The organism is Halomonas sp. M1 (genome assembly GCF_029581375.1).
Taxonomy (GTDB): domain Bacteria; phylum Pseudomonadota; class Gammaproteobacteria; order Pseudomonadales; family Halomonadaceae; genus Vreelandella.
Genome location: NZ_CP121119.1, coordinates 3,679,697 through 3,737,367 on the forward strand (window position 1 = coordinate 3,679,697; position 57,671 = coordinate 3,737,367).

Sequence of the window (57,671 nt, forward strand, 5' to 3'; positions counted from 1 at the left end):
GCTAACGCTTTAGGGATGGATGTATTGGTAGAAGTCCACGACGCCACTGAGCTAGAGCGCGCCTTGGCGCTGAACCTGAAGCTGGTGGGCATCAACAACCGCAACCTACACACCTTTGATACGAGCCTGAATACCACTCTTGACCTGCTGCCAAGCATTCCTGAAGGCGTCACGGTAATTACCGAGTCTGGTATCCATACCAGCGATGACGTAGAGCTAATGCGTGACCACGATGTAAACGGCTTTTTGGTCGGCGAAGCCTTTATGCGTGAAGAGAACCCTGGACTCGCGTTAAAAAGACTATTTTTTTAGAGCGCCTATTAACTTCGCTTCTTGGTTAACTTTTAAGAGGTGTCAGTCTGATTGATGGCAAGAGCCTGCGTTCAAGTAGGTTTCTTAGCATGAAGGTATACCGGCGTGCTAAGTAGAGCAGTGAAGCAAAACGTTCACTGCCTTTTTATATGTACTTAGGAGATCAATAGTAATGATTAAAGTACTTTTTACTAGCGCCGTGCTGGGTATGGGTATCGGTACTGCCTCCTTAGCAGGCGCCTATGAGGTAACGCATTTAGGCGGAGACATTACGGAAGAACAGGTGATCGAAGCGCAAAAAGCGTGGGGTGAAGCGCTGGTAAATATCTCAAACACCTATGAAAACGACGGCATTGAGGCCGCCAGTGAACTGGCCCAATCGGTTATTGATAGCGCTTATGGCTATGAGATGGGGCCGGTGCTATTTAAACCAACGTTAGCAGCCGCGCCGCAAACTTTCCGTACCACGCCCGAGGGCGCGCTGGCTTACTTTGTTGGGCATAGCGATGAATTCCCCAACGATAGCGGCTTCGCACTGAATGGCTGGCAGGAAGTGACCATTGATAACGCAGCTATCTTTATTAGCGGTGATACAGCGATGACTGTGGGCAATGTTTCTATCCTGGATAGCGATGGCAACACCACCACAGTAGATAAGAGCTGGGGCTATCAGCTAGACGATGAAGGCGAGCTGCGCATTGTGCTGCACCACTCCTCGCTGCCTTTCACGGAGTAACAGCTGGATAGTTGCTTAATCCGTGAAATAGAAAATGCAGTGTAATAAAAAAGGGGCTTACATCCGATGTAAGCCCCTTTCATTCGCTTATAGCAAGCTTAACGGCTGCGCAGGCACCTAAGCAGCGCCTGAAGCGGATGCGGTAGGGTTTGCGCAGAGTAGCGTTTCACTTGGCTGCGGCAAGAGTAGCCTGTTGCTAGCAGCTTGCCCGTATTTTCCTCGGCCTCCACCTGGGGCTGCCAGGATTGGGCGTAAATGGTTTTTGACGTTGCCACATTGCGGGTTTCATGTCCGTACGTGCCGGACATACCGCAGCAGCCGGTATTGGCCAGTTCAAGTTTTAAGCCAAATGCTGCAAACACCTGCTGCCAGGCCTTGGGGCTGCCTGGGGCATTGGTTTTTTCAGTGCAGTGAGAAAGCAACTTATAGCCAGGATCAGCTAACGTCAGCTGACTCGGCGCTAACGTATTAATGCGGGTGGCCAGCCACTCTTGCAGCATCAGCACCTCGGGTACCTGCTCGGTACCTAAGGCTTTGACGTACTCCTGACGGTAGGTCAGTGTCATGGCGGGGTCGATCCCTACCATGGGCACCTCGAACTCTGCCAATGACCGCAACCGTTTGGCCTGTTTTTCTGCCGTGCGCTCAAAGGCACCCAAAAAGCCCTGTACCTGCAGCGGTTTGCCATTGGCAGAAAACGGCATCACAAACACCCGTAGATTCAGCCGCGACAGTAGCTCTACCACGTCCATCACGAGTGTGGCTTCAAAGTGCGTCGTGAACGCGTCTTGAACGATAATCACGCTGTTGGCCCGCTGCTGCTCTGTGAGTAGCGCAAGCGACGTTGGTGTGGTTTCCGCCACGCCCCAAGCCTTTAACTGTTTCTTCACACTGGCACGGGAGAGCAACGGGGAGTCGCTAACCCCCAGGCCCTTGCTCATCAGCTTTTCCACCCAGCGCTGGCCAAGCAAGGCGTTATACAGCGGCGCGATTTTGGCCAATGTGGGCAGCATGACCTCGGTGCCGCCGATCAGGTAATCCCGCAGTGGGCGTAAATAGCGGCCATGGTAGACCTCTAAAAACTGCGAGCGGAACTGCGGTACGTTGACCTTAATCGGGCACTGGCCCGCACAGGATTTACACGCCAAACAACCCGCCATGGCGTCATACACTTGGTGGGAGTAGTCGTGGTGTTGCTGTTTGCTAACGGTGTTCATGACACGTTTAGGGAAGCTCTTAACAAAGCCCCAGCTGCGCTCGGCCTTTTTCTTGCGCGACTCCTCCACTACATCGATACCCGCTTGCTGCTGCAGTCGCAGCCACTCCCGGATTAGGCTGGCACGGCCCTTGGGCGAATGCACCCGGTCGCGGGTGGCCTTCCAGGAGGGGCACATGGGGTCGTCAACATCGTAGTTGTAACAGGCACCGTTGCCGTTGCAGTAGACCGCCGCGTCGTAAGCCTGCCACGCCCGCTCGTCAATTTTGCGATCAAGCTGACCGCGCATCGGTACGCCATCAACCGTTAACAAATCAGGGTCGCTGTCTTTAGCGATCAGTTCCTGGTGTTCAGCGGGAGATGCAATCTTGCCGGGGTTCAGCTGGTTATGCGGATCAAAGGCGGCTTTTACTCGCTGAAGGCTAGGGTACAGTTCACCAAAGAATTTGGGGCCGTATTCAGAGCGAACCCCTTTACCGTGTTCCCCCCACAAAAGTCCGCCGTACTTCTGGGTAAGGGCGGCTACTTCATCAGAAATTTCACGAATCAGCTTTTCCTGTGCGGGGTCTTTCATATCCAGCGCTGGGCGTACGTGCAGTACGCCCGCATCCACATGGCCAAACATCCCGTAGGAGAGCTTTCGGGCGTCCAAGGCAGCGCGAAACTCAGTGATGAAGTCCGCTAGGTGCTCGGGCGGCACGGCGGTATCTTCTACAAATGCAATTGGGCGTTTTTCGCCCTGCACGTTCCCCAGCAGCCCCACTGAGCGTTTACGCATGGCGTAGACTTTTTGGATCTGCGCTCGTCCTTCGGCCAGGGTGTAGCCTAAGCGCTCTACGGTAGGGTCTTGACTCAAATGTTCAGTGAACGCCCGCACACGCGCTGCAAGGGCGCTTTCATCGTCGTCATTAAACTCAATCAGGTTAATGCCGCGAATCGGCGTGCTGCCGGTGGCGGGGAAGAACTCTGCCACGCTGTCCCATACAAAGTCCTGCATAGCCAGTTGCAGAACGGTGTCGTCGATGGTTTCGATTGAGGTGGGGCGTGCGCTGGCGCTCATTAAAGCTTTGGCATCGCGCAGTGCATCCATAAAGCTTGGGTAACGCACATTCACCAGCATAGAGTGCTTGGGAATTGGCAGCACGTTGAGTACTGCTTCATTCAAAAAGCCTAGCGAGCCTTCCGAGCCACACAGTAGGCTGTTTAAATTTAACTGACCTTCCGCTGCTCGCAGGTGAGCCAAGTCGTAGCCCGTTAAACAGCGGTTGAGCGGCGGGAATTTCGCCTTAATCAGCTCGCGCTGTTGGTCGATAATTGTGGCAGCAGTGGTATGCACGCGGCCGAGAATACCGTCCTGCTGGCACTCAGCCTGCTCTTCCTCTGAGGTTAACGGGCGGCTGTGCAAGTGCTGACCACCCAGCAAAACCGTATCCAGTTCCAATACGTGATCGCGGGTTTTGCCGTACTCGCAGCTCCCCTGGCCGCTGGCATCGGTGGAGATCATTCCGCCAATGGTTGCACGGTTAGAGGTTGAAAGTTCCGGGGCAAAAAATAGCCCGTGGGGCTTGAGTGCGGCGTTGAGCTGGTCTTTCACCACGCCCGCTTGAACGCGTACTCGCCGGGCGTTCACGTCAATCTCTAAAATCTGGTTCATATGGCGGGAAACGTCCACCACAATGCCGTCCGTTAGTGATTGACCGTTGGTGCCGGTGCCGCCGCCCCGAGGTGTTAACACGATGTCGCGGTGGGGCAGCTCAGCAACCAACTTTGCTAGGCGCTCTAGGTCTTCGGCATGCTTGGGGAACACCGCAGCTTGGGGCAGGCGCTGGTAAATCGAGTTATCCGTTGCCAGCACGGTGCGGTTGGCATAGTCGGGGGTAATCTCGCCTTCAAAGCCGCGTGCGCGCAGGGCTTCAAGAAAACGCACGTAGTGGCTGCTCAAGCGCTTAAAAGGAGCCGTGCGCGTATCCAAGGATGCAATCATAGTTGGTCAGGCCGTCACTGCTGGAAGCGGATAGGAAATAGCGCTACTTTACCGCAGCCACCGCTACTCTGCATCTTGGTGACAAGGTTTATGCGCTTTCTAACGCTTCTTTCACCAGTGCGGCGGAGGTGTCAGACATTGGCAGCGTGAGGGCGAGTTTGTGGGCCTCGGGTGACATCTTGCCCCAGGTTTTTTGCACAATGCGTACCATGTGGTCATGGTCAATTTTGCGTGAGAAATCGGTAAAGTAGTTTTCTAAAAACACCAAGCAAGCGCAATCTTCCAGCGCCTGGACATCTGGGTCGCGGCCGAGGCCTTTCTTGCGAATAATCGCCGTTGCGCGTTCGGCGTCTGCGTCGCTATAGCCTGCGTCACGCATTAACTTAGCCGTGGTATCGCCTGCGCGCTCACCCTGGTCGCGCCGCCAGGTTAAATACCCTATGCGCCCTTCAGGGTATTCCTCACGCGGAACTAGCCAACGCTGTAGGTGCTGTGCGCGTACTGCAAGGCGCAATACGTCATGGGGGGCGTTGTGTACTCTCTCTAGCCAGCGGCTCATGCGCTGGGCATAGGCAAGCTCTTGGGGCAATGAAGTGCCATCGCCCAGTGTCGTAGAGCGAGGGTCTTCACCATGCAGGGCATCGATGGCAGCGAGTGTTTGGTCAAAAGCAGTCGGCATAAGAGGGCGCATAATTAAGAAGTATGGACAACATGTTAGCAGTTTAGCGGTAGGCTATAAAAAAGCGCCTGCTGCATAAAAGGCAGCCCATGCATCGGCGGACTGTATCTATCTTTTTGCCCAGGGTGAGGCGCGACTTACCTGTTTCCTGGAGCGAATGAGCAAAAAAGACAGGCGTATAGGGTGTCATTAGCATGCTGCAGGATGATTAATTATCTAACTACCTCAGCCTTGCTCCACGGTCTTTCGCCAGAGCAAAATTCTTACATCATGTAAGCTATTACTTCCCATCAAGGCAGCCATGGCTCCCCGCCGTGCTTTTGCCTACAATAGGCCTCTTTATCACGGGCGGTGTGCGCCGTGTTTCACTGATTTATGGCCAAGGGATAACTCATGCTCGATCCGAAACTGCTGCGCGGCGAACTTGATGCAACTGCGCAACAACTGGCCCGGCGGGGCTTCGTACTCGATAAAGCGGCATTGCAGGCGCTGGAGTCCCGACGCCGTGAGTTGCAAACCCAGACCGAGCAGCTGCAAAACGAGCGCAACATGCGTTCCAAGGCCATTGGTAAGGCAAAGGCCAATGGTGAAGATATTCAGCCGTTGCTAAATGAAGTGAGCGATTTAGGCGAGCGCTTAGATACGGCTAAACGTGAGCTGGCGGATGTGCAGGAGGAGTGGGACGACGCCATTAGCGGTATTCCCAATCTGCCCCATGAAAGCGTGCCGGAAGGTGCAAACGAAAACGACAATGTCGAATTACACCGCTGGGGTACCCCCCGGGAGTTTGATTTTGAGGTGCTGGATCACGTTGATCTCGGCAAGAAATCAGGCTATCTCGATTTTGAGTTGGCGGCTAAGTTAACCGGCGCGCGTTTTGCGGTAATGCGGGGGCCGATTGCGCGCCTGCATCGTGCGCTGGCGCAGTTCATGCTGGATACCCAAACCCAGCAGCACGGCTACGAAGAGTGCTATGTGCCGTATATGGTGAATCGCGATTCGCTGATGGGCACCGGCCAACTGCCAAAATTTGGCGAGGATCTGTTTAAGCTCAATGATGAGCGGGAATACCACTTGATTCCCACCTCTGAAGTGCCGCTAACAAATTTTGTGCGTGATGAAATCGTTGAGCAGGCAGCACTGCCAATGAAGCTTACCGCTCACACGCCTTGTTTTCGTTCTGAAGCAGGCTCCCATGGCCGTGATACCCGCGGTATGATCCGTCAGCACCAGTTCGATAAAGTCGAAATGGTGCAGATCGTTGAGCCAGAGAAGAGCTATGAAGCACTGGAAGAGATGCGTGGCCATGCTGAAGCCATTCTGCAGGCGCTGGCGTTGCCGTACCGTGTAGTGACGCTGTGTACGGGCGATATGGGCTTCGGCGCGGCGAAAACCTACGACCTGGAAGTGTGGCTGCCTAGCCAGGAGACCTATCGGGAAATTTCGTCTGTATCTAACTGCGAAGACTTTCAAGCACGGCGTATGCAGGCCCGCTTCCGTCATCCGGATGCCAAGAAACCTCAGCTACTGCATACTTTGAACGGTTCAGGTTTAGCGGTAGGGCGTTGCCTGCTGGCGGTGCTTGAAAACCACCAGCAGGCGGATGGCTCGGTGACTATTCCTGCGCCGCTTCAGCCCTATCTGGGTGGTCTTGAGCGTCTTGCGCTTTAAGCAACCACTGGACGTTAACCTCGGCATCAATACGAATGGTGCCGGGGCGGTAGTCGCTGGCTGAACCGCTGCCCATTGCGTCGCTTTCGGCACGCATGGCCATCATGCGGGGTTGGAAGATAGGCGACTGGGTCTCTTCAATACGCTGTACGTGACCCAGTTCAGTATCTAGGGTGCTCGCCATCAATTCTGCTTTGTGGCGGGCCTTTTCCAGCGCCTTAGAAAGCGCTTCATCAGTGGCAGCATCGCGGTCTTGCAGGTCAAATTGAACGCCATCCAGAGCGTTCACGCCTGCGCTAATCAGCGCGTCAAACACCTCGCCCAACTGGTCTAACTCGGTCAGCTCAACGCTAAACGGGCGCTCTAAACGCGTGCGCGTAAGCGTGTCGTGTTCACCACTCTCATTGCGTGGGCCAGCAACGCGATCTGGATAAACATTAAGCGAGCCTGCGTTGATGGCGCGCTGTTCAATGCCAATCGCCTCCATGGCCTCAATTAACTGACTGGCGCGGTTTTCAAGCCGTTCGCGGGCCTCGCTTAGCGCGTCACTGTCGGTCTCTTCAAGCGAAGAGACGGCAGGGGTGTTTTCCCACAGACGCGCATTAAGCGTTGCTTTGTCGGGTGCTACCTCAACCCACGATTGGGCCTGAACAAACAGGCTAGGCGGTGTTGATGATGCTGCTTGAACCGCCGGGGCTGCGAGCAGTGCGAGTAATGCGCTGCCGAGAACGCCATAGCGTAACCGTTGTAGGTGATTCGATAGACTATTCATAGCTAACTTCCTTGCAAGCGAGGCATTCGCCTAGCGGTATGAAAAATAAATGCGAATGTGACGCTGGTTGGAAGTAAGTGACGGGATAAAGTTCACTGACTAAGAGTTGCCAAAAAACAGTTGCTTATTGTTTGCATGGTTTGGGTATGGGGCAGTTTGTGCAATGTGCCGCTAGCAGCCATTATGTAGGGATAACACGCTAAGGATAGAGTTATGTCGAAGTTGTCGGATGAGGATTATCGCAGTATCCCTTTAAACGCTACCTTAGCTATTGCGGCGTTGGTGGTCATTATTGCAGGTATGAAGGTGGGTGCAGACCTGCTGGTGCCTCTCTTGCTCGCGGTATTCATTGCCGTAGTGTGTACGTCGCCTGTGCAGTGGCTAAACCGCTGGGGGGTTAATGTACGCGCTGCGGCGTGCATTATTCTGTTGGTGCTGTTGGGGTTTATTTCACTTATCGGCCTGCTGGTGGTCAATAGCTTCGGCACCTTTGTGGAGGCGCTGCCGGAGATTGAGGAGCGTCTTAATGAGCACTATTGGGATCTGCTCAATACGTTGGCTGCCCACGGTATGGCGATTAACCCTGATCAACTTGGTCAGCTATTCAACATGGAAGAGGGTGATTCTTGGGTACCTAAAGTCCTGGGTGAGCTTGGCAGCCTATTTATGCAAGCCAGTATTGTTGCGCTGCTGGTCATTTTTATGCTCTTTGAGACGCTAAACTTTCGAGATAAAGTGTCTCGGGCACTGGAAAATCCGGCGCCTAGCTTGAAACGTTTTAGCGAGTTTAGCTTAACGCTGAAGCGTTATCTGGCGGTTAAAACGATGATTAGTCTGGCCACAGCAGTGCTAGTGTGGCTCTCCTGTTTATTAGTAGGTGTAGACTTTCCGCTGCTATGGGGCGTGCTGGCCTTTGCGCTTAACTTTATTCCTAACATCGGCTCGGCATTAGCGGCTATCCCTCCGGTGCTTCTATTGCTGGTCGCACAGGATGGCGGCGTATTTCAGGCGCTATTGCTAGCCTCAGCTTATTTAGCGATCAACTTTATTCTAGGTAACCTGATTGAGCCACGGGTAATGGGCCAAGCGTTAGGGCTTTCGACGTTTGTGGCGTTTCTTTCACTGGTGGTGTGGGGGTGGATATTTGGCGCTGCTGGTATGCTGTTATCGGTGGTATTAACCATGACGCTTAAAATTGCACTCGACAGCCACCCACAAACACGCTGGATTGCGCATCTTTTAGGGCCGGGAAAGCGTCGAATAAAGGATAAACGTCTGGAAGAGGCGCGCAAGCCACCTTCCAAGCGTGAAATCTAGCTACCGTCAACAAGGTCAACGGTAGCTAAACGTGATCTACGCATAAAACGTCGTTTCTGGTGATGAAACGCCGCGTTTAGCGAGATTAGGCGTTTTGGTCGATGAATTGAGTCAGCTGTGACTTGGACTGTGCGCCCACTAGGGAAGCCACTTTAGTGCCTGACTTAAACAGCATTACCGTTGGTACGCCGCGCACGCCTTGCTCGGCAGCAATTTCTGGTGCGTCGTCTACGTTCACGCTTACCACTTTAATATTGTCGCCACGCTCAGCAGCCACTTCATCAACGACAGGCGCCATTACTTTACAGGGGCCGCACCAGGGGGCCCAGAATTTCAGCAGGACAGGCTGTTCGGCGTTAAGAACTTCTTGCTCGAAATTGGCGTTGGTGACATCAATATTAGTAGCCATTTGATTCTCCCGTTTGCGTTGCTCTTGCTGTTACGTTGCCTCAAGTGGAGCAACGGTCTTTACGCGGTTTGTTAGCGCACTCTCACCGCGCCAAGTGGGCAGATGTTAGCGGGCGCGGAGGATACTGGCAAATTTACTACGATGGCTCTGTGTGGGGTAGGGAAAATTAAAAGATGCTCATGGACGCTATTTTTTATACTATAAGTGAATTATAGAATGTTTTTTTATTCATATTAGTGCTCTTGAGGCGAGTAGCTACAAGCGCTTCGAGAAAAGCACAAACCCATAGCGGCGCGAGGATGCGCTTTAGCGTGCTTCCTGCATAGATAATCAGGTGAGGATATGAAGCTACAGCAACTTCGCTATATCTGGGAAGTCAACCGACACAATCTGAACGTTTCGGCCACTGCCCAGAGTCTGTTTACCTCTCAGCCGGGTATTTCCAAACAAATACGTTTGTTAGAGGATGAGTTGGGCGTTGAGATTTTTGCCCGCAGCGGTAAACACTTAACCCGCGTCACGCCTGCCGGACAGTCGATTATTGAGCTTGCTGGGCAAGTGCTTAAGCTAAGTGAGAATATTAAGCAGGTAGCGCAAGAGCATAGCGACGAGCGCCGTGGCAGTTTAGCCATTGCTACAACGCATACCCAAGCACGTTACGCACTGCCGCCCATTATTAGCGAATTTACCCAAAAGTACCCGGAAGTTGCGCTACACATGCAGCAGGGTACGCCTAAACAAATTGCCCAGATGGTGAGCGAAGGCTTAGCGGATTTTGCCATAGCGACAGAGTCGCTGGAGCTTTTTACCGATTTGGTGCTGCTACCTTGCTACCGTTGGAATCGCTGTGTGCTGGTGCCAAAAGAGCACCCTCTTGCCTTGCTCAAAGGGCCGCTTACTTTGGAAGCCTTGGCCGAGCATCCGCTGGTCACTTATGTCTTTGGTTTTACCGGCCGTTCGCAGCTGGACGACGCCTTTAAAGCGAAGGGCTTAACGCCTAACGTGGTGCTTACCGCAGCAGATGCGGATGTTATAAAAACCTATGTGCGCCTGGGTATGGGAGTGGGTATTGTCGCCCATATGGCGGTTGACTCGGCGTTGGATAGTGACCTAGTAGCCCTGGATGCCAGCCATCTATTTGCTAGTTCAACCACTAAAATTGGCATACGTCGTGGCACCTTTATGCGCGGCTATATGTATGACTTTTTGGCGCGGTTTGCACCGCACTTAACCCGCGAGCGAGTCGATGAGGCGCTACTGGCTGGCCCCCGCTATGAGCAGGCGCTGTTTGAAGGTGTCGAGCTTCCAGAGCATTAGGCCTAGTGAAGCAAGTGCGCCCAGGCTAAAAGCCTGGGCACACGCATTTTTTTCGCTTTCTACTATTGCAGACGTACTTTAACGTTAATGCTGTAGATGCAGCCCACATTCCCGTTTCTCTTCCACCTTAGTGGGGTCGAAATAGTCGAAATTGTTTGGTAGATCATGGGCTTGTAAGTATTCATACATATCTTTCGCAGTCCACTGAAGCAGTGGAGCGACTTTTAATAGGCCATTGCTGTTGCGACTAGCGACCTGCATTTTAGCGCGCTCAGGGGTGTCTTCGGCCCGTAGCGCGGTGAACCACACATCAGGCTGCATTTCTCTCAGCGCGCGCTCAAACGGCTCAATCTTCACTTCTTGGGTGAAGCCTGCATGGCGTGGGTCGTCAATGCCGGGCATTGGCCCTTCTAACGCTTCCCGGTGTGCGCGGGTACGTGTCGGTAAAAAGCTCACCATATTTAGGTCAAGGCGCTGGATTAATGCATCGGCAAATTGATAGGTGGCATCAGTGTTGTAGCCGCTGTCCATCCACACAATTGGGGTGTCGGGGCGCACCTGGGTCACCATGTGCAAAATGACCGCTTCGAACGGACGAAAATTGGTGGTGCAAATGGGGCGACTGCCTTGGCTAAAAGCCCACTCAATTAGGCCCTGAGGGTTATTGGCAAAATCGCGGTTAATGTCGTCAAGTACCGAGGACATGCAGCCTCCCTTTAATAAATGGTCTGTAAAAACGTGCCATTAAACCTCTGCTGTTAGCGCTAGACTAACAAAGGGTGGGCCTTTCTCCCCAATACCGTTTGGTTAGGCTTTTATATTTCTTTTTGATTTAAGTGGCTGGTTTTTTATTCCAAAGCGCCTATCAGGTGACGAATTTTATCCAGCGTTTCTGCGTACTCCTCCTCGGCTTTCGAGTCGGCCACGAGGCCGCCGCCGGCCCATACGTGTAGCGTACCGGCGTCTGCCACCATTGTGCGTATCGCAATAGAGGTATCCATGCTGCCCCGGGTGTCTAAATAACCTAAGCTGCCGCAATAGACGCTGCGCTGGCAGGGTTCCAGCTCGTCGATAATCTGCATGGCACGTATTTTAGGAGCGCCGGTAATCGAGCCGCCTGGAGACGCCGCCGTAAGTAGTGATAAAGGCGAGTGATTTTCGGCAAGCTGGCCCTGCACCACGCTGACCAGGTGGTGCACGTTAGGGTAGCTCTCTAGCTGGCAGAGTTGCGGTACGCGGATAGTGCCAGGGGTGCACACGCGGCCTAAGTCATTGCGCAATAAATCCACAATCATGATGTTTTCGGCGCGGTCTTTGCTGCTGCTGAGGAGCTCTTCAGCCAGCGCACGGTCTTCCTCTTGTGTAATGCCTCGGGGGCGCGTGCCTTTAATCGGGCGAGTTTCTACCAGGCCGTCTTTACACTGAATAAAGCGCTCTGGCGAGAGTGACAGCACCGCTTGGTTTTTCCACGCCATAAATCCCGAGAAGGGCGTAGGCGTCGCCTTCCTCAGCCGCTGGTAAGCCTGCCATTCATCCCCTTGGTAGCTGGCTGAAAAGCGCTGGGCCAAGTTGATTTGATAGCAATCCCCTGCGCGTATATAGCGCTGAACGGCATGAAAGCGTTCGGTGTAATCAGCTTGGCTGAGCTCTGCTTGAAAAGGGCTGGTTAAATAAAAGTGTTCGTCATCCTCTACAAGGGGGTGTGTGAGCCATTCGGTGACCTGCTGTTGCCGTAATGGGGGGGCTACCAACCATGCTTGTTGGCGCTCATGGTCAATGGTTATGCACCAGTCGTATAGGCCAAGACGTGCCAACGGTAGCGCAGTGGCACTGGCATGCTGGCTAGGGGTGGCTAGATTATTACGGCCTAAATCGTAGCTCCAGTAGCCTATCAGTCCGCCTAGGAAGGGCAGCTCGCTCTCTTCATGGGTGCCGGGCAGCTGCGCTAGCATCCACTCTTGCAGGGCGGTGGTGCTGCCTGCCGTATTGCTACTCATGTCGTTAAACGTAGCGGGCAGTTGGAGCTGGGTAGAGTTGAACATCGAATGGCCGCTTGGCGTGATTTCAAGCGTTGCCAGCGGGTCGCTGCTCAGTATGTCATAACGCCCGGTGGCTACCGGACGGCCGCTATCGAGCAGCACTGCGCCGGGGCGCTTTCGCAAACGAGCAAACAGCGCCAGTGGGTCAGGTGAATAAGGCAGGGCTTTGATGGTTAACGCCGTTGTCATGATGCAAATGCCAGGCCGGTACAAGGGCGACATATTTTAGAGGTCGTTAATCATGCACACCAGTTAAATGCGTCGACGCCTTTCTCACGCTTTCATTTAAAGGCATTAGGATTACTGTATGATTGTTGACAGCTTAAGTTTATTTTGCTCGTTGTTTACAACGAAAGACGAATAACGTCGGGCATTTTGCCTGGTTGACGGCACAAAAATGACGAGCTAAAGTTCCCCTATTCACTAATTGTCGACAATCAAACATGACCCTATTCGTTTCTCCTTCACATCAGCTTGCTGATAAACCCGCTGAACAGGTGTCGCCGGAAGTGCGCACCTTGGCTGAGAGGGTTTTCCATCAGCTACAAGACGCTATTGTGCGTGGTGAGCTGGCGCCGGGAAGCAAAATCACCGAGCCGGGGCTGTCTAAAACGTACGGCATTTCACGTGGGCCGTTGCGTGAAGCCATGCGCCGCTTAGAAGCGCACCGCCTAATCGAACGCGTGCCCCATGTAGGTGCCCGGGTTGTTAAGCTTTCCATGAAAGAGCTTTTAGAGCTGTTTGACGTGCGCGAAGCGTTAGAAAGCATGGCGGCACGCTTGGCCGCTGAGCATATGTCTGCCGAAGAGATAAAGGGGCTGCGCGAAGTGTTAGCACTCCATGAAGGCCAGGCCGATCTCAAGCGAGGCGAGGCTTACTACCAGCGTGAAGGCGACCTTGATTTCCATTACTGCATCGTTCAGGGCAGCCACAATAAGATGCTGATGAACCTGCTCTGTGATGATCTCTACTATTTGGTTCGTCTTTACCGTACCCAATTTAGTGCAAGCGGCACGCGTCCTCAGCGCGCCTTTGTGGAGCACCACCGTATTGTGGATGCCATTGAAGCGGGGGATGCCGAGCTTGCCGAGCTGCTCATGCGTCGCCATGTCAGCGCTTCACGCGCAAATGTTGCTGACCGCTACGCAGCCATTCTTGACCAGCAGTCTTGATCACTGTCTTGATAAAAACCAACGACGCGCAGGCTAGCTAAGCCTCTGGGGTCGAATGCTAAAGGAAATAACGCCCATGTCTCACTCTCTCTCTGGTTCTACTCTGTCACCCGGTGCTCGCTTTCGTGCTGCGCTTGAAGCAAACCGTCCATTACCGATTTTAGGCACGATTAACGCGTATACCGCGATGATGGCCGAGCGGGTGGGGCATCAAGCGATTTATCTGTCGGGCGGTGGTGTGGCTAACGCTTCTTTTGGCTTACCTGATTTGGGTATGACCAGCATGAACGACGTGGTGGAAGATGCACATCGTATTTGCGGTGCTACCGACCTTCCGCTGCTGGTGGATATCGACACCGGTTGGGGCGGCGCTTTTAATATTTCGCGTACCGTTAAAGAGATGCAGCGCGCAGGCGTGGCTGCCGTTCACCTGGAAGATCAAGTAGCTCAAAAACGCTGCGGCCACCGCCCCAATAAAGCTATTGTGTCCCAACAGGAAATGGTTGACCGCATCAAGGCCGCCGCTGATGCCAAGTTAGACCCTGATTTTTATCTGATTGCCCGTACCGATGCGTTTCAGAAAGATGGCCTAGACGCTGCCATCGAGCGTGCCAACGCCTGCGTGGAAGCAGGGGCAGACGCCATCTTCGCTGAAGCCGTTCACACGCTGGATGATTATCGTGCCTTCTGTTCGCAGGTTAACGCCCCGATTCTGGCCAATATCACTGAATTTGGCGCGACGCCGCTATTCTCTCAGCAGGAGTTAGGCGACGTTGGCTGCCGCATGGTGCTCTATCCGCTTTCCGCCTTCCGCGCGATGAATGCTGCCGCCCTGCAGGTTTACCAGAGCATTCTGGATAACGGTCACCAAAAAGAGGTGGTCGACATTATGCAGACCCGCGATGAGCTGTACGACTTTTTGAATTACCACGATTTCGAACAGAAGCTCGACGCGTTATTCGCCGAGCAAAAAGATGCGTAATAGTCGTTAACGCACCTATTCAAATTTAAAACATATAAAAGAGTTAACAGGAGACACAACATGGCTGATAAACCTCAAAACAGTGCAGGGCTGCGTGGTCAAAGTGCCGGTAGTACCGCGCTGTGTACGGTGGGTAAAACAGGTTCTGGATTAACCTACCGTGGTTTTGACATCAAAGAGCTGGCGGAGAAGGCGAAATTTGAAGAAGTGGCTTACCTGCTCTTGAAAGGCAAGCTGCCTAATCAGGCGGAGTTGGATGACTATATTACTAAGCTGAAAAGCCTGCGTGGCTTGCCGGATGCGCTAAAAACCGTGCTAGAGCAAATTCCTAAAGATGCCCACCCAATGGACGTAATGCGCACCGGCGCCTCCATGCTGGGTAATCTGGAAACAGAAGAGAGCTTTGACCAGCAGCAGGATGTCTCTGATCGTTTGCTGGCGGTGCTGCCTTCTATTATTTGTTACTGGTATCGCTTTAGTCACGATGGCGTGCGCATTGAGACTGAAACCGACGATGCCTCGGTAGGCGGTCATTTCCTGCATATGCTGCGCGGTGAACCTGCTTCTGAGCTGCATGCGCGGGTTATGAATGTCTCGCTGATCCTTTATGCAGAGCACGAATTTAACGCATCAACCTTTACCGCACGGGTCTGCGCATCCACGCTTTCGGACATGCACTCCTGCGTGACTGGCGCGATTGGCTCACTGCGTGGCCCGCTACACGGTGGTGCCAATGAAGCGGCCATGGCGATGATCGAGAACTGGACCTCGCCGGAAGAAGCTGAGCGTGAAATGCTCGGAATGCTTGAGCGCAAAGAGAAAATCATGGGCTTTGGCCATGCGATTTATCGCGAGTCTGACCCACGTAATGAAATCATCAAAGAGTGGTCGAAGAAGCTCGCGGACGACGTAGGTGACAGCGTGTTGTACCCCGTTTCTGTGCGCTGTGAAGAAGTCATGTGGCGTGAGAAGAAGCTTTTCTGTAACGCGGACTTCTTCCACGCCAGTGCTTACCACTTCATGGATATTCCAACCAAACTGTTTACGCCGATTTTCGTGATGTCTCGTCTAACAGGTTGGGCGGCGCACGTGTTCGAGCAGCGTGCTAACAACCGCATTATTCGCCCCAGCGCCGACTACACTGGCCCTGAGAAGAGCGAATGGGTACCTATCGACGCGCGTGACTAACGTTAGCGGGCCGTGACTAAGTGAGAGACGCTATGAACACGAATTATCGCAAACCTCTGCCGGGCGTGACGGCAGAAGGTGCTCCGGTAGATTTCTTCGATGCGCGTCAAGCCGTTGAAGACATCAAGCCTGGTGCCTACGCAGCGCTGCCCTATACTTCCAGGGTGTTGGCCGAGCAGCTGGTGCGCCGCTGTGACCCAGCGCTGCTCACCGATGCGCTGAAGCAGCTTATAGAGCGTAAACAGGATCTGGATTTCCCTTGGTATCCGGCGCGGGTAGTGTGTCACGACATTCTTGGCCAGACTGCATTGGTTGATCTTGCTGGCCTGCGCGATGCCATCGCTGAAAAAGGCGGCGACCCCGCTAAAGTTAACCCAGTAGTGCCCACGCAGCTGATCGTTGACCACTCACTGGCTGTTGAGCACGCTGGTTTTGAGAAAGATGCCTTCGACAAAAATCGCCAAGTAGAAGATCGCCGTAACGACGACCGCTTCCATTTCATTAACTGGACCAAAGTGGCTTTTGAGAACGTCGATGTGATTCCTCCTGGCAACGGCATTATGCACCAGATCAATCTGGAGAAAATGTCGCCGGTAGTGCAGTGCCGTCCCGATGAAAAGGGCATGCGTATTGCTTACCCAGATACCTGCGTAGGCACCGATAGCCACACGCCCATGGTCGATGCGTTAGGTGTGATTTCCGTTGGCGTTGGTGGCCTTGAAGCGGAAAGCGTCATGCTGGGGCGTGCCTCAATGATGCGCCTACCGGATATCGTCGGTGTGGAGCTCTCTGGCAAACTGCAGCCGGGTATTACCAGCACCGATATGGTGCTTGCGATTACCGAATTCCTGCGCAAAGAGCGCGTTGTGGGGGCGTACCTGGAGTTTTATGGCGAGGGCGCCGATGCGCTGACCGTAGGTGACCGCGCGACCATCTCCAACATGACGCCAGAGTACGGTGCTACGGCGGCGATGTTCTACATCGACAATCAAACCATTGAGTACCTCAAGCTTACAGGGCGTGAAGATGAGCAGGTAGCGCTTGTCGAGGCCTATGCCAGGCACACCGGGCTGTGGGCAGATAGCCTCAAAACGGCCGAGTACGGTCGGATACTGCGCTTTGACCTTTCAAGCGTTACCCGTACCTTGGCAGGGCCTTCAAACCCTCACGCGCACTTGCCCACCTCAGAACTTGCCCAGCGCGGTATTGCGATCGACCTGGATAAAGCACGGGCCGACGAGCAGGCGGGTAAAATGCCCGATGGCGCGGTCATTATTGCTGCTATTACCAGCTGCACGAATACCTCTAACCCACGGAACATGGTGGCAGCAGGCTTAATCGCCCGCAATGCCAACCGCTTAGGGTTAACCCGCAAGCCGTGGGTGAAGTCGTCGCTGGCGCCGGGTTCGAAAACCGTCAAGATGTATCTTGAAGAAGCCAAACTGATGGATGAGCTGGAAAACCTTGGCTTTGGTGTGGTGGGTTACGCTTGTACGACCTGTAACGGTATGTCTGGCGCTTTAGATCCGACGATTCAGGAAGAGATTATCGACCGGGATCTTTACGCTACGGCGGTACTTTCCGGTAACCGTAACTTTGACGGGCGCATTCACCCCTATGCCAAACAGGCGTTTTTGGCTTCACCGCCACTTGTGGTGGCCTATGCGATTGCGGGGACTATCCGTTTTGATATCGAGAAAGACGTGCTGGGTACCGACCAAGATGGCAATCCTGTAACGCTGAAAGATATCTGGCCCGACGATAGTGAAATCGATGCCATCGTTAAAGCCTCGGTGAAACCGGAGCAGTTCCGTCAAACCTATATTCCGATGTTTGATCTCGATAAGAGCGCCCGTACCCAGGTAAGCCCGCTATACGACTGGCGGCCTCAGAGCACCTATATTCGTCGCCCACCCTACTGGGAAGGCAATATGGCTGCCGAGCGTGACTTGAAAGGCATGCGCCCACTGGCGATTTTGCCTGACAACATCACCACGGATCATTTGTCGCCTTCTAACGCAATTATGATGGACAGTGCGGCAGGCGAGTACCTGCACAAAATGGGCCTGCCAGAGGAGGACTTTAACTCCTACGCGACCCATCGCGGCGACCATTTAACCGCCCAGCGGGCGACCTTGGCGAACCCCAAGCTGTTTAATGAAATGGTGCATGACGAGCAGGGCAATGTTGTGCAGGGGTCGTTGGCGCGTGTTGAGCCGGAAGGCACTGTAACGCGTATGTGGGAAGCAATTGAAACCTACATGGCGCGTAAGCAGCCGCTAATCATCATTGCCGGCGCTGATTATGGTCAAGGCTCCTCCCGTGACTGGGCGGCGAAAGGCGTTGCGCTGGCGGGTGTTGAAGCCATTGTGGCTGAAGGGTTTGAGCGTATTCACCGTACCAACCTAATTGGTATGGGGGTGATGCCGCTGCAGTTTGAAGAGGGCACCACACGGAAAACCCTAGCGCTGGACGGTACGGAAGTCTTCGACGTAGAAGGCGAGCCGCAGCCACGTGCCAAGCTAACATTGGTGATTCATCGTCAGAGTGGTACGACTGAGCGTGTGCCGGTGATCTGCCGCATTGATACTGCCGAAGAGGTCACGATCTACTCTGCCGGTGGGGTATTGCAGCGTTTCGCCCAGGATTTTCTTGAATCCACCACGGCGTAGCCAAGCAGGCGTTAACCTTTAGCGCCAAGGCGAGCACCCAAAGAGCCCGACGCTAAGCGCCGGGCTCTTTTTTCGGCATATTGTTATTGAGTATGGTTATTGAACATGGCTATTGAGCGCAGTCATTAAGAATAATCATTGAAAAAGGTTAGGGAGTGTTATTTATGTCTCATGCTGCACAAATCAGTATTCCTGCCACCTATATGCGTGGTGGTACCAGCAAAGGGGTTTTTTTCACGCTGAGCGATTTGCCTGAAGCAGCCCAGGTTCCCGGTGAAGCCCGGGATAAGCTGTTAATGCGTGTGATCGGCAGTCCAGACCCCTACGAAAAACAGATTGATGGCATGGGCGGGGCGACGTCCAGCACGAGTAAGACCGTGATTCTTTCCAAAAGTGAGTCGTCGGATCACGATGTCGATTATCTGTTTGGTCAAGTATCGATTGATAAACCCTTTGTAGATTGGAGCGGCAACTGCGGTAACTTATCCGCAGCCGTTGGGCCATACGCGATAGCTAACGGTTTGGTAGACCCCGCCAGGGTGCCAGAAAATGGCATGGCTGAAGTGCGTATTTGGCAGGTCAACATCGGTAAGACGATTGTGTCTCAAGTGCCGATTGTTAATGGCCAAGTACAGGAAACCGGTGATTTTGAGTTAGATGGCGTCACCTTTCCCGCCGCTGAGATCCCCGTGGCTTTTATGGATCCCGCTGATGGTGAAGGAGCGATTTTCCCAACGGGTAATTTAGTCGACGACTTAGAAGTACCTGGGGTAGGCGTTCTAAAGGCAACGCTGATTAATGCGGGTATTCCGACAGTGTTTATCAACGCCCAGGATATTGGCTATACCGGCTGTGAACTGCAAGAAGCAATTAACAGCGATGCCAACGCGCTGGCTATGTTCGAGACTATTCGCGCTCACGGTGCCGTACGTATGGGGTTAATTAAGAGCGTTGAGGAAGCATCAAGCCGGCAGCACACACCGAAAGTGGCGTTTGTGGCTCCCGCCGCCAGTTACACGTCTTCCAGCGGCAAAGCCGTTGATGCGAAAAATATTGATTTAGTGGTGCGGGCGCTTTCAATGGGTAAATTACATCACGCGATGATGGGCACTGCAGCGGTGGCGATTGGTGCGGCGGCGGCTATTCAGGGGACGTTGGTGAATCTGGCGGCAGGCGGCACTGAGCGGGAGGCGGTCACATTCGGGCATCCATCGGGTTCCCTGCGAGTTGGCGCAAAGGCAAGCTTAGTTGAAGGGCGATGGCAGATTGATCAAGCCGTTATGAGCCGAAGCGCGCGGGTATTAATGGAAGGTAAGGTGCGTATCCCCGGTGATACGTTTTAAAAGCCCCTGACTCATCACGGTGTTGATCAGACGCTTTTACGCTATCTATGTTATTACTTTCAACCGCTCGATGATGGCCGTCAAGCGGTTGAAAGTGTTGCTTTATTCGTCAACCGTTACTACGTGTTAAAAGTGACTACTCGTCAAAGGCTACTTGGTCGCGCATACGATCAACAGTGGCGGGACCAATGCCGTTAACGCGGGTTAGGTCATCTGCGTTTTCAAATGCGCCGTTGGTTTCCCGCTCTTCAATAATGGCAGCCGCACGGCTTGGGCCTACGCCCGGAAGCTCAGCCAGTAGCTCTTCATCTGCGGTATTTACATTGATGGGTGCCACTGCTTGGGCTAGGGCGGCACCTGATAGGCCTAAACTGAGGCTAAGCAGCAGTGCCGTTAGCAATCCTTTTAACGTTGTTTGCATGGATTAGCATCCTTTGAGTTGTTGGTTGGGCCGCCTATGCGCTTTTCACTAAGGCATGCTGCTTGCCTGGAAATAGCATTGCGGCCATGTGTTTTAAGCGGTGAAGTTTTATTAAGACGCCGCCCTGGTAAACTTAAGCGCTTCATCATGAAAATGCTGTAAGCCATGTACGACTGTTTTTGTAAGCATTTTGCTACGGGTTATGAGCAAATCGCTTACACAGCAAGGCTGGTTGGGCTGTTACAATGCGCCAAAATGAACATGGAGTACGCCCGTGGCTACTGATTCCCCCTTGATTATCGCCCTTGATTACCCCTCCCTAGATGCTGCTTTATGCATGGCCGATCAGTTAGATCCTTCGCGCTGCCGTGTAAAAGTGGGTAAAGAGTTATTTACGCGCAGTGGCCCAGCTGTGCTGGAAGCGCTGCATGGACGTGGGTTTGAAGTGTTTCTTGACCTGAAATTTCACGATATTCCTAATACGGTCGCAGGCGCGGTGCAAGCGGCGGCTGAGCAGGGTGTTTGGATGGTTAATGTGCATGCCTCAGGGGGCCGCCGCATGATGGAGGCTGCTGCTAAACGCTTAATAGACCACAACTTATCAACACATCTAATTGCAGTGACTGTATTGACCAGTATGCAGGCTGAGGATTTACATGAGGCAGGTGTGGCGGCCACGCCGCAGGATCAGGTTATGCGATTAGCAGCGCTCACCCAGCAAAGCGGTTTAAATGGAGTGGTTTGTTCTGCACAGGAGGCTGCTCAGATTAAAGCGCAGTGTGGTGCTGAGTTTTTGAAAGTAACCCCCGGTATTCGGCCAAGCTTTGCTGCTGCGAACGATCAACAGCGGATTATGACGCCTTCTGAGGCGATGCGGGTAGGCAGCACCCATTTGGTAGTGGGGCGGCCCGTTACCCAAGCCGAGGACCCTATGGCGGCGCTGGTGGCCATTGAAGCAGAGTTGGCGGCTTCTTAATGCTTGTTTGAGTCTTGCGCTATTCGCCTTCGACGCCAGTAATAGGCTTGATAGTGCCCCAGCGGCGGCAGCTGGGGCATTGCCATACTAGGCTGTCGCTGGTAAATCCACAGCGTCGGCAGCGGTGACGAGGCCTGCCTTCCATAAGTGCCTCGGTATGATGCTTTAAAAGTAGTAACCGCGTATCGGGTGGGGATTTGCCGCTAAGGCGTTGGCTTTCCGAATAGAGGTCGATCAGGTAATCAAGCCCGCCCAGGCTAGGGGCTTCACGAAGCCATTCTCCGGTGCGCTCTATCGCGCTATCAACACCGTCGCGGTGATGAATTAGCTCGCCTAGCGTGATAATCACACTGGTATAAGGTGCGTGGCCAAGCAATTGGTAGAGCTGGGTCTCAAAGCCATGTAAGTCGTTATTGCGCTCATAGGCGCGCTGGAGAGCTGGCAGCATCGTGGGGATATGAGCGATATCTTGGCGAGGTATGCGTTCAAGGCCGTCAATGGCGCGACGGTAGTGCCCGTTTTCCATTTCTAACTCAGCTAAAAGCAGGGTGGCGCGAACGCAGCGCTCGTCTAGCTGCAGCGCTTTTTTTAAGTGTTTTCGAGCCAGCGCACGGCTGGACTGTTGAATTTCTTCTAAAGCCAGTTCGCATAACCAATGAGCTGCCGGTCGGCGCATGCCGGGCTGTTGCTTTAAGAGAGGCTGAGCAATATCCAGTGCAGACTGCCACTCTTTCTCACGCTCTAGTATATCGATCAGTAAGCGTTTGGCTTCTTGATGGTAAGGGGAATTAACAGCGTTTTCTAAAAGGTCGCTTAGCAAACGCTGCGCGCGGTCATGGACGCCTAGCGCCATAAAATCACGGGCTAGTTCGAGCTGAATATGCTGGTTGGTAGACGCAGAGAGCGCTGGGCGAGCAAGTAAATTTTGGTGAATACTGACGGCTTTGTCGGCTTCGCCGCGTGCCCGAAACAGCTTGCCTAAGGCAATGTGAGTGCCCACGGTATCGCTGTTAACTTCCAGCGCATGGATAAAGGTATTGATTGCTTCGTCAGGCTGCTCATTCAGAAGATAGTTCAGCCCGACGAAGTACTCGCGCGATATGTCTGGAGCGCGCAAGTCTAGCGTGCGCTGCTTGCGGAGGGAGGCGTGTCGGTATCCCAGGCCAAAACCAATGGCGATGGCTGCCAATAGTACACCCAGCAGCGCGAGATCAAGCATTTACGCCACTTCCTTTAGCTCCTGGGTACGTAAACGGTCCAGCTCTTTGCGCTGCTGTTTACTGTGGCGCTCGCTGCGCGCCAGACGCGCTTTCAGCCGTACATAAACACCCAGCATAGCGAGCATGCCTAAAATAACGCCAAAGGCTAATGTGGCCAACAGCCATACAGAGAGAGAAACGGGAGGCAGTTCGACCCAAATCAGGTTTAAGGCTACGGTTTGCTGATTGTTGACGGCAAACAGAATGCCGATCAGCAGCACAACCAGCAAAATGACGGCCAGAATCAGCCCTTTTATCCAACGCATGAGAGTTTCCTAGTCTGTGACGTTCAAGGTGATGCTATTGTGTCTGAGTCTGGAAGCGACGTCATCCCGCAGAAGGTCTGATATGCATGTAAGAGCACGCGCGGCTCGGCTAGTAGCCCAGTGCACGGCTTGCATCTACCTGCTCGCGTAGCTCCTTACCCGGTTTGAAATGGGGGACATATTTACCCTCTAAGTCGACAGGGTCGCCGGTTTTAGGGTTACGCCCTACGCGTGGTTCCCGGTAGTGCAGCGAAAAGCTGCCAAAACCGCGGATCTCCACACGTCCGCCGCTAGCTAAAGCGTCCGTCATATCATCCAAGATAATACGCACCGCCGTTTCTACTTCTTTAGCGGATAGCTCCGGTTGCCGCATTGCGATTTGTTCGATTAATTCAGATTTGGTCATCGGTTGGCTCCCTGCGAACTTATATGGCGCGTTGATGCTTGCGACCTCGATAACATCGAATCCAGCATACTGCGCATGCCGATATAAAACAATTCAGATAAAACAAGGTACTAGGTTAATTAGTGTGTAACTGAATTACAGCATAGGCGAAGGTTGCCGCTGGCGCGACCCTGTGGCTTAGGTATACTGGCATTTCATTTCATCTATCCCGAGAGGCTGACGTTGAGCGACGATACTTCACCAGCAGCAATACTGCGCAAGCGACTTTACTGGCACTCTCGCCGCGGTATGTGGGAGCTGGATCTGCTACTTATTCCTTTCCTTGAAAAACGCTTTGATACGCTCAGTGAGGATGATCAATTAGCGTATGAGCGGTTAATCGAAGAAGAGGATCAAGACCTGTTTGTGTGGTTGATGCACCGTGAATGGCCTGAGGATCCTGCACTGCGTCGATTGGTACAAATGATTGTTGAACATGCTGAAACCACCGATAACTCTGCCTATCGCACGCTCTAAGTGTCAAAGCGCATGCCATGCAACGTTGGCGTTAGGGCTTTGTATGGTATTGAGCTGGGTAGTGCCCATAGGATGGGTGGCTGTATTGGTGCTATGCGTAGCGTATGTGGTTTGGCGCCAGTATCAGGCGCAGCCCAGCGGTGATTTGCAGTTGGTAAAGAGTGGTGCTCAGCTTTCTGGGCGTTGGCTGCTGGGAAATGGAGAACTGGGTGAAGAGCGGCCGGTGCGCTGCGATTATATTGGCCCGTGGCTGCTTGGACTTCACTTAGGGCCGCAGAGGGTGTGGCTATGGCCTGATAGCTTGCCAGCCCATAGACACCGGGAGCTGCGCCGATTATGTCACCGGGCAGGTCGTTAACTGCTGCAAGGTGAGCCTAGATGCAGTGGCATTACTCTGCTGTCCAGGCCAGTCGGTTGAGTAGTGTAGCCCTCGAGACTCCTGACGCTGCAGAGCCGCTAATACGGTTAGCTGGGCAAGCTTCAAGGACTGCTTGAAGCGTATGCTCTCAGGGTGCGCACGCCTCTCGTCCTCATTGCCTAGCGTACTGGCAAGAAACTCTTCTAGTTCTAGCTCAATTTCGACGAGCTTTTCCCGCGCTGTAGCAAGGCTTTGATTGCTACGCACAATCGATACGTAGTGGCTCATCACTTCGCGCATGGCGCTGCGCAGCATAAGAAGTTTTTCAACATCAATAATGCCAGCCTTGTGGCTGGTTTTTGCAGCGTTCCCTTTATCACTCGGCAGGGGGGTGTTGGGCTGGGCAAGTAAATGCTGCGCACAGCTTCGCGCGTATACTAAGCACTCTAAGAGTGAATTGCTTGCCATGCGGTTTGCGCCGTGTAGGCCGGTACAGGCGGTTTCGCCAATGGCATACAGGTTCGCTACGTGGGTGGCGCCTTTGTGATCGGTTGCGACGCCGCCACAGCTATAGTGCGCAGCTGGCACAACGGGGATCGGTTGGCGGGTAATGTCCAGTCCGCGGGTGGCGCAATGGGCTAAAATCGTTGGGAAGTGATGGGCAATAGCCGTCTCACCAAGATGACGAATATCGAGCCATACATGCCCTTGGCCGCTTTGCTGGATTTCTGCGTCGATCGCCCGAGCCACTACATCGCGAGGGGCAAGTTCTGCGCGTGGGTCAATGTCGGGCATGAACCGATGACCCGCTTCATTTAATAAATGGCCACCTTCACCGCGCACAGCTTCGCTGATTAAAAAGGCGGGGCCTTCTGGGTCGAATAAACAGGTAGGGTGAAACTGCTGGAACTCAAGGTTCATCAGCACGGCACCGAGCTCGGCTGCCATTATCATGCCTTCACCGCTGCTGGGAGAGGGCGTGGTTGTGTGGCGGTAAAGCCCGCTGGAGCCGCCAGTAGCTAACACTGTGTACCGGGCTAGGAGTGTTTTGTAGCGCTGCTGTGTGTCTGTCCCCGTGGCGCCAATGCACTGGCCAGTTTCATCGCTGAGCAGGTTTAAAACCGTTAGGTCACTGCGTTGGGTGATGTTCGGGTGGGCGCTGACTTTGTTCAGCAGCGTATCGACAACAGCGCGTCCCGTGGCGTCATCTGCATGGATAATGCGCCGGGCATTGTGGCCACCCTCTCTAGTAAGATGGTAAGGGTAGCGAGCGGCGGGGTCGGGATCGGGAGTAAACGGTACGCCGTTATCAATTAGCCATTGAATAGCGTCTGGGCCGTGGGTAACCGTGTGCCTTACCGCCTCTTCATTGCATAGCCCGTCGCCAGCAACTAACGTATCACGCATATGGGCTTCAAGATCGTCGTCGGGGGACAGTACGGCAGCAATGCCCCCCTGTGCCCACCGGCTGGCACCTTGGTCATCAACCGCTGGACGCACTAGCGTCACTGAGAGGTGGTCTGCAACCTCAAGCGCCAGGGTTAAACCGGCGACGCCGCCGCCGATGATTAGTACGTCGGATGTTGGCGTGCTCATGGGCCCGCTCCTTTTTCTCACGATCAAGCGCTGTGCGGTAATAAGGCAGGCATCATAGCGTGACCATAATCGCTTGGCGATGTGTGCGAATAAAAAATTGCACGCTAGTCTCGGGATAGATAAGTATTGCGCAAACAAAAAAGCCGCGTAGATCAATTGATCTCGCAGCTTAGTTCGTTTAACTAATAAATGGTGCCCGGAGCCGGACTTGAACCGGCACGGAGTTACCTCCGAGAGATTTTAAGTCTCTTGCGTCTACCAATTTCGCCATCCGGGCAGTGTATCGAAGACAAGGTCTGCCGCTACACTGAAAATGGAGGCTGGAGTCGGAATCGAACCGGCGTACACGGAGTTGCAGTCCGCTGCATAACCACTCTGCCATCCAGCCTAACAAGTCGTTGGAGCGGGAAAGGAGATTCGAACTCCCGACCCTCGCCTTGGCAAGGCGATGCTCTACCACTGAGCTATTCCCGCTCGACTCGAGGGCGAATTATACGCACCAGGGCGAGCTTGTCAATCAATGAATTTATCAGCAAGCACAAACAGATACTCTCTTTTTTACATTGAGCGGCTGAGGTGTGGCCATGCAGACTTTAGGTACTGAATCATCGACCAAAGGGTCAAGATAGCCGCTGCATAAAGCACCACGACGCCGAATAAGGCGATCTCGTGCCCTGGCGGAAAGGCTAATAAAATAAGGATGGCCACCATTTGCAGCGTGGTTTTGAGTTTTCCGATCCAAGAGACAGCCACCATGCCGCGTTTGCCCATTTCCGCCATCCATTCACGTAGTGCTGAAATGACGATCTCGCGGCCAATGATGACCAGCGCAGGCAGGGTTAATATCAGGGTGTCGAAGCGTTCGATAAGCAGCGCAAGCGCCACTGCCACCATGAGTTTGTCGGCCACAGGGTCCAGGAAAGCGCCAAACGGCGTTGACTGGTTCCAGCGACGAGCTAGGTAGCCATCTAGCCAGTCGGTTACTGCTGCCAAGGCAAACAGTCCTGCTGCAAGCGGCATGCTCCAGCTGAACGGTAGATAAAAAAGCACTACCATTAGCGGGATGAAGACGATTCTTGCCAGAGTCAGTATGTTGGGTATATTCATCGCAGGGCGCGATCCTTGCCGGAGAGTCATGAAAGACGGAGTGTTTGCTGAGGAAGTATTCTATCTCCCTTGGCTAACAGCATCCATGTTAAGCGTCGGTTTATCCATTAAGCGCATTGTAAATTGTTTCTGCAAGAGCAGCGTTAATGCCGGGCACTCGGGATAGTTCATCGCGGCTAGCCTTCTGTACGCCCTGTAGACCACCAAAAAACCGCAGTAGCTCACGCCTGCGTTTAGGGCCAATGCCAGGAATGTCTTGTAGCGTCGATGTGCGTCGCGCTTTATCCCGCTGAGCGCGGTGTCCGGCGATGGCAAAGCGGTGCGACTCGTCCCGAATGTGCTGGATCAAATGCAGGGCGGGCGAGGCGGGATCCAGCGGTAAAGGGTTGTCGGTGGTTTCTAAAAACAGAGTTTCAAGTCCCGCTTTACGCGTAGTGCCTTTGGCAACGCCGAGTAAAATAATATCCGTTACTTCCAGGTCAGTTAGCACACTGCGTGCCATATTTAGCTGCCCTTTGCCGCCATCAACAATCAAAATATCTGGGGCGATGGCTTCGCCGCTTTTTACACGTTTAAGGCGCCGGGTTAGCGCCTGCTGCATGGCGGCGTAGTCATCTCCTGCTGCCACCCCTTCGATGCGGAAATGACGATAATCGCTTTTACGCGGCCCTTGATGGTCAAATACCACGCAGGAGGCGACTGTCGCTTCGCCGTGGCTGTGGCTAATATCGAAGCACTCAAGGCGCTCGGGAATTTTATCGAGCGCTAGCGCTTTTTGCAGCGCTTCAAAGCGCTGGGTGAGCTGAGTTCTGTTAGCCAACTGAGAAGCAAGCTGCTGCTCCGCGTTAGTCATGGCCAAATGTTGCCACTGGGCGCGATGGCCGCGTACCTGGCTGGCAACGCGTATGCGCTTACCTGCTTGCTGGGATAAGGCGCTTGCGATCAGGCTGCTGTCTTCAAGCGGGTGGCTGGTGATCACTTCGCTGGGCACATTATGGGGTTGGCCAAAATAGTATTGGCTAACGACCTCGGTGAGTAGCATTTCCGGTGGCAGGTCCAGGTCATTTTTAGGCATGTGGTGTCGTGCGCCAAGCAGGCGCCCATCCCTCACGCTAAGCACGGATACTCCCAGTGCGCCCGGCCGCTGGGCCAGTGCAAAGATATCGGCATCGCCGCTTTCATTATCGACAAACTGACGCTGCTGCAGTTGCCTAAGCTGCTGTATTTGATCACGTAGGCGGGCAGCTTCTTCAAAATTTAGTGCGTGGCTGGCAGTTTCCATTTCGGCAGTGAGCGCTTGTGTGACGTGCTCGCTTTTGCCTTCCAGGCACATAACCGCGTGCTCGACGTCGCGGCGGTACTCTTCCTGAGAGATGTAGCCTACACAGGGGGCGCTGCAGCGCTGGATTTGGAACTGGAGGCAGGGGCGTGACCGGTGGGCAAAAACGCTATCCTCACAGTTGCGTATGCGAAAAATTTTCTGCATGAGTGCTAGGCTTTCTCGCACGGCGCCGCTACTAGGGTAGGGCCCTAAGTAGCGGCCGTCGTCACGCCGCTGACGTGCTCGCTTATACTCAAGTGCAGGATAAGAGTGGCGGTCGGTCACAAATACAAAGGGGTAGGACTTATCATCCCTCAATAGGATGTTATAGGGCGGCCGCAGCTCTTTGATCAGCGTTTGTTCCAGCAGTAGTGCTTCGGTTTCGCTGCGGGTAACGGTAATTTGAATATCGGCAATTCGTCCGACCATTGCCTGAGTTTTGGTGTTCAGCTGACCACGGAAGTAGCTGGCAAGACGCGCTTTTAAACGCTTGGCTTTGCCGACATAGAGGGTGTTTTGCTCCTCATCTAGCATTCTGTAAACCCCCGGAGAGGTACTTACAGAGCTCAGAAACTGCTTGGCATCAAAAGTCATAGCTGGGTGTCGGCGCTTCAAGACGGCAGAGCCTGCGATGGTAGGGCTATCCCAGGCTTGGGTCAAAGCCCTCAACTAGCCCGTGGCGCAGGGCGAGATGGGTTAGCTCAACGTCAGTGGCAACCTGTAGCTTATCAAATAGCCGATATCGGTAGGTATTAACGGTTTTCGGACTTAAATGTAGCCTATCGGATATATCCTGAACGCGCTGGCAATTAACGATCATCAGGGCGATTTGCAACTCGCGGTGCGATAGCTGGCTAAACGGATTATCTTCGTCCGTAAAGTGAGAGAGCGCTAGGCGTTGGGCAATCTCTTGGCTCACATAGCGGCGCCCATGAAAAACCTGGCGAATGGCATCGGTCATTTCTGCCGCATCAGCACCTTTGCTCAAAAAGCCCGAAGCGCCTGCCTCTAGCATTCGCCGCAGCACGCTATCTTCCATGTGGGCGGTCAGAATAATAACTTTGATATCTACTAAGGTGCGATGGATACGCCGCGTGGCTTCCAGCCCGCCAATGCCTGGCATGCGTATGTCCATAAGTACAATATCAGGTTTCATTACGCGACACTGAGTAACGGCATTTTCGCCATCGACAACTTCGCCGACGACCTTAATGTCGGCCTCTTCGTTCAGCAGGTGCGCAATACTGGTTCTCACCAGGTGGTGATCATCGGCGATTAAAACGTTGATCAAAAGGCAGTCTCCTGCATGGAAATCTTCTTGGACACGGGCGCTCGCCCTGTATGTTGAAGCATAGAGTGCCACAGCTCCTGGCAAAGGAGAATTAGAACATGGTTGTCTAAGCTTTGTCTTGACGATGGGCAGCTTCTAGCCTAGTATTTGCACCGCTGCTGCAACGGCAGCATGTGGGGCCTTAGCTCAGCTGGGAGAGCGCAACACTGGCAGTGTTGAGGTCAGCGGTTCGATCCCGCTAGGCTCCACCAAGATTCATAAAAAACGCCTCGCTAACACTAGCGAGGCGTTTTTTTATGCCTGTCATATTTTTATATCTGTCAGTTTTTATACCTGCAGTGCCTATGTATCAATGGTTTGAGACACTTTGCTTGGTCAAACCGTCACTGCAGGTTTACGGTAGTTTTTTGCTAATCGTTAACTTTGCCAAGTAGCAAGAACTCTATCAGTGCTTTTTGGGCATGCAGGCGATTGCCCGCTTCTTGCCAAACCACCGCGCGTGGATCGTCAAGCAGCGTATGGCTAATCTCTTCACCCCGGTGGGCAGGTAGGCAGTGTAAAAACAGGGCATCTGGTTTGGCGGTGTCGAGCATTGCCTCGGTGACCTGGAAACCAGCAAAATCTGCTTCGCGTTTGGCCTGTTCTTCTTCTTGCCCCATGGAAGCCCACACATCGGTGGTGATTAGATCGGCATCCTTGGCGGCGGCTTGTGGGTCATGGAGTAGTGTGATGCAGTCACCGGCAGCGGCCATAATATCGGCGCGGGGTTCATACCCTTTGGGGCAGCAAATGCGCAGTTGAAAGCCAAATTGGCGTGCCGCGTTAATCCACGAATGGCACATGTTGTTGCCGTCGCCTATCCATACCGCTGTGCGGCCTTGCACGCTTCCACGCAGCTCGGTCCAGGTCATAACGTCTGCTAACAGCTGGCAGGGGTGATAGTCGTCGCTCAAGGCGTTGATCACCGGCACGCTGCTGGCGCTGGCGTAGGTTTCCAAGCCTGCGTGAGAAAACGTACGGATCATGACTGCATCGACCATCTCTGAAAGCACGCGAGCGGTGTCTTCGATCGGTTCGCCACGGCCCAACTGGGTGTCGCGGGGAGAGAGAAACAGCGCGTGACCGCCAAACTGCGCCATGCCCGTTTCAAATGAGACGCGGGTACGGGTGGACGATTTTTCGAAAATCATCGCCAGCGTGCGGTTAGGCAGCGGCGTATAGACAGGGCCGTTGGCTTTCAAATCGGTTTTGATTTTGATGGCACGCTGAATCAAATACGCCAACTCATCGGGTGATAAATCCAGCAAGGTAAGGAAATGGCGTGTCGCCATGGTGGCTTCTCTCCGCGCAAAAACCCTATCCTAGCGATGCGGCAGGGGATGCGCAACGCGAGCAGCATGCGTAGAATGGCCTCTACAAGATATGGCTGAGTAGTTTGCTCAAGTATTGGCTAGCACAGCAAGGGGAGCAACACTTGGCCGTAGGGTTAAAGCCGGTGAGCGAATTGCGTAAACTGGCTTGGATCACATTATTGTTTTAGGAGCATACGATGAGCACGACAGCCGAAAATATTCAGCGCCAAATTAGCGAAAACCCGATTCTTATCTACATGAAAGGTTCTCCGCAGCTACCCCAGTGCGGTTTTTCCGCACAAACTGTTCAGGCACTGATGAGCTGTGGCGAGCGTTTTGCGTTTGTAAATATCTTGGATAACCCAGATATTCGCGCTGAGCTGCCAAAAATTGCTAACTGGCCGACGTTTCCGCAGCTGTGGGTGGAAGGTGAGTTAGTGGGCGGCTGCGATATCGTCATAGAGATGCATCAAAATGGCGAGCTTGAGAAGTTAGTGAAAGAGGCTGCTCAGCGTGCGGGTGCTGCCGAGAGTGGCGATAACGCATAATGTAACGCCGTGCCTAAGGGCTGTGCGGTTGGCGGGCGTAAGCCCAGCCGCTAGAATGGTGTTTCGTCACGCATAGACAGTCAGCCCGCCAAAGGAAGTTTTGCTCAATGAGCTATCAGGTTCTGGCCCGCAAATGGCGGCCGCGTACATTCCACGAGCTTGTGGGTCAGGCCCATGTTCAACGCGCCTTGGTCAATGCCCTTGACCAAGGCCGCTTACATCATGCCTACCTATTTACAGGTACTCGCGGTGTGGGTAAAACCACATTGGCGCGTATCTTGGCTAAGTGCCTTAATTGCACTGCCAGTGGGCGAGGTGATGAAGGTATCACGTCAACCCCTTGTGGCCAGTGCGACAGCTGCAAAGCGATTGACGAAGGCCGCTTTGTTGACCTAATCGAAGTCGATGCAGCGTCACGCACGAAAGTCGAAGACACCCGCGAACTGCTGGATAACGTTCAGTACGCGCCCACTCAAGGGCGCTACAAGGTGTACTTAATTGACGAAGTACACATGCTCTCTACCAGCAGCTTTAACGCACTGTTGAAAACGCTTGAAGAGCCACCGCCCCACGTCAAGTTTTTGTTGGCGACTACCGACCCGCAAAAGTTACCTGCCACTGTGCTATCGCGCTGTTTGCAGTTTACCTTAAAGCATATGCCCCCCGAGCGCGTGGTTGAGCATTTAACCTATGTGCTGGGTGAAGAGGGCGTGGCGTTTGATGAGAGTGCGTTGTGGCTGTTAGGTAAAGCGGCCGAGGGCTCAATGCGTGATGCTATGAGCCTGACGGATCAAGCCATTGCCTTTGGCCAAGGCGCGGTGCGTCATGCTGATGTAGCCGCCATGCTGGGTACGTTGGACCACCGGCATGTCCTAGCATTGGTAGAGGCGCTGGCGGATGTAGATGTGCAGCGGTTACTGGCAGAAGTCGCGCAGCTTTCAGAGCAAGGGCCTGATTTCGCGGCAGTGCTTGATGAACTAAGCGCCATTTTGCACCGCTTGGCGGTGGCGCAAATGGTGCCCGATGCGGTGGATAACAGCCACGGTGACCGCGCGCTTATTCAGCAGTTGGCAGGCCGCTTTACCGCTGAAGATATTCAGCTCTATTACCAAATTGGTATTCAAGGACGGGGCGATATGGTGCATGCCCCTGACTTACGCAGTGCCTTAGAAATGACACTGCTGCGTATGCTGGCGTTTCGCCCCCAAGGGGTGCCTAAGCCTCCCCGTACGCCGTTGCCGTTACGCCCAGAGCCAGCGGAAGACACTAATGGGGCAGCATTGCAACCAGCGTCAATGGGTGAACCAGCATCGTCAAAAAAGCCTGAACCTGCACCGGCAGTAGTGCAGGCTAGTCCGCCTGCTCAGGCCGTTGTGCAGGAGGCACCAACGCCTGAACCTCCCGTTGATAAAAGTGAGCAAGCCCCGCCCTGGTCGCTTGATGAAGTAGAAAGCGCCGCTATGCTCTCGCCAGAGCCAGAGCCAGAGCCAGAGCCAGAGCCAGAGCCAGAGCCAGAGCCAGAGCCAGAGCCAGAGCCAGAGCCAGAGCCAGAGCCAGAGCCAGAGCCAGAGCCAGAGCCAGAGCCAGAGCCTATGCCGGTGGCGCAGGCTTCGCCAGCACCAGAGTCACCTGTCCCTCAGGCTGATAGCGTGCTTGACCACCATCAGTGGCTGGCTCGATTTAATGCGCTAGGCTTGGGAGGCCTTACGCGTAATTTAGCGGCGCACTGCCAAGTCGAAAGCGATGATGGTCACACCCTCGTGCTTCGGCTAGATCCAGGGCAGGCCGCGATGAAGGCGGAGGTACATCAGACTCGCATCGAGAAAGCGCTTAAAGCGCAGGGCGTACCCCGTCGTATTGAATTTACGGTAGCTGAACTGGCGGCTGACGTGGAAACGCCGCGTCAGCAAGAAGAGCGGTTACACAAAGAGCGCCATGCTTTGGCTGTTGATCTACTGCACCGCGACCCCAATATACAGAAGCTTCAGCAAGCATTTGGGGCAACGCTTGTAGAGTCAACCGTTAAGCCAGCGTCTGACGTGCGTTCCTAGTCCGGCTGTTTGACTTGCTATGCATATTTTTTAGACCTTTCAGGAGATAGCCACATGTTTAAAGGTGGAATGGGCAACATAATGAAGCAAGCCCAAGAGATGCAGGAAAAAATGCAGCAGGTTCAAGAGGAAGTTGCTAAAGCTGAAGTTCAGGGGGAGGCGGGTGCCGGTATGGTGAAGGTCACCATGAATGGCCGCCACGACGTTAGCAACGTGACCATTGATCCTAGCGTACTGGAAGAAGACAAAGAGCTTTTGGAAGATTTGCTGGCCGCTGCAGTAAACGACGCTGTGCGTAAAGTCGAAATTAGTTCAAAGGCTAAAATGGAAGAAGCAACCGCCGGCCTGAACTTGCCGCCCGGTTTTAAGATGCCGTTTTAAGCTATGCGATTTTCTCCGCTGGTGGAGCAGCTCATGGACGCGTTTCGTGTGCTGCCAGGTGTTGGGCCGAAAACGGCCCAACGTATGGCTATGCACCTGCTAGAGCGAGAGCGTCCAGGCGGACAGCGGCTGGCTTCCATCATTCAGCAGGCCATCGAAGAGGTGGGGTATTGTCAGCGCTGCCGTACCCTGACAGAAGCGGATATCTGTGCTCTGTGCCAAAGCGCTCGGCGTGATGATGCGTTGTTGTGTGTGGTTGAGTCACCCGCTGACCAGCTTGCCATCGAAGAAGCCGGAGGGTTTCAGGGGCGCTATTTTGTGCTACATGGCCACCTGTCTCCTCTTGATGGAATTGGGCCTGATGCCATTGGCTTAGACTTGTTGGAAGCGCGAGTAGCGGAAGGTGCTATAAGCGAAGTCGTGCTAGCAACGAATCCCACGGTTGAGGGTGAAGCTACTGCACACTATATCGCGTCACAGCTAGCTCACTACGGCGTTAAATTCTCCCGATTGGCTTACGGTGTACCTATGGGTGGTGAGCTTGAGTACGTGGATGGCGGTACTCTGAGCCGCGCATTCAATGGTCGGCAACCCTTCGCCAGCGATTGACCACAATAAAATGCAAGCGCTACGGCGGTTGTACCAACCTGGAAGTGTCTCTTGTCCTCTTTAACTGCCCCTTTATATCAATGGATTGATAACGCCGAAGCGCTTGATGCGGCCTGCGCGCATGTGGCGGCTGCACCAGTCATCGCTTTAGATACCGAATTTTTCCGAGAAAATACCTTTTTTCCGGTACCTGCACTGCTTCAGTTTACCGCTGGAGAGCAGGCCTACTTGGTGGATCCGCTGACGACTCCCTGCACCGCGGCATTTCGCCAGTTATTGCAAAACGATGCAGTGAAACTGCTGCATGCGTGCAGTGAAGATCTGGAGGTTTTTCAGCACTGGGCAGGCGTGCTCCCATCGCCTCTGGCGGATACCCAGGTGGCGCAGGCGTTTTTGGGTGAAACCCCCGGCATGGGGTATCAGAAGTTGGTGGAGCTGTGGATGGGGGAGACGCTGCCCAAAGAAGAAACGCGCTCCAACTGGTTAGTGCGCCCGTTGACGCCCTCTCAGTGTGAATACGCGGCGCTTGACGTGATCTATCTGCTTAAAGTGTGGTCGCTACAGGCAGAAAAGCTTGAGGAGCTGGGGCGGCTCTCCTGGCTGAAGGAAGAGTGCGCGACGCTGATTGAGCAAGCGGGTAGGAGCGTAGAAAGCGATGGGCAGTGGTTCACCCGCCACCGCCAGCTTTGGCGCCTCTCACCGCGTCAGCTAGAAGCCTACCGTGTGATGACAATATGGCGTGAAGGTGAAACCCGCCGCCGGGATTTGCCGCGTAACTGGCTAATCAGCGATAAGCTCTTGTTCGCAATAGCGGAAGCGATGCCTAAAAATCGCTATGAGCTGGCGGATGTTGAGGGTGTGAAACCCATGTTGGTTAAAAAAGAGGGTGATGCACTGCTCGCTTTATTAAAACAGGCCCACCATTGTGATGAAGTTGACCTTCCAGCGCCGTGGCCAGACCCCATGCAGCCTGAGTTTAAGCGGCGTTTTAAAGCCGTTAAAAAGGTAGTCACCGATAAAGCGGTAGCGCTAGGAATTGCACCTGAGCTGCTGCTGCGTCGTCGTGATATTGAAGCGATGGTTATGCAGCAGCTCGCCGGTGAGTCGCCAGCACCCTTAAGTGGTTGGCGCGATGACTGTTTAACTGAAGGCTTACTCCACGCCTTGAAGGAGACCTCCCAGTGAGCGAAAAGATTCTCTGTGAAGTGTTTAAAAGCTCGCGTAAAGAAGAGATGTATCTTTATGTTGATAAGCGAAAAGGACTAGAACCGGTTCCTGAGCTACTGATGGAAACCTTTGGCAAGCCCATTGCGGTTTTTACGATGATCTTAACCGCTGATAAGGCGCTAGCGCGTGCCAGCGCAGCAGACATCATGGCATCGATTAATGAGAAGGGGTTTTATCTGCAAACACCCCCGGCCAAAGAAGCTTACTTATTGGATGTTCATCGCGCCCACGTTAATCGCCAGCAATGAATTTTCTCGCCCACGCTTGGCTTGCCCATCGCGGCAGTGACGCATTTCTGTATGGCAATTTAATTGCTGATGGTGTGAAGGGGGGCAATCTGCGCGCTTGGCCTGAAGCAGTAGCGAGTGGTATCCGTCATCATCGTCGGGTTGATGCCTGGGTAGATGCTCACCCTAGCGTATTAAACGCCAAGCAGCAGGCGCCGCATCTTCAGCGGCGTTATGTGGGCATCGCCCTGGATATTGTCTGGGATCACTTTTTAGCTCGGCGGCAGCTCGGTGATGACGATTACGAGGTTCTGGTGGAGCGCTGTTATCAGCTACTTTCGGCCAGACCTGCTCCTAACCGTCTCGCGACAATGATGCCGCTATTAGTGGAGCATGATTGGCTGAGGGGTTATGCGGATTTCGACTTTACCTGCCGAGCGATAGCAGGCGTTGGTAAACGTTTATCAGGGCCCAATCGCTTGGCTGAATTAGTCCCTTGGCTTAATGAGAATTACCGCTGGTTGGAAGATGATTTTGATACGCTATGGGCAGAGTGCATAGACACGCTGGGCCACCCTGGCACGCCAGGCAAGTGATATGAACGATTACTTAGAAAGGTACTACCAATGCAGCCCACAATGCGCGAACGCTTTTGGGAAAAATACGCCCTTGATGAACTCACGCCCCAAGAGTGGGAAGCGCTGTGTGATGGCTGTGGGCAGTGTTGTCTGTTAAAGCTACATGATGACGAAACGCAAGAGCTGGCTATTTTAAACGTTGCTTGCCGCTTGTTGGATATCCAGAGCTGCCAGTGTAGCGACTATGCGAACCGTTTTGACAGCGTGCCGGACTGTACTCAGTTAACCCCTGCGCTGGTTAAAGAATTTACCTGGCTACCTCAGACATGTGGCTATCGACGGGTAGCCGAAGGCCGCAAGCTTGCAGGCTGGCACCCTTTGCTCAGTAACGATGCCGAGCGGGTGCATAGAAAGGGTATTAGCGTTCGCGGCTTTGCAGTTTCGCAAGATAAGGTGCCAGAACGGCGCTTGGAAGAGCATATTATTGCCGTGCTTCCCATGTGATCTTGATATAGACCACATCTCCCTCAATAACGCGCCTCTCCGGCTTAGCCCTTAAACGGCTGGTTGACGCTTGGCGTTATCCCAAATCGTCAAGAAGGCTTCTTTAATAGGAGCAGCGGCCTTTTTTACGCTGCCAGTCGGTTGTGGGCGAGTGGATGCTTTTAAAGGTGCATCCCATATAGTGGGGAATTGTTCCTGGTTTTTCATTGCGCTCTCCTGGGGTTTGCTTAGTTGAATATCAATCTGATCTTTTAGACGTTGGTATATGCTACTAAGGAGTAGTATGGCGCAAAATTTTATTTATGGAAAGCATTTCCATAAATAAATTGTTGTCGGCATGCATGCCGAAAAAAAGCCCCGACGTTTGCTATTTACTGACAGGACGGGGCTTAGTACTTATTTAATCGGTCACGTTCGGATCAAGTCCCAGCGCCCAAAGAATAAAAGCATCTTGGCGGGCAGTGTCTCGCCAAGCTTTGAATCGGCCGGAGGCACCCCCGTGGCCGCTACTCATGTCGGTATGTAATAAAATGGGGGCTTCACCTTGTTGAGCCTGAGAAACACGGGCGTAGAATTTGGCCGGCTCCCAGTAGCTCACCCGCGTGTCAAACCAGCTGCCTTCGATCCATAGCGCCGGATAGCGTTGCTGAGTGATATTGTCGATAGGCGAATAGCTAGAAATGCGCTGCTCTACTTCTGGCTTCTCGGGATTGCCCCATTCGCTGTATTCAGCGGTGGTGAGCGGTAGCGCCGGGTTTTGCATGGTGCGCAGTACATCTAGGAACGGTACGTCGAGCACTGCCGCGCAGAACGCATGGGGGGCACGATTGAGGCAAGTGCCCACTAGCAGCCCACCCGCGCTGGCACCACAAGCGGCAATGCGCTGGGGGTCACTCACTCCTTTCGATACCAGCAGCTCCCGCGCAGCTAGAAAATCATTAAAGCTATTCTCTTTATGCGCCATTTTGCCCTGTAGGTACCAGGGTTCGCCGCGTTCTCCACCACCACGCACATGAGCAACGGCAAAAGCCACGCCGCGTTCCAGAAGCTCTAGCCGGGCGATGGAGAACCAAGGGTCTAACGCCTCACCGTAAGCCCCATAGCCATAAAGCAGTGTTGGCAGCGCTTGGTCAGCTAAATCTGCACGCATAACCACCGATACAGGAACCTCCTCGCCATCATTACTAGTGGCCCATAAGCGACGGCAAACCAGCTGTTCCGGTGAGAGGTTGCCAAAAACCGCAACACGTTTGAGCAGCGTGCGCGTGCCGCTTTGTAGATCTAGCGAAAACCAGCTGGGCGGCTGGGTGAACGACTCTTCCCTTAACCGTACCTCCTGCGTATCAAAGTGCGGCGAGTCCTCCAGCAGCTGTGAACAAGGTGTTTCAGGTAGCGCAATATAGTCATCCACGCGCGCTTGTTGATGTTCACCTAGTACCAGGCGTCGCAGCACTACCTGTGCTTCGCGATGGCTACGCTCAGCCACTATAAGGCCCCATGCAAACGCATCGACCCCTTCTAACGTAGCGTCATCTCGATGGTGAATTAACGCCTGCCACGAAGCGGTGTCTTTACCGAGCTGCTCTTCCGCCAGGTAGTCGAGTTGAAAATGGGGGCCGGTTTGATTTTGCAGTCGATAGAAGACGCCGGGGCGGTGATCAACACTGACTTCAATGCCGGGTTGGCGGGTATGTAGATATGCTAGTGTAGCTGCAGGATTAGCGGCGGGGAGTATGGCAATTTCCGTGGTGTCCTTGGAGCCACTATCAATCAGCAGCCACTCTCTAGAACGAGTTTTGCCAACTCCTAGCCAAAACTCAGGATCTTCTTCGCGGATAACCAGTGTGGGTGCTGGCAATTGATCTAGCGCGGTGAAGGGAACCCATAGCCGCCAAAGACTATCCGGGCGCTGGGTGTCGTCAAAACGGGTAAAAAGCAGCGTGGCGCCGAGCACTGTTTGGTCTTCTGCCCAGCAGAGGCTAGGGCCAATGTCGCTCAATAGCTGTTTCGGCTCGCCGTTAGGCAGCGCTTTTAGCCATAGCGTAAAGCGCTCATCTCCCTGGGTGTCTTCAGTCCATGCGAGCCACTGCTCATCGGGCGAAAGTGCCATGTCGCCCATGTCATAAAAAGGATGGCCGGCCGCGCGTTCCCTGACATCTAAAAACAGTTCGCGCTTTTGTGGTTGGCCGTTTGGGTAGCGCCACCAGCACGGGTAGTCATCCTCTGCGCCGGTTTCACTCCAGAACGTAAAGTGGTCTAGCGCTGTCTCAAGGCTGGTGACGGCAAGTTCGCGGCGGGCTAAATGGCTTTCATAAAGTGTATCTGCCAGCGGCGCTAGCGGCGCAAACCATTCGCCATGTTCCTGATTGGCGGCATTTAAAAACTCGGCCACTTCTGGCGCTTCGCGCGCTTCTAACCAGTGCCATTGTGGATCATTGGCGCGATAATAGCGCGCAATGGGTGAGCCTTGGTTAACGCCGGGCTGTGCTTTCATAAATTGATAGGTACCATAACGGGAAATCAACGTCGGGTGAGTCCACCCACATGAGGGGTATTATGCTGTTTGTGAACTCAATGTCACTGATGTGGCTAAGTTATTACGGCCTTTCACTGCTGGTACTTGTAGCCGTGTACTTTGCATTAGCGTGGTTGCCGCGCCTGCCGCGGTTAGTGTTGACATGGATAGTGGCGGGTGCAATGTGGATGCCTGCCAGCTTTCGTTTGCCGTTGGTTGAAGAGGGCGAGTTCTACACGGGCTTGGCCCCGGCGGCAATGGTCTCGGCGGTGGGCGTGTTAGAAGGTAGCGCCGCAGGGCTGCGTGGTGGGCTTTTATGGTTGATTTTAGGTATGGCGCTGGGCGCTTGTGTGGGCATAGCGCTTTGGTGGTGGCGTCGCCCACACAATATTGATGAAGCCCCACCGTCGCGTGAGGTGGAAGAGGACCCTACGCCTAACCGCCGCCGCGAACCGGTGATTAACTAATGGCTGGCCCGGCCCTCAAGGAGCCTCTTAATGTGTGAGTTGCTGGGCATGAGCGCCAACGTTCCCACGGATATCTGCTTTAGCTTTTCAGGTTTTTTACACCGTGGTGGGGGCACCGGCCCCCACCGTGACGGTTGGGGTATAGCGTTCTACGAGGAGGGAGGGTATCGCGAATTTCGAGACCCACACCCTTCTGTGGATTCACCCATTGCCCGATTAATTTGTGATTACCCCATCAAATCTAATGTGGTGATCAGCCATATTCGCCAAGCTAACGTGGGTGGCGTACGCCTTGCTAACACCCACCCCTTTACCCGGGAAATGTGGGGGCGGCCCTGGTGCTACGCCCATAATGGGCAGTTAAACGATTGGCAGCAGCTACCTTTGGGCGTTTATACCCCTGTCGGTACGACCGACAGCGAACATGCTTTTTGCTGGCTAATGGGGGAGTTGCGGCGCGCTTTTCCTACGCCACCGGCAGCCGCTGAACGTGTTTGGGAGCGTTTACATATGCTCTGCGAGCAGCTTCGCGGGTTAGGTGTATTTAATTTGCTGCTTTCTGACGGCGCCTATCTTTACTGTTACTGCTCAACAAAACTTGCTCACATCACTCGCCGTGCGCCCTTTGGAGAAGCGGAGCTTTCTGATGCGGAAATTACCGTAAACTTCATTGAGCACACCACCCCAAATGATGTTGTATCAGTGATGGCGACTGAGCCGCTGACCCAAAATGAAGCGTGGGAGCGGATGTTGCCAGGCGAGCTTTTGGTTTGGCGAGAAGGAGAAATTCAAGCTCGTTACTGTCCATAACTGTAACAATCGCTACAGTAGTAATAGTAGATAGACCAGTGGCCGCGCTGCTGATTTACGCACAGGGCTATAAGCTAAAGTTGAAACGTAAGTTTCAATCGATCGTTTTACAGCGGGGTGCTCGTCGTATATCGTTGGCCCTTTAACCTCGCGACAATAACAAGGTCGGTTATACCATCGACACGGATAGCGGAGATTGCCCCATGAGCGAATACGCCAATGCCCCCATTTTACGTGGCCCAGCGCTTGAAGGGTTGGATCAATATGATTCAGTCACTGACGTTTTTCATACGGCGGTAAAGCGCTTTAAAGATAAGCCAGCGTTTACCTGCATGGGAAAAACGCTCACTTTTGCCGACCTTGATCGCCTTTCGGCGGACTTTGCTGCATGGTTGCAGCATGAAACGGACCTTGAGCCTGGCGACCGGATTGCCATTCAACTGCCTAACGTTCTCCAGTTCCCTGTGGCTGTATTTGGTGCACTGAGAGCAGGTTTAGTCGTTGTTAATACCAACCCGCTTTACACCGAGCGGGAAATGGCGCACCAATTTAAAGACTCCAACGCCAAGGCCATTGTTATTTTGGCCAATATGGCTGATAAGCTGGAGAAGGTGCTCGATAAGACCGATATCAAGCACGTGTTGGTAACTCAGCTTGCAGATCTTCATGATGCGCCCAAGCGCTGGCTAATCAACGCCGTGGTTAAGCACGTTAAGAAAATGGTGCCTGCCTACTCGATACCCAGCGCTATTGGCTTCCGCGATGCTCTGAAAAAAGGCGCCTCTCTCAGCCACATTGACGTAAGCCGCACTCAGAATGATTTGGCCGCACTTCAGTACACCGGTGGTACGACGGGCATGCCCAAAGGCGCGATGCTGACTCACTGCAATCTTATCGCGAATATGCTCCAGGCACGCACGGCCATTGGTGAGCATCTTACGGACGGTGAAGAGCTTGTCGTGGCACCGCTGCCGGTCTATCACATCTACACCTTTACTGTTAACTGCTTGTTCCTAATGGAAACCGGTAACCATTCGCTGCTGATTACTAACCCCCGCGACCTGCCTAGTTTTGTTAAAGAGTTGAAAGGATTACCCTTTACCGGGTTTATCGGTTTGAACACGTTGTTCAATGCGCTGTGTAATCGGGATGACTTTAAGCAGTTAGATTTTTCCAAGCTCAAGCTGACTATTTCAGGCGGTATGGCGCTTACAAAGGCGGCTGCCCAGCGGTGGGAAGAAACCACCGGTTGCCCAATTGCAGAAGGCTATGGATTAACAGAAACATCACCCATCGTGAGCTTTAACCCAACGAATGCTATTCAATTGGGGAGTATCGGTAAGCCTGTGGCTGGCACATCGGTGAAAGCGGTGGATGCCGATGGCAATGATGTTGCATTAGGTGAGCCAGGCGAGCTTTGCGTTCAAGGCCCTCAGGTAATGAAAGGCTATTGGCAGCGCGAGGAAGAGACGCGCAATTCAATTGATGAAGATGGCTGGTTCCACACGGGTGACATCGCCGTCCTTCAAGAGGATGGTTATATCCGCATTGTCGACCGCAAAAAAGATATGATTCTCGTCTCAGGTTTCAATGTCTACCCTAACGAAATCGAAGACGTCGTTGCTGCTCATCCCGATGTGCTAGAAACCGCAGCGGTAGGGGTGCCCGATGAGAACGCCGGCGAAGCAATCAAGTTATTCGTCGTTTCGAAAAACAGTCAACTCGATGCGGAAACCCTGCGTAGCTGGTGTAAGAAAGAGCTGACCGGCTACAAAGTACCAAAGTACGTTGAATTCCGCGATGAGTTACCCAAAACCAACGTGGGTAAAGTACTGCGTCGTCAGTTGCGGGATGAGGAAACCAACGCAAGCTAACCGCTGTTAAGCTTGTAATGAGCGCGTGCGCAGCCGCTGTTAGGCGTCACGTTGCTGAAGGCGTTACAATAGTCGGCCTACTCAAAGAGTGGGCCGATTTTTTTAATGTGATGGAAGCCAAGCCAAACGTGACCACCGACACGCACTCCCCCCGCACAGATGCCCAGCAACTCACCGCGCTAAACGAGGCGTTGAGCCATTTGATGTTGCGTGATGCTCAGCGTCTAGAGCGTCGTGTCGCTGGTTTAAAGCGCCGACTACGGGAAAATAAGCCCATTGACCGTGGTTTATATGATGTACAGCGGGATTTAGATAAGGCGAGACACCTATTTCAACAGCGCGAAGCCCAGCCAGTGGTGTTGAATTACCCCGCCGAGCTGCCCGTTGTAGAGCGGCGGGAAGATATTCTTAACGCCATTCGCGACCACCAAGTGGTGGTAGTGGCGGGGGAGACGGGGTCGGGTAAAACCACCCAGTTACCTAAAATATGTTTAGAACTAGGGCGTGGTCGCCGTGGGTTAATTGGCCATACGCAGCCACGTCGGTTGGCTGCTCGCAGTGTTGCTACTCGTTTGGCAGAGGAACTTAACGTACCGCTGGGTGAGCAGGTGGGCTATCAGGTGCGCTTTACTGACCAAAGCACGCCCAATACGCTGGTTAAGCTGATGACCGACGGTATTTTGTTAGCCGAAACCCAGCACGATCCGCTGTTGCTGCGCTACGACACGCTGATTATTGATGAGGCTCATGAGCGCAGCTTAAACATCGATTTTCTGCTTGGTTATCTTAAACGGTTACTGCCTCAGCGCCCCGATCTTAAAGTCATCATCACCTCTGCAACCATTGATGTAACGCGTTTTGCGGCTCACTTTGGCAGCGTGGTTGCAAGCTCTGAAGGTCGTGCTGCTACGCCTGCGCCTGTGGTGGAGGTTTCCGGGCGAACGTTCCCCGTCGACCTGTTTTACCGTCCGCTGGTGCGGGATGAGGAGGATGAAGAGGACCGTACGCTGCAAGAAGGCATACTTCACGCGGTACAAGAAATTGATGTTATTGAGCGTGAAAAAGGCTGGCTGCATGGCCCCCGCGATGTGCTGGTATTTCTACCCGGCGAGCGGGAGATCCGTGAGACCGCCGATACTTTGCGGCGTGCTGACTTAAAAGGCACCGAGATACTGCCGCTCTATGCGCGGCTCTCAAATGAAGAGCAGAACCGAGTGTTCGCGCCTCATCGCGGGCGGCGTATTGTGTTGGCGACCAACGTGGCCGAAACCTCGCTAACGGTGCCTGGTATCCGCTATGTGATCGACCCTGGCTTAGTACGTATCAGCCGCTATAGCTATCGGTCAAAAATTCAGCGGTTGCCTGTAGAGCCCATCAGCCAAGCCAGCGCCAACCAACGTAAAGGGCGCTGTGGACGGGTGGCTGAAGGGGCCTGTATACGGCTTTACGATGAAGAGGATTTTCTCTCACGGCCTGCGTTTACCGACCCTGAAATTCAGCGCACTAACTTAGCCTCCGTGATTCTATCAATGCTGGCGCTGAAGCTTGGCCATATTGAAGATTTTCCGTTTGTTGACCCACCAGATAGTCGTTTTATCAAGGATGGCTTTCGCCTTTTGTTTGAGCTGGGCGCGGTAGACGAGCAGCAGCGCCTTAGCCCGTTGGGGCGCAAACTCGCCAAACTGCCCATTGACCCCCGGCTAGCGAGAATGGTGTTGGCGGGTGCTGAGCGAGGCAGCCTGCGCGATGTACTGATTGTTGTCTCTGCGCTGGCTATCCAAGACCCCCGCGACCGCCCGGCGGATAAGCGCCAAGCCGCTGATCAAGCCCATCAGCGCTGGCACGACCCTGATTCTGATTTTGTCGCGCTGTTAAACTTATGGCACGGCATTGAGAGTGCCCGAGAGGCGCTTTCCGGCAACCAGTTACGCCGTTGGTGCCGTGATCACTACATCAATTACCTGCGTGTGCGCGAATGGCATGACACCTTCCGGCAACTGCGCCAACTGCTGCGTGATATGGATATCGAGGTGCCTGCCCCGCTGCCCAATGACGAGAACGAAAGCGAAGAGCAGGCGCGGCAAATGCGCCGTAAAACGTCTGGCAAGCTGCACCAGGCACTGCTTTCGGGTCTGTTATCTAACGTTGCTACCTTGTTAGAAAACCGCGAATACCTTGGGGCGCGTAATCGCAAGTTGATGATTCACCCAGGTTCCGGACTTGCCAAGAAAACGCCCAAGTGGTTGATGGCGTTTGAGCTAGTGGAAACCACCAAGCTATTTGCACGCACGGTCGCTAAAATTGATCCGCTTTGGATTGAACCCCAGGCCGAGCACCTTGTGAAGCGAAGCTACAGCGAACCCCATTGGGAAATGAAGCGGGCACAGGTGGTCGCCTTTGAGCAGGTGACCCTATTTGGGCTGCCCATTGTGGCCCGCCGCCGAGTGCATTACGGCCCCATTGCCCCCCAGGAGTCGCGTGAGTTGTTTATACGCCGGGCGCTGGTAGAGGGAGAGTTTCAAACCAAGGGCGAATTTTTCATCCACAACCGCGCACTGATTGAGGAGGTCGAGGCGCTGGAGGATCGTGCCCGTCGTCGCGATATCCTAGTGGACGAAGAGACGCTATTTGCGTTTTATGATGAGCGCTTGCCAGAGGATGTTGTTAACGGCAAAGGGTTTGAACACTGGCGCAAGCAAGCCGAGCGCCAAGACCCTGGGCTGCTTAAATTCGATATTGAGGCGCTTAAGGCGCGGCAAGCGGAAGATATTACGCAGTCTCACTACCCGGATCATCTCATCCTGGCAGGGGTGGCTTACCCAGTGAGTTACCACTTCGACCCTGAAGCTGATGACGATGGAGTCACCATTACTGTACCCGCCGCCATGCTGCCCCAGTTACCCGTGCACGCCTTAGAGTGGCTGGTGCCTGGGTTACTGCGTGAAAAGTGTATTGCACTGCTTAAGTCGCTACCTAAAAGCATTCGACGGCAAGTCGTACCGATACCCGATTGGGTAGATGCCGCGCTGGAGATGCTGGTGCCTGACCAGCGCCCGCTAACCGAAGCGCTGGCTGAGTTTATTCGACGGCGCTCCGGCACCCGGGTGCATGCCGATGATTGGCGATTAGACTTACTTGAGCCACACCTAATAATGAATGTACGTGTGGTAGATCACTCAGGCGAGTTGTTGGGCCAAGGGCGCGACCTGCGAGCGCTTGAAAAACGCTTTGAAGCTGCGGCTAGCGCGGGTGCTCAAGCGCTCTCAGAACAAGCCAGCCAAGCGCCAGCGCTGGACGGCTTGCCTGACGAGCCACTGCCCGAATCACGAGTGACCACCCAGGCAGGTATCCGTGTTGAAGCCTATCCAGCATTAGTAGCAGCCGATGAGGACTTTAGGGTAGCGCTTTTCGACCACCCTGCGAAAGCGGCAGCGGCCCACCAAGAAGGTGTTGCCCGGCTGGCAATCGCGAACCGGCCGGAGCAGGTAAAGGCTATTAAGCGCTTGCCGGATGTGGAGAAATGCGCACTGCTATTTGCCAAAGTGGGTAGCAAGCAAGCGTTAATCGATGATCTACTGCTGGCGGTTTTTACTCAGGTGGTGGCGCAGCACCCCTTGCCCCGTTCAGCCAGTGCCCTTGAAGAGCGTTTAAACGCGACTGACGCAGTGCTTCTCGACCATGCAGGCGCGCTTCTTAAAACAGTGGAGGCTGCTCTAAAGGGCCATCTGGCGGTGAGTAAAGTGCTCAAAGGCAAGCTAAACTTCGCGTTAGCGCTGGTCTACAGTGATGTTAGCACTCAGGTGCAACGGTTGGTTTATCCTGGCTTCATTCGTGATTCGGGCGAGTGGCTTGTAGAGTACCCGCGTTATACGGAAGCTGCGCTAATTCGACTCGAAAAAGCAGCCCGTGAACGCGGACGCGACCAAATGATGATGCACGATGTCCAAGCACTAGAAGCGCGTTTTGACGCGCGTCGCAAAAGCGAGCGCCGGGGCGACGTAGAAGACCCAGCGCTAGTGGCGTTTGGCTGGTGGATTCAAGAGCTTAGGGTTTCGTTATTTGCTCAGCAGTTGGGCACTAAACTACCGGTATCAGTAAAGCGTCTTGAAAAACGCTGGGAAGAGATAATTAGCGTTTAGAACCCGGCTGGTACAGCGCGCTTTTTACGCACACAGTAATATACTAGTAAGCTTGCGCTTACGGTCGCCGACAGCCAGTGATCGCAGGCTGCTTTAAGGAGAGTTGCATGACAAATGTGGTGATAACCGGTACAGGGCTTTATACGCCGGAACACGCCATTGATAATGAGGCGCTGGTCGCCGCATTTAATGCCTGGGTAGATAACCAGAATACTCATAATGCTGATGCCATTGCGCGTGGGGAGCAGCCGCCGCTAGCCCACTCCAGTAGCGAGTTTATTGAAAAAGCATCCGGTATTAAAAGCCGCTATGTGTTAGACGCCTCCGGTATTCTTGACCCTGAGCGTATGCGGCCTAAACTGCCTCAACGTAATAATGACGAGTCATCAATTCAGTGCGAGATGGCGACTAATGCAGCGCGCCAAGCATTGGCGGCAGCCCAAGTGGTGCCAAGTGATATCGAACTGGTCATTGTTGCGTGTTCTAATCTAGAGCGTGCCTACCCGGCGGTGGCGGTAGAGGTTCAGCAAGCACTAGGCACGAGTGGCTATGGCTTTGATATGAATGTCGCCTGCAGCTCAGCTACGTTTGCGCTTGAAATGGCAGCCAATGCAATTGCCTCTGGCAGCGTCAAACGAGCCCTGGTGGTTAATCCTGAAATTTGCTCAGCGCATCTAAATTTCACAGACCGTGATAGCCACTTTATTTTTGGCGATGCGTGTACTGCAATGGTGCTGGAAAATAGTGCCAGTGCAGTAGCTGAGCTGCGCTATGAAATTCTCGGTACTCGGCTGGTAACCAAGTTCTCGAACGCCATCCGTAACAACGCTGGCTTTTTAAACCGCACTACCGATAGTGACCCATTGGCTCTAGATAAGCTGTTTGTACAAGAGGGCCGACGGGTATTCAGAGAGGTCTGCCCGATGGTGGCGCAGTTAATCACTGATCATCTGGCTTCGTTAGAACTTGCTGGCAGCGACTTAACGCGCATGTGGTTACATCAGGCTAATCGCCATATGAACGACCTCATTGCGCGAAAAGTGCTGGGTCGGGATCCCAGCGAAGAGCAAGCGCCAATCATTCTGGATCGTTACGCAAATACCAGTTCGGCAGGTTCGATCATTGCCTTTCACCTTCATCGCGACAACTTTGCATCCGGTGATATTGGCGTTATTTGTTCGTTTGGTGCAGGCTACAGCGCCGGTAGCGTGGTTATTCGCCGTCAGTAATCGCCTATAGGCTCACGCTTCGTCGTAGAGGCGTTAGTAAAAAGGCACGAGAAAGAGCGGTGATAAAAGGGGCGTTAAAACGTTGAGAGAGGAATTGTCATGCTGAGGTTGTTAGCCAAGCAAGCGCCTGGAAGCCGCGTGCGCCAGGGATTGCTGCCTATATTGCTGCTAGCCACGCTAGGCATGGGGGGCTGCGCCAGTACCAGCGCAACTATGGCAGAGGAAGCCCATCCAGAAGACCCATGGGAAGGCTTTAATCGTCGTGTATTTGCCTTTAACGACGTGCTGGATCGCTATGCGCTCAAGCCGGTGGCGACAGGTTATCGCAATGTCACGCCTGAACCTGTGCAAACAGGGGTAGGTAATTTTTTCTCCAACCTGGGGGAAGTGCGTACCGCGATTAACAGTCTACTGCAGGGTAAGCCTGCTAACGCTGGCTTAGCGACCTCACGGTTTTTGATTAATTCAACGTTTGGTGTAGGCGGTTTGTTGGATTATGCAACTCACATGCAAATTACCGCTGATGAAGAAGACTTCGGCCAAACGCTGGCGGTGTGGGGGTGGGAAGATTCGCGTTACTTAATGCTGCCGCTGTTAGGCCCCAGTACGTTAAGAGACACTGCAGGTCTACCCGCTGATATAGCGACTAATCCTTTGTTTTATATAGAGGATGATGTTGTAGAGGTTAGCTTATTGGCGCTTAATATTGTGGATATGCGCGCAGGTCTATTAGACCAAGAAGAGCTTATTCGTGGCGATCGCTACCGATTTATTCGCGATGCTTATTTGCAGCGCCGTCAATTCTTGATTAACGATGGCGAATTAGGTGATGACCCTTTCGCCATGGACGATTTTGAGTTTGGTGACGACGATTTCGCCGATTGAGGCTTAACATGGATCATTCCAAACAGTTGATCGCGGTAATTGATGAGCCAGGGCCAGAACGCGACGCGCTGGCACGAGCGATTACCTGTGACGGTATGTCGGTGTTTGCAGCAGACAATATCGAGTACTTGCCTGCAGGAACCTCACTGATTGTGGCGCATGCACGTGCGGTGCCGCGTCAGCAGTGGTCGAAACTAATCCTCCGGTTGCCTACGCTAGTGGTCAGCGATACCCGACAAGATGCCGATCTAATTAAAGCGATTGATGTAGGGTTAGTGGATTATATTGTCCATCCACTGCGTCATGCAGAGCTTCTGCGGCGCATGATTCGGAAAGCAATAGAGCTGCACGAGCTTGCGTTAGAGCGCGACCGTGATCGGGAGCGTTTAGCAGAGCTCAATGAGAGCCTTGAGACGCATTTGGCCTTACTCCGCATGGATCAGCAGAGCGGCGGGCATATTCAGCGGCGCCTTTTGCCTACTCATCCTAAAGTAATTAACGGGGTCTATTACGATTACTGGTTTGCTCCTTCGCTCTATTTGTCAGGCGATTTTCTTGATTACCAGCGCTACAACGAACGCTATAGCACCTTCTATTTTGCTGATGTGTCGGGGCACGGCGCGTCCTCTGCGTTTGTTACGGTGTTGTTAAAATACCTGTGTAATCGGTGGCTTAGCGAGTGGGATGGGCAGCAGCCTGAGCAGCTGGCCCCTAACTGGCTGGCGGCCTTGAACCGGGAATTGCAGGATACTGACATCGGCAAGCACGCGACCTTATTCGTGGGGGTTATTGACCATGAGGACAAGACTCTGCACTATTCGCTCGGGGCGCAGCTGCCTATGCCATTATTGGTAACGAACGGTTCTCTTGTGCGCTTAGCCGGGGAGGGGATGCCGGTAGGTCTTTTCCCTGATGTGGAGTATCCTTCACTCAGCTGTGCGCTACCCTCTGAGTTTCAGCTATGGCTATGTTCAGATGGGATATTGGAATGCTTGCCGGGTAAAACGCTCGACACGCGGCTCAAGGAGCTTGAGCAATTAGTAAGCGAAAGTGTCACGCTTGAGCAGTTGCGCGACCGGCTAGCCCAAATGAATGTGCTCCTGTTAGAAGGAGATGCAGACGATGAGGCGAACCAAGACCGCGATGCTTTGCCCGATGATCTAACAATCATGATGGTGAGCGGATTTGGTCATGCTGATTGAAGAAGGCCGTATTAAGGCGGCGTTCGACTCCGGTGTTTTTGTTTTAAAACTGTGTGGCGATGTGCGTCTAACGCTATGCGCGACTCTTGATACTCAAGCACAGCGTCTTGCCGAAACCCCAGGATTGCAGGCGGTAATGATTGACCTGCGTGAAGCCACCAATGTGGACTCAACGGCGTTGGGCTTTCTTGCCAAAGTGGCGATGGCGGTGAAAGGGCGTTTAGAACAGCCGCCAACCATTATTGCCGACAATCCTGATGTTCGCCAAATGCTGGATGTGATGGGGTTTGCACGTTTTTTTTCATTAATGGAAGCGCCCTTGCAGCGGGAGGCGCCATTAAACAATGTGCTAGAGGAATTACCCGAAGTGCCCGCTGATGAAAAGGGCCTTCGCGATAGAATCTTGGAGGCGCATCGAATTCTTATGCATATGAATGAGCATAACCGTGAGCAATTTCAACCGTTGGTGGAAATGCTTGAAGCACAAGACACGGCTGCGCTTTAACGTCTCTTAATCACGGTGGGTTGGCTATTCGCTATTTTCTGGCAAGCCACTCACCGCATTTTTGATAAGCGCTTTTCCCTGAAGTAAACACATCCCCCCTATGGATCACTATTCATAGGGGGGATGTTCGTATAAAGGCGAGGGTCAAACAGGTGTGTTAACTGTTTGGGCGCGCGTTTATTAGCCGTTGCGCAGCGTGCTTAAAAGCTCTTCAAGCTTGTGCTGGTCGGCCATAAACTTGCGGATACCTTCGGCAAGTTTGTCACTGGCCATCTCATCTTCATTCATTGCCCAGCGAAAATCTGCCTGCGTCAACGCTTCATTAGATGAGCTGCTGGCGCCCAAAGGTGTCAATTGACGGGGCAGTTCGCCTTGGGCTTTGTCGAGTTCATTAAGCAGAGCAGGGGAGATTGTCAGCCGGTCACAGCCAGCCAGTGCCTCTATTTCACCTATATTACGAAAGCTTGCTCCCATCACAATGGTGGGGTAGCCGTGGCCTTTGTAATATTCGTAAATACGCTTAACCGACTGTACGCCGGGGTCATTGGCCCCGCTGAAATCAGCGTTGGGGTCTTTCGCTTTGTGCCAATCCAGAATGCGACCTACGAATGGCGAAATCAGCGTGGCGCCGGCATCAGCACACGCCTGGGCTTGGGCAAAGCCGAACAGCAACGTTAGATTGGTACGAATACCGTCACGCTCAAGCTGACGCGCTGCCTGAATGCCCTCCCAGGTTGAGGCCATCTTAATTAAAATGCGCTCTGCGCCAACGCCGTGCTTGGCATAGCGTTCAATCAGCGAGTGGGCTTTAGCAATGGTGGCTTCCCGGTCAAACGATAGGCGTGCACTCACCTCCGTGGAGACATAGCCGGGCACCAGCTTGCTAATTTCGCTGCCGATATCGACCGCCACGCGTTCAGCGGCGTCATCAAGGTCAGTACTCTCTTTGGCTATTTCGGCTAAGCGTGCACGGCGCTCCTCTTGTTGCGCTGCTTGGAGAATGAGCGATGGGTTAGTGGTGGCATCCTGCGGCTGAAAACGGCGAATAGCCTCAAGGTCGCCGGTATCAGCGACCACGGTGGTCATCTCTTTTAACTGGGTCAGTAGGCTAGTGGCCATGCGTAGCTCCTTGCGTTGAGTATTAGCTACTCTAACAAGGCTGGCACACGTTGAGTATGCTTTAGCGCCGAGGCGCCAGCAAAATCTGATGCTTGCCACTGATGAGCAGTGGGTCGCGCTTGATGTTTCACTTTAAAGCGAGCTGCATGCTCGCGCATGGCCTCTGCAGCGGTTTCTAGTGCCATGGCATCTTGCGCAGAGGCATCGACTTGCCGTGCATTGGCTTGGGTAACGTGCGCTTGCTCTTGTAGGGTGCTGTTAATTTCTTCAATGTGCTGGTGTTGAAGGTTGGCAGCATCAGCGATATCTGAGATAAGACGATTGGTCGATGTGATAGCGCTCACCACCTCTGCAATCTGCTGATTGGCCGTTTGTGAGAGCTGATTGCCACGCTCAATGCTGGTATTTGATGAGGCCAGCAGTGCATGAATTTGAGTGGCGGCCTCGGCACTACGGTTAGCCAGTGCGCGAACTTCTGCTGCTACAACAGCAAATCCACGGCCTTGCTCACCTGCGCGGGCAGCCTCTACAGAGGCATTTAAGGCGAGCAGGTTAGTTTGAAACGAAATACCATTAATGACATTGACGATCTCGTTGACCTGCTTTGACCGCGCATCAATGTCTTCCATGGTGGATACAAATGCCTCCATGGTGTGATGACTCTTCTGGGCTTGGTTTGTAGCGCTTTCGGTCAGGTCTTTTGCTTTTAAGGCATGTTGAGCAGTATGCGCAACGCTCTCAGTGAGTGTGTGTACATTCGTAGCCGTACTGTCGAGCGACGTGGTTTGCTGGTGAGTGCGAGTGGCAAGGTCTTCATTGCCTAACGCAAGGCGCTGCGCGCTTTGAAAAACGTCCTGGCTATTAAGGTGCAACTGTTGCACGGTATTGATCAGTGCACTCTGCATGCTAGAAAGCGCCTTATAGAGCTGGCCGATTTCATTGTTGCCTTTGGTTGGCACCGCTACGCTTAAATCTCCTGCGCTCATATGGCGAAAGTGGCTGATCAAATGCCGAATCGGTTTTAGAAGCTGCGTATGGCCCAGCCAAATCAGTGACCCCATCAGCCCAAGAGAGACAGCTACGCCGGCAGCGAGTCCAGTAGCCACCCACCCTGCGCGCGCTTGAGCAGCCTCCATCAAGCTGACTCCTTCTTGATCAGCTACCTGATAAAACGCACGGGCTTGATTGGCCAATGCTTCGCTATGACTCATAGCGTCTAGGGTGATCTGGCGGTAGCCACTGCGGTCGCCTGTGGTGATCGCCTGACGCTGCGCGCTCATACTTATAAGCAGCTGATTAGCCTGCTCGCCAATGGCATCGCGCAGCGCTAAATAGGGACTATTTTGTGTGGCGTGCATAAAGCTTTCGAGCGCCCGTTCCATGGCGTGTAACTCATACTCAACGGCCTCTAAGGCGGCAATCGGGTCACCTAACGAGGGGCGCAGCTGTCGTTCCAGCGCGCGATCCATGCGGTTTAAACCTTCTAGACTGGCGATGTGTAGCTGGTTTAACGAAGAGGCTTGCTGAACGTTAATTTGTTCAAGCGACGCTAAGTCGCGTTGGCTCTGCTGCATAATATGCCACGCAAGTCCTGCAAAACTTAGCAAGCAGCACACCATTAATAGCAGAGCAGCCAAACTAAGGTGGCGTAGAGAAATGTTTTCTAGCGTTTTGAAGGTCATGAAAGCTTCCTAAAGCAGCTGCCAGTGGGTTTATGAGACGCACCTTAATAGGCAAATGTTGCAGTAATGCGAATCGATGCGAGATCGTCAGGGAGAGTGTATAATTAGCGGCCTATCTAAATGGCAGCGCATTGCCATTCTGTAAATATAAAAAAGAGGCACTATGGAACTCCATCCGCAGCGCGTGGCCCTTCTGGTTGCGGCCAATACAGCACTTGCGCCTTTTGCTATCGACGCTTACTTGCCTGCCATGGGTATAATTGCCGAAAACATCGGCGCCAGCATTCACCGTACAGAACTCTCCATTAGCGTGTTTTTATTTGGCTTTGCACTGGGCCAGCTGTGCTTTGGGCCACTTTCTGACCGTATCGGTAGAAAGCCAGTGCTACTGGGTGGGCTGGTGGTGTTTATGTTGGCTAGCCTTGCCATTACGTCGGTGGACAGTTTGTCTACGTTACTGGCTTGGCGTTTTTTACAAGCTTTGGGCGGCGGCGCCTGCGTGGTTAACTCGGCGGCGATTGTGCGTGACTGCTTTAGCGGGCGAGAAGCTGCCAAAGTGATGTCTACCATGGCGATGATTATGATGTTGGCGCCGCTAGTTGCGCCTGCTGTGGGGAGCTTGTTGCTGTATATAGCGGGTTGGTGGTTAATTTTTGTATTCTTGGCCGTGTATGCAGGGTTTTTATTGTGGCTGCTGGGAACGCGCTTACCGGAAACCCGCGATATGTCGTTGCCAGCAGCGTCTCCTCGCCAAGTGATACGCAACTATGCCAGCGTGCTTAAGCATCGCGAAGGCATGGGCTATATCTGTGCGGTAGCCGCGTCATTTGCCGGCTTGTTTGCGTTTGTGACCGCTTCCCCGTTTCTGTATCTCGATTATTTTGGGCTCTCTCCAGCCACGTATCCGCTCGTTTTCGGCGTTAACGTGCTGGTCATAGCGCTTTCCAATCGGGTCAATATTCACCTGTTAAGAAAACGCTCCCCGCAACAAAATTTACGTTTAGGCTTACTGATACAGCTAGTGGCAGCGATAGCGCTAGTCGTCATGACGGCATTGAATATGGCCTCGCTTATGGTTGTTGTGCCACTCATCATGCTGTTCACGGGCATGATTGGACTGATTACACCCAATGCGATTTCAGCGTTGCTAGATCATTTTGGGCATATCAGTGCGACGGCGACGGCGCTACTGGGAGGAATTCAATTCACCTGTGGGGCCATCGCTGGGGTCATGGTGGGCTGGTTTGAAGTTGAGCATCTATGGCCGATGGTACTTACCATGCTGGGCGCTGCTGTATTGGGCAATATCGGGGTGCGCAAGCTAACAACAAAGCCTCTGCCAAATGGATAGCATGCTCACCTGGATCAACTTACCGCTAAATACTTGGTTAGGCTGCGCAGCGGTGCTCATGCTAGGTGCCTTTGTACAGCGTGCCACAGGCTTTGGTTTGGCTGTCATTGGCGCGCCGCTACTGCTGATGCTTGAACCGCGTTTAGTGCCGGTCATTCTGGTGCTGTTTGGTTTTACAGTGTCTTTGATGATGGTGCGTCACTACTGGCATGAAGTACGCCTGGATTCAATCGGCATGGCGCTAGTAGGGCGCTTGCCTGGCAACGCTTTGGGTATTTGGTTGCTGCTCGCGGCGCCCATGTTTGTGTTGGAAAAGCTGATTGCGGTGATCGTGCTATTTGCTGTGTTAGTCACCCTGTGCCGTTTTCAACTGCCGGTAAATCGGCTAACGCTGTTTGGTGCGGGCATTCTATCCGGCATCTTTGGTACCGTTGCAGCCATTGGCGGCCCACCCATCGTGCTGCTCATGCACGGCTTACCGGCCGACCGTGTGCGGGGTAATTTAGCAGCATTTTTTATTTTAACGTCCATATTGACGCTGATCACTCTCGCCTTAGCCAAGCAGATTCAGCTCTGGCACTTTCAGGTTGCGCTTACCTTACTACCTGCCGTGCTAGTCGGTAATGCTTTGGCGGATGCCATTGCCCATCGAATGGATCGGCGCTTTCTGCAAGGGGCGTCACTGGCGCTGTGTACATTAGCGGCGCTTGGCCTTCTGTTTTAATTCCTCCAAAAAATTCAAAGAAAGTTGCGCTGTCATATTTCTGCAATCGAAAGTGTGCAGACTTCTCGTTGTGAAAGGCCAAGCAGGCCAACTCTACCGGGATGCGCTTGCTAACCGGATATCAAACCATAGGGGAACACGACGATGAACGTAACAAAGCATACTTTAGGTGTTGCAGTAGTAGCCGCCCTGGCAGCCGGTGTTTCAACAGCCTCAATGGCTCGTGAAACGGTACAAATCGCGGGTTCTTCTACTGTTTTACCGTTCGCCAGTATCGTCGCAGAAGAGTTCGGTAATACCTACGCTCAGTTCAATACTCCCGTTGTTGGCTCCGGTGGTTCAGGTGGCGGTTTGCGTCAGTTCTGTCAGGGCGTTGGTGAGAACACTATCGATATCGCCAACTCTTCACGTGCTATTCGCAGCGGCGAAGTTGCCAACTGTAACGAAAATGGCGTGAATGATATTCTGGAAGTAATGTTCGGCTATGACGGCATTGTTTTCGCCTCACGTATTGACCGTGCTGAATTCGAACTAACGCCTGAGCACGTGTTTAAAGCCGCCGCTGCACAAGTAACGGTCGATGGTGAGTTGGTGGATAATCCTTATACACGCTGGTCTGACGTTGATAGTAGCCTGCCTGACCAAGAGATCGTGCTGGTAATTCCTGCCTCAAATCACGGTACTCGCGAAGTCTTCGAAGAAAAAGTAATCCACATTGGCTGTGAAAGCGTTGATGAAGTTGAAGGCGATGCCTGTAACAACCTTCGTGGCGACGGGCGTATCGTTGAAATAGCCGGTGACTACACCGAAACACTAGCGCGTTTGGACGCGCAGGCTGATGCAGTAGGCGTGTTTGGTCTGAGCTTCTACGATCAAAACCGTGACCGTCTACAAGTTGCCACTGTCGACGGCGTAGAGCCAAGCCTAGAAACAATTGGTTCCGGTGAATACCCCGTTTCTCGTCCGCTGTTTTTCTACGTGAAAGGCGAGCACCTCGATGTGATTCCTGGCCTTGCTGAATACACCGAGTTTTTCCTGAACGATATGGTTTCTGGCTTTGGTAGCCCGCTGGAAGATGCCGGTCTGATTCCGATGGATGAAGAAGAGCGCGCTGCTGCACTTGAGCAATTCCAGGCACGTACCGTTGTAAGCCCTGCCGAATAAGCGTGGCGCTGCTTGCGCAGTCCCAGAATATTGATTAGGGCTGCTACTGCGCCGGCATCGGAACTTGATGCCGGCGTTTAAATGTAGGTAATCAAAGGCGGAGAGATAATGACGAACCTTGCCTTGATAGCCACACTGCTGATGATTATGGCCCTTGCATACCACTTGGGCTTGACTCGCAGTCGTGCGGTTGCGGCAGAGCACGATGTAAGAATGCACTCGCGCCCCGGCTATTACGGAGCGCTAGTGGCGTTGTGGTGCGGCCTGCCTGCACTAGCGTTATTTTTATTGTGGTCTTTTTTAGCCCCTCAATTAATTGACATGCTGGTCACGCAACAGCTACCCGCTGACTTGGTGGCTGGAATGAGTGATCGCGAGTTAGTGACGTTTTTACGTCGAGTGACGGCGCTAGCGAATGAACGAAGTGTATCGGGCGGTGGGTCACCAGAAGAACTGGCAGCAGCAGCGCACATGGCGCGGCTACAAACATTTGAGAATTTAAGTTTAGTTGCTCTAATGGCTGTCTTCGCTGTGGCGGGGTTGGTCTTTGCGCGACGCAACATCTCGCCACAATGGCGCGCACGTAATCAAGTAGAACGTGTTATTACCATTGCATTGGCAGCAAGTTCTGGCATCGCGATTTTCACTACGGTGGGTATTGTGCTGTCGATGTTGGGTGAAACGCTTAAGTTTTTCACCTTTATAAGCCCAGCAGAGTTCTTTCTGGGTACTACTTGGAATCCTCGTTTTAGTACTTCCGGCACAGATGCTCAGGGAGAGTTCGGCTTATTACCGTTACTCTGGGGCACCATGATGGTCAGCGCCATTGCGCTGTTGATCGCTATTCCCGTTGGGCTGATGACCGCAATTTATATGGCGGAGTACGCACCACCTTGGTTGCGTAACGTGGCTAAACCCATCATCGAAATTTTGGCGGGCATCCCGACCATCGTTTACGGCTTTTTTGCCTTAATCGTCATTGGCCCATTCTTATCCAGCGTTGGCGATATGATTGGTATTAATATCCGCACTACCAGTGCTCTAACCGCAGGGCTGGTAATGGGGATTATGATTATTCCATTTGTCTCCTCGCTTTCTGACGACATTATTACTCAGGTGCCTAAATCATTACGCGACGGGGCATTAGGACTAGGCGCTACCAAGTCAGAAACGATCCGTCAGGTGGTTTTGCCCGCAGCATT

Annotated in this window: 50 protein-coding genes, 4 tRNA genes and 1 pseudogene (2 of these 55 running past the window's edge); 33 read left to right on the forward strand and 22 right to left on the reverse strand. The window is 53.4% G+C overall.

All coding sequences use genetic code 11. The features are described from left to right. Together trpC and P8S54_RS16855 are read left to right on the forward strand one after the other, a co-directional pair. A protein-coding gene (gene trpC / locus P8S54_RS16850) for an indole-3-glycerol phosphate synthase TrpC (protein ID WP_009098664.1) crosses the window boundary here: on the forward strand, positions 1-312 show its 3' end. The gene continues 492 nt to the left of window position 1, outside the view; the window shows 312 of its 804 coding nt (coding positions 493-804); the start codon falls outside the window, past its left edge; the stop codon is at positions 310-312. Between the two features lie 172 nt (positions 313-484). Further along, complete coding sequence (locus P8S54_RS16855) at positions 485-1,048, forward strand: phosphoribosyl-AMP cyclohydrolase (protein ID WP_281442655.1); 564 nt, start codon at positions 485-487, stop codon at positions 1,046-1,048. A gap of 98 nt (positions 1,049-1,146) precedes the next feature. Here P8S54_RS16855 and P8S54_RS16860 read toward each other — a convergent pair whose 3' ends face one another. Then, positions 1,147-4,248, reverse strand: a complete 3,102-nt coding sequence (locus tag P8S54_RS16860) for an FAD-binding and (Fe-S)-binding domain-containing protein (RefSeq protein WP_281442656.1) — start codon at positions 4,246-4,248, stop codon at positions 1,147-1,149. Between the two features lie 88 nt (positions 4,249-4,336). Next, positions 4,337-4,927: a DUF4202 domain-containing protein gene (locus P8S54_RS16865; RefSeq protein WP_281442657.1), complete on the reverse strand. Its 591-nt coding sequence runs from the start codon at positions 4,925-4,927 to the stop codon at positions 4,337-4,339. A 393-nt stretch (positions 4,928-5,320) separates the two neighbouring features. Between P8S54_RS16865 and serS the strand changes: the two genes are divergently transcribed. Then, the gene (serS, locus tag P8S54_RS16870) at positions 5,321-6,598 is read left to right on the forward strand and encodes a serine--tRNA ligase (RefSeq protein ID WP_281442658.1); all 1,278 of its coding nucleotides are present in this window, start codon (positions 5,321-5,323) and stop codon (positions 6,596-6,598) included. On the opposite strand, the gene P8S54_RS16875 is transcribed toward serS, so the two are convergent. After that, a complete protein-coding gene (locus P8S54_RS16875; RefSeq protein ID WP_281442659.1) occupies positions 6,543-7,370 on the reverse strand; it encodes an SIMPL domain-containing protein in 828 nt (275 codons plus the stop codon). The two genes, serS and P8S54_RS16875, sit on opposite strands and share 56 nt — an antisense overlap. A 213-nt stretch (positions 7,371-7,583) precedes the next feature. Here P8S54_RS16875 and P8S54_RS16880 point away from each other — a divergent pair, with 213 nt between their 5' ends. Beyond that, a complete protein-coding gene (locus P8S54_RS16880) occupies positions 7,584-8,687 on the forward strand; it encodes an AI-2E family transporter (RefSeq protein WP_281442660.1) in 1,104 nt (367 codons plus the stop codon). 85 nt (positions 8,688-8,772) lie between these two features. On the opposite strand, the pseudogene trxA reads toward P8S54_RS16880, so the two are convergent. Beyond that, positions 8,773-9,108 (reverse strand): annotated as a pseudogene (gene trxA, locus P8S54_RS16885) (thioredoxin); the annotation flags it as partial. Between the two features lie 330 nt (positions 9,109-9,438). Here trxA and cysB point away from each other — a divergent pair. Then, a complete protein-coding gene (gene cysB / locus P8S54_RS16890) occupies positions 9,439-10,413 on the forward strand; it encodes an HTH-type transcriptional regulator CysB (protein ID WP_009098655.1) in 975 nt (324 codons plus the stop codon). 84 nt (positions 10,414-10,497) lie between these two features. Here the strand turns inward: cysB and P8S54_RS16895 are convergent, their stop codons facing one another. Both P8S54_RS16895 and pabB read right to left on the reverse strand, forming a co-directional pair. Further along, complete coding sequence (locus P8S54_RS16895) at positions 10,498-11,118, reverse strand: phosphoadenosine phosphosulfate reductase family protein (RefSeq protein ID WP_281442661.1); 621 nt, start codon at positions 11,116-11,118, stop codon at positions 10,498-10,500. 143 nt (positions 11,119-11,261) lie between these two features. Next, positions 11,262-12,641 carry an aminodeoxychorismate synthase component I gene (gene pabB / locus P8S54_RS16900; RefSeq protein ID WP_281442662.1) on the reverse strand — a complete coding sequence of 460 codons (1,380 nt, stop codon included), beginning with the start codon at positions 12,639-12,641 and terminating at the stop codon, positions 11,262-11,264. 254 nt (positions 12,642-12,895) lie between these two features. Here pabB and P8S54_RS16905 point away from each other — a divergent pair, with 254 nt between their 5' ends. From P8S54_RS16905 to prpF, 5 genes are all read left to right on the forward strand, one after another. Further along, complete coding sequence (locus tag P8S54_RS16905; RefSeq protein ID WP_009098649.1) at positions 12,896-13,624, forward strand: GntR family transcriptional regulator; 729 nt, start codon at positions 12,896-12,898, stop codon at positions 13,622-13,624. A gap of 76 nt (positions 13,625-13,700) precedes the next feature. After that, positions 13,701-14,606 carry a methylisocitrate lyase gene (gene prpB / locus P8S54_RS16910; protein ID WP_281442663.1) on the forward strand — a complete coding sequence of 302 codons (906 nt, stop codon included), beginning with the start codon at positions 13,701-13,703 and terminating at the stop codon, positions 14,604-14,606. A 60-nt stretch (positions 14,607-14,666) separates the two neighbouring features. Beyond that, positions 14,667-15,794, forward strand: coding sequence for a 2-methylcitrate synthase (prpC, locus tag P8S54_RS16915; protein ID WP_281442664.1), 1,128 nt, complete (start codon positions 14,667-14,669; stop codon positions 15,792-15,794). Between the two features lie 32 nt (positions 15,795-15,826). After that, positions 15,827-18,466, forward strand: coding sequence for a Fe/S-dependent 2-methylisocitrate dehydratase AcnD (gene acnD / locus P8S54_RS16920; protein ID WP_281442665.1), 2,640 nt, complete (start codon positions 15,827-15,829; stop codon positions 18,464-18,466). 164 nt (positions 18,467-18,630) lie between these two features. Beyond that, complete coding sequence (gene prpF, locus P8S54_RS16925) at positions 18,631-19,809, forward strand: 2-methylaconitate cis-trans isomerase PrpF (protein ID WP_281442666.1); 1,179 nt, start codon at positions 18,631-18,633, stop codon at positions 19,807-19,809. A 136-nt stretch (positions 19,810-19,945) separates the two neighbouring features. Here prpF and P8S54_RS16930 read toward each other — a convergent pair whose 3' ends face one another. Then, entirely contained in the window at positions 19,946-20,230 is a 285-nt protein-coding gene (locus tag P8S54_RS16930) for a ComEA family DNA-binding protein (RefSeq protein WP_009098637.1), read from the reverse strand. A 274-nt stretch (positions 20,231-20,504) separates the two neighbouring features. Here P8S54_RS16930 and pyrF point away from each other — a divergent pair, with 274 nt between their 5' ends. Then, positions 20,505-21,206: an orotidine-5'-phosphate decarboxylase gene (gene pyrF / locus P8S54_RS16935; protein ID WP_281442667.1), complete on the forward strand. Its 702-nt coding sequence runs from the start codon at positions 20,505-20,507 to the stop codon at positions 21,204-21,206. Positions 21,207-21,225: 19 nt separating this feature from the next. On the opposite strand, the gene lapB is transcribed toward pyrF, so the two are convergent. From lapB to P8S54_RS16950, 3 genes are all read right to left on the reverse strand, one after another. Then, on the reverse strand, positions 21,226-22,425 hold the full coding sequence (gene lapB, locus P8S54_RS16940; protein WP_281442668.1) for a lipopolysaccharide assembly protein LapB: 1,200 nt from the start codon (positions 22,423-22,425) through the stop codon (positions 21,226-21,228). Then, entirely contained in the window at positions 22,426-22,731 is a 306-nt protein-coding gene (locus P8S54_RS16945; RefSeq protein ID WP_281442669.1) for a LapA family protein, read from the reverse strand. A 109-nt stretch (positions 22,732-22,840) separates the two neighbouring features. Next, the gene (locus P8S54_RS16950) at positions 22,841-23,137 is read right to left on the reverse strand and encodes an integration host factor subunit beta (RefSeq protein ID WP_009101549.1); all 297 of its coding nucleotides are present in this window, start codon (positions 23,135-23,137) and stop codon (positions 22,841-22,843) included. A gap of 222 nt (positions 23,138-23,359) precedes the next feature. On the opposite strand from P8S54_RS16950, the gene P8S54_RS16955 reads away from it, so the two are divergent. Continuing rightward, positions 23,360-23,653 carry a succinate dehydrogenase assembly factor 2 gene (locus tag P8S54_RS16955; RefSeq protein ID WP_009101546.1) on the forward strand — a complete coding sequence of 98 codons (294 nt, stop codon included), beginning with the start codon at positions 23,360-23,362 and terminating at the stop codon, positions 23,651-23,653. Between the two features lie 334 nt (positions 23,654-23,987). Here the strand turns inward: P8S54_RS16955 and nadB are convergent, their stop codons facing one another. The 7 genes from nadB to uvrY form a co-directional block, all read right to left on the reverse strand. Continuing rightward, positions 23,988-25,607 carry an L-aspartate oxidase gene (gene nadB, locus P8S54_RS16960; RefSeq protein ID WP_281442670.1) on the reverse strand — a complete coding sequence of 540 codons (1,620 nt, stop codon included), beginning with the start codon at positions 25,605-25,607 and terminating at the stop codon, positions 23,988-23,990. 190 nt (positions 25,608-25,797) lie between these two features. Next, positions 25,798-25,884, reverse strand: a tRNA-Leu gene (locus P8S54_RS16965). A gap of 37 nt (positions 25,885-25,921) precedes the next feature. Continuing rightward, positions 25,922-25,995, reverse strand: a tRNA-Cys gene (locus P8S54_RS16970). A gap of 11 nt (positions 25,996-26,006) precedes the next feature. Then, positions 26,007-26,081 (reverse strand) — tRNA-Gly (locus tag P8S54_RS16975). Positions 26,082-26,165: 84 nt separating this feature from the next. Beyond that, positions 26,166-26,714 (reverse strand): CDP-diacylglycerol--glycerol-3-phosphate 3-phosphatidyltransferase, encoded by a 549-nt coding sequence (gene pgsA / locus P8S54_RS16980; protein ID WP_035540894.1) that lies wholly within the window; start codon positions 26,712-26,714, stop codon positions 26,166-26,168. A 100-nt stretch (positions 26,715-26,814) separates the two neighbouring features. Next, complete coding sequence (uvrC, locus tag P8S54_RS16985; RefSeq protein WP_281442671.1) at positions 26,815-28,629, reverse strand: excinuclease ABC subunit UvrC; 1,815 nt, start codon at positions 28,627-28,629, stop codon at positions 26,815-26,817. 46 nt (positions 28,630-28,675) lie between these two features. Then, a complete protein-coding gene (gene uvrY / locus P8S54_RS16990; protein ID WP_281442672.1) occupies positions 28,676-29,326 on the reverse strand; it encodes a UvrY/SirA/GacA family response regulator transcription factor in 651 nt (216 codons plus the stop codon). A gap of 175 nt (positions 29,327-29,501) precedes the next feature. Here uvrY and P8S54_RS16995 point away from each other — a divergent pair. After that, positions 29,502-29,577, forward strand: a tRNA-Ala gene (locus P8S54_RS16995). Positions 29,578-29,736: 159 nt separating this feature from the next. On the opposite strand, the gene argF is transcribed toward P8S54_RS16995, so the two are convergent. Next, entirely contained in the window at positions 29,737-30,657 is a 921-nt protein-coding gene (gene argF, locus P8S54_RS17000; protein ID WP_281442673.1) for an ornithine carbamoyltransferase, read from the reverse strand. 218 nt (positions 30,658-30,875) lie between these two features. Here argF and grxD point away from each other — a divergent pair, with 218 nt between their 5' ends. The 8 genes from grxD to P8S54_RS17040 all read left to right on the forward strand — a co-directional run bounded on the left by grxD (position 30,876) and on the right by P8S54_RS17040 (position 36,803). Then, positions 30,876-31,226, forward strand: coding sequence for a Grx4 family monothiol glutaredoxin (gene grxD, locus P8S54_RS17005; RefSeq protein WP_009101532.1), 351 nt, complete (start codon positions 30,876-30,878; stop codon positions 31,224-31,226). 107 nt (positions 31,227-31,333) lie between these two features. Continuing rightward, complete coding sequence (gene dnaX, locus P8S54_RS17010) at positions 31,334-33,277, forward strand: DNA polymerase III subunit gamma/tau (RefSeq protein WP_281442674.1); 1,944 nt, start codon at positions 31,334-31,336, stop codon at positions 33,275-33,277. 54 nt (positions 33,278-33,331) lie between these two features. Continuing rightward, positions 33,332-33,658 carry a YbaB/EbfC family nucleoid-associated protein gene (locus P8S54_RS17015; RefSeq protein ID WP_009101528.1) on the forward strand — a complete coding sequence of 109 codons (327 nt, stop codon included), beginning with the start codon at positions 33,332-33,334 and terminating at the stop codon, positions 33,656-33,658. Between the two features lie 3 nt (positions 33,659-33,661). Then, entirely contained in the window at positions 33,662-34,267 is a 606-nt protein-coding gene (gene recR, locus P8S54_RS17020) for a recombination mediator RecR (protein ID WP_009101527.1), read from the forward strand. Between the two features lie 51 nt (positions 34,268-34,318). Continuing rightward, on the forward strand, positions 34,319-35,452 hold the full coding sequence (rnd, locus tag P8S54_RS17025; protein ID WP_281442675.1) for a ribonuclease D: 1,134 nt from the start codon (positions 34,319-34,321) through the stop codon (positions 35,450-35,452). After that, complete coding sequence (locus P8S54_RS17030; protein WP_281442676.1) at positions 35,449-35,742, forward strand: YcgL domain-containing protein; 294 nt, start codon at positions 35,449-35,451, stop codon at positions 35,740-35,742. Before rnd ends, P8S54_RS17030 begins: the two co-directional genes overlap by 4 nt. Continuing rightward, positions 35,739-36,317 carry an ACP phosphodiesterase gene (locus P8S54_RS17035; RefSeq protein ID WP_281442677.1) on the forward strand — a complete coding sequence of 193 codons (579 nt, stop codon included), beginning with the start codon at positions 35,739-35,741 and terminating at the stop codon, positions 36,315-36,317. Before P8S54_RS17030 ends, P8S54_RS17035 begins: the two co-directional genes overlap by 4 nt. A gap of 30 nt (positions 36,318-36,347) precedes the next feature. Next, positions 36,348-36,803: a YcgN family cysteine cluster protein gene (locus tag P8S54_RS17040; protein WP_281442678.1), complete on the forward strand. Its 456-nt coding sequence runs from the start codon at positions 36,348-36,350 to the stop codon at positions 36,801-36,803. A 51-nt stretch (positions 36,804-36,854) separates the two neighbouring features. Here the strand turns inward: P8S54_RS17040 and P8S54_RS17045 are convergent, their stop codons facing one another. Further along, positions 36,855-37,010 (reverse strand): hypothetical protein, encoded by a 156-nt coding sequence (locus P8S54_RS17045; protein ID WP_281442679.1) that lies wholly within the window; start codon positions 37,008-37,010, stop codon positions 36,855-36,857. A gap of 193 nt (positions 37,011-37,203) precedes the next feature. After that, the gene (locus P8S54_RS17050) at positions 37,204-39,297 is read right to left on the reverse strand and encodes a prolyl oligopeptidase family serine peptidase (RefSeq protein ID WP_281442680.1); all 2,094 of its coding nucleotides are present in this window, start codon (positions 39,295-39,297) and stop codon (positions 37,204-37,206) included. Between the two features lie 62 nt (positions 39,298-39,359). Here P8S54_RS17050 and P8S54_RS17055 point away from each other — a divergent pair, with 62 nt between their 5' ends. The 8 genes from P8S54_RS17055 (at position 39,360) to P8S54_RS17090 (ending at position 50,429) form a co-directional block, all read left to right on the forward strand. Next, a complete protein-coding gene (locus P8S54_RS17055) occupies positions 39,360-39,785 on the forward strand; it encodes a hypothetical protein (protein WP_281442681.1) in 426 nt (141 codons plus the stop codon). A 30-nt stretch (positions 39,786-39,815) separates the two neighbouring features. Next, positions 39,816-40,595: a class II glutamine amidotransferase gene (locus P8S54_RS17060; RefSeq protein ID WP_009101512.1), complete on the forward strand. Its 780-nt coding sequence runs from the start codon at positions 39,816-39,818 to the stop codon at positions 40,593-40,595. Positions 40,596-40,798: 203 nt separating this feature from the next. Beyond that, positions 40,799-42,469: an AMP-binding protein gene (locus P8S54_RS17065; RefSeq protein ID WP_281442682.1), complete on the forward strand. Its 1,671-nt coding sequence runs from the start codon at positions 40,799-40,801 to the stop codon at positions 42,467-42,469. A 110-nt stretch (positions 42,470-42,579) separates the two neighbouring features. Then, positions 42,580-46,608 carry an ATP-dependent RNA helicase HrpA gene (hrpA, locus tag P8S54_RS17070; protein ID WP_281444126.1) on the forward strand — a complete coding sequence of 1,343 codons (4,029 nt, stop codon included), beginning with the start codon at positions 42,580-42,582 and terminating at the stop codon, positions 46,606-46,608. A 107-nt stretch (positions 46,609-46,715) separates the two neighbouring features. After that, complete coding sequence (locus tag P8S54_RS17075; protein WP_281442683.1) at positions 46,716-47,837, forward strand: beta-ketoacyl-ACP synthase III; 1,122 nt, start codon at positions 46,716-46,718, stop codon at positions 47,835-47,837. Between the two features lie 99 nt (positions 47,838-47,936). Continuing rightward, complete coding sequence (locus P8S54_RS17080; RefSeq protein ID WP_281442684.1) at positions 47,937-48,722, forward strand: VacJ family lipoprotein; 786 nt, start codon at positions 47,937-47,939, stop codon at positions 48,720-48,722. Positions 48,723-48,730: 8 nt separating this feature from the next. Beyond that, positions 48,731-49,924, forward strand: a complete 1,194-nt coding sequence (locus P8S54_RS17085; protein ID WP_281442685.1) for a SpoIIE family protein phosphatase — start codon at positions 48,731-48,733, stop codon at positions 49,922-49,924. Further along, the gene (locus P8S54_RS17090; protein ID WP_281442686.1) at positions 49,914-50,429 is read left to right on the forward strand and encodes an STAS domain-containing protein; all 516 of its coding nucleotides are present in this window, start codon (positions 49,914-49,916) and stop codon (positions 50,427-50,429) included. The genes P8S54_RS17085 and P8S54_RS17090 overlap by 11 nt, the downstream gene beginning before the upstream one ends. Positions 50,430-50,609: 180 nt before the next feature. Here the strand turns inward: P8S54_RS17090 and tal are convergent, their stop codons facing one another. Then, positions 50,610-51,548 carry a transaldolase gene (tal, locus tag P8S54_RS17095; RefSeq protein WP_281442687.1) on the reverse strand — a complete coding sequence of 313 codons (939 nt, stop codon included), beginning with the start codon at positions 51,546-51,548 and terminating at the stop codon, positions 50,610-50,612. Positions 51,549-51,574: 26 nt separating this feature from the next. Next, complete coding sequence (locus P8S54_RS17100; RefSeq protein ID WP_281442688.1) at positions 51,575-53,230, reverse strand: methyl-accepting chemotaxis protein; 1,656 nt, start codon at positions 53,228-53,230, stop codon at positions 51,575-51,577. Positions 53,231-53,393: 163 nt separating this feature from the next. Between P8S54_RS17100 and P8S54_RS17105 the strand changes: the two genes are divergently transcribed. From P8S54_RS17105 to pstC, 4 genes are all read left to right on the forward strand, one after another. Next, positions 53,394-54,581, forward strand: coding sequence for a Bcr/CflA family multidrug efflux MFS transporter (locus P8S54_RS17105; RefSeq protein WP_281442689.1), 1,188 nt, complete (start codon positions 53,394-53,396; stop codon positions 54,579-54,581). After that, complete coding sequence (locus P8S54_RS17110) at positions 54,574-55,305, forward strand: sulfite exporter TauE/SafE family protein (RefSeq protein ID WP_281442690.1); 732 nt, start codon at positions 54,574-54,576, stop codon at positions 55,303-55,305. The genes P8S54_RS17105 and P8S54_RS17110 overlap by 8 nt, the downstream gene beginning before the upstream one ends. 144 nt (positions 55,306-55,449) lie before the next feature. Continuing rightward, the gene (locus P8S54_RS17115; RefSeq protein ID WP_281442691.1) at positions 55,450-56,469 is read left to right on the forward strand and encodes a substrate-binding domain-containing protein; all 1,020 of its coding nucleotides are present in this window, start codon (positions 55,450-55,452) and stop codon (positions 56,467-56,469) included. 108 nt (positions 56,470-56,577) lie between these two features. Then, positions 56,578-57,671 carry the 5' portion of a phosphate ABC transporter permease subunit PstC gene (pstC, locus tag P8S54_RS17120; protein ID WP_281442692.1) on the forward strand. 286 nt of this gene lie beyond the right edge of the window, so the window shows 1,094 of its 1,380 coding nt (coding positions 1-1,094); its start codon is at positions 56,578-56,580; its stop codon lies off the right edge, out of view.

Excerpts from the sequence above, each read along its gene's own strand:
- P8S54_RS16855 (WP_281442655.1), top strand. The coding sequence starts at position 485 with ATGATTAAAGTACTTTTTACTAGCGCCGTGCTGGGTATGGGTATCGGT.
- P8S54_RS16860 (WP_281442656.1), bottom strand. The coding sequence starts at position 4,248 with ATGATTGCATCCTTGGATACGCGCACGGCTCCTTTTAAGCGCTTGAGC.
- P8S54_RS16865 (WP_281442657.1), bottom strand. The coding sequence starts at position 4,927 with ATGCCGACTGCTTTTGACCAAACACTCGCTGCCATCGATGCCCTGCAT.
- serS (WP_281442658.1), top strand. The coding sequence starts at position 5,321 with ATGCTCGATCCGAAACTGCTGCGCGGCGAACTTGATGCAACTGCGCAA.
- P8S54_RS16875 (WP_281442659.1), bottom strand. The coding sequence starts at position 7,370 with ATGAATAGTCTATCGAATCACCTACAACGGTTACGCTATGGCGTTCTC.
- P8S54_RS16880 (WP_281442660.1), top strand. The coding sequence starts at position 7,584 with ATGTCGAAGTTGTCGGATGAGGATTATCGCAGTATCCCTTTAAACGCT.
- cysB (WP_009098655.1), top strand. The coding sequence starts at position 9,439 with ATGAAGCTACAGCAACTTCGCTATATCTGGGAAGTCAACCGACACAAT.
- P8S54_RS16895 (WP_281442661.1), bottom strand. The coding sequence starts at position 11,118 with ATGTCCTCGGTACTTGACGACATTAACCGCGATTTTGCCAATAACCCT.
- pabB (WP_281442662.1), bottom strand. The coding sequence starts at position 12,641 with ATGACAACGGCGTTAACCATCAAAGCCCTGCCTTATTCACCTGACCCA.
- P8S54_RS16905 (WP_009098649.1), top strand. The coding sequence starts at position 12,896 with ATGACCCTATTCGTTTCTCCTTCACATCAGCTTGCTGATAAACCCGCT.
- prpB (WP_281442663.1), top strand. The coding sequence starts at position 13,701 with ATGTCTCACTCTCTCTCTGGTTCTACTCTGTCACCCGGTGCTCGCTTT.
- prpC (WP_281442664.1), top strand. The coding sequence starts at position 14,667 with ATGGCTGATAAACCTCAAAACAGTGCAGGGCTGCGTGGTCAAAGTGCC.
- acnD (WP_281442665.1), top strand. The coding sequence starts at position 15,827 with ATGAACACGAATTATCGCAAACCTCTGCCGGGCGTGACGGCAGAAGGT.
- prpF (WP_281442666.1), top strand. The coding sequence starts at position 18,631 with ATGTCTCATGCTGCACAAATCAGTATTCCTGCCACCTATATGCGTGGT.
- P8S54_RS16930 (WP_009098637.1), bottom strand. The coding sequence starts at position 20,230 with ATGCAAACAACGTTAAAAGGATTGCTAACGGCACTGCTGCTTAGCCTC.
- lapB (WP_281442668.1), bottom strand. The coding sequence starts at position 22,425 with ATGCTTGATCTCGCGCTGCTGGGTGTACTATTGGCAGCCATCGCCATT.
- P8S54_RS16945 (WP_281442669.1), bottom strand. The coding sequence starts at position 22,731 with ATGCGTTGGATAAAAGGGCTGATTCTGGCCGTCATTTTGCTGGTTGTG.
- P8S54_RS16950 (WP_009101549.1), bottom strand. The coding sequence starts at position 23,137 with ATGACCAAATCTGAATTAATCGAACAAATCGCAATGCGGCAACCGGAG.
- nadB (WP_281442670.1), bottom strand. The coding sequence starts at position 25,607 with ATGAGCACGCCAACATCCGACGTACTAATCATCGGCGGCGGCGTCGCC.
- pgsA (WP_035540894.1), bottom strand. The coding sequence starts at position 26,714 with ATGAATATACCCAACATACTGACTCTGGCAAGAATCGTCTTCATCCCG.
- uvrC (WP_281442671.1), bottom strand. The coding sequence starts at position 28,629 with ATGACTTTTGATGCCAAGCAGTTTCTGAGCTCTGTAAGTACCTCTCCG.
- argF (WP_281442673.1), bottom strand. The coding sequence starts at position 30,657 with ATGGCGACACGCCATTTCCTTACCTTGCTGGATTTATCACCCGATGAG.
- grxD (WP_009101532.1), top strand. The coding sequence starts at position 30,876 with ATGAGCACGACAGCCGAAAATATTCAGCGCCAAATTAGCGAAAACCCG.
- dnaX (WP_281442674.1), top strand. The coding sequence starts at position 31,334 with ATGAGCTATCAGGTTCTGGCCCGCAAATGGCGGCCGCGTACATTCCAC.
- P8S54_RS17015 (WP_009101528.1), top strand. The coding sequence starts at position 33,332 with ATGTTTAAAGGTGGAATGGGCAACATAATGAAGCAAGCCCAAGAGATG.
- recR (WP_009101527.1), top strand. The coding sequence starts at position 33,662 with ATGCGATTTTCTCCGCTGGTGGAGCAGCTCATGGACGCGTTTCGTGTG.
- P8S54_RS17035 (WP_281442677.1), top strand. The coding sequence starts at position 35,739 with ATGAATTTTCTCGCCCACGCTTGGCTTGCCCATCGCGGCAGTGACGCA.
- P8S54_RS17040 (WP_281442678.1), top strand. The coding sequence starts at position 36,348 with ATGCAGCCCACAATGCGCGAACGCTTTTGGGAAAAATACGCCCTTGAT.
- P8S54_RS17045 (WP_281442679.1), bottom strand. The coding sequence starts at position 37,010 with ATGAAAAACCAGGAACAATTCCCCACTATATGGGATGCACCTTTAAAA.
- P8S54_RS17050 (WP_281442680.1), bottom strand. The coding sequence starts at position 39,297 with ATGAAAGCACAGCCCGGCGTTAACCAAGGCTCACCCATTGCGCGCTAT.
- P8S54_RS17055 (WP_281442681.1), top strand. The coding sequence starts at position 39,360 with ATGCTGTTTGTGAACTCAATGTCACTGATGTGGCTAAGTTATTACGGC.
- P8S54_RS17060 (WP_009101512.1), top strand. The coding sequence starts at position 39,816 with ATGTGTGAGTTGCTGGGCATGAGCGCCAACGTTCCCACGGATATCTGC.
- P8S54_RS17065 (WP_281442682.1), top strand. The coding sequence starts at position 40,799 with ATGAGCGAATACGCCAATGCCCCCATTTTACGTGGCCCAGCGCTTGAA.
- hrpA (WP_281444126.1), top strand. The coding sequence starts at position 42,580 with ATGGAAGCCAAGCCAAACGTGACCACCGACACGCACTCCCCCCGCACA.
- P8S54_RS17075 (WP_281442683.1), top strand. The coding sequence starts at position 46,716 with ATGACAAATGTGGTGATAACCGGTACAGGGCTTTATACGCCGGAACAC.
- P8S54_RS17080 (WP_281442684.1), top strand. The coding sequence starts at position 47,937 with ATGCTGAGGTTGTTAGCCAAGCAAGCGCCTGGAAGCCGCGTGCGCCAG.
- P8S54_RS17085 (WP_281442685.1), top strand. The coding sequence starts at position 48,731 with ATGGATCATTCCAAACAGTTGATCGCGGTAATTGATGAGCCAGGGCCA.
- P8S54_RS17090 (WP_281442686.1), top strand. The coding sequence starts at position 49,914 with ATGCTGATTGAAGAAGGCCGTATTAAGGCGGCGTTCGACTCCGGTGTT.
- tal (WP_281442687.1), bottom strand. The coding sequence starts at position 51,548 with ATGGCCACTAGCCTACTGACCCAGTTAAAAGAGATGACCACCGTGGTC.
- P8S54_RS17100 (WP_281442688.1), bottom strand. The coding sequence starts at position 53,230 with ATGACCTTCAAAACGCTAGAAAACATTTCTCTACGCCACCTTAGTTTG.
- P8S54_RS17105 (WP_281442689.1), top strand. The coding sequence starts at position 53,394 with ATGGAACTCCATCCGCAGCGCGTGGCCCTTCTGGTTGCGGCCAATACA.
- P8S54_RS17110 (WP_281442690.1), top strand. The coding sequence starts at position 54,574 with ATGGATAGCATGCTCACCTGGATCAACTTACCGCTAAATACTTGGTTA.
- P8S54_RS17115 (WP_281442691.1), top strand. The coding sequence starts at position 55,450 with ATGAACGTAACAAAGCATACTTTAGGTGTTGCAGTAGTAGCCGCCCTG.